This window comes from Vibrio sp. R78045 (assembly GCF_042466085.1).
GTDB classification, from domain to species: domain Bacteria; phylum Pseudomonadota; class Gammaproteobacteria; order Enterobacterales; family Vibrionaceae; genus Vibrio; species Vibrio cyclitrophicus.
The window spans coordinates 1,672,472-1,730,142 of record NZ_JAXHBS010000013.1; the positions used below are offsets into that span (position 1 = coordinate 1,672,472).

The following is a 57,671-nucleotide window of genomic DNA, read 5'->3' on the forward strand; positions in this document are numbered from 1 at the left end:
GAAGTAAAAAAAATTGCTAATGAATTGACCATCGGAGAGTCGGGTTACATTTATTTGATGTCACCACAAGGTATCCACCTATACCATCCATTCCTTGAAGGTAAAAGTCGTGCACATTTAACGCATATTCGACAGCAACTGAGCGTAGAGTCAGGAATGTCACAGTATTACCACGCCAATCCACACGAGGTAAACCCACGCGCGAAAGTGGCATACTCCGTTAGGCTACCTGGAGGTAATGTCTTAGTTGCAACGACTTATAAAGATGAGTTGATGTATTTGGTTGATCTTGAAGCGCTAAAAGACAAGCTAAGAAAATACTCTTACGGTGATAGTGGTTACGTTTATATTGTTGATTTAGAGGGTGAATTAGTTCTCCAACCTAGCTTTGAGCATGAGCAGTTAAAGGCGTTAATCAATTACTCTTCAGAGTTGCTTATTGATAAAGTAATGATTAATCCAGAGGGGCATTTCAGTTACTCAATATCTAGAGACAACGGTACAACCAGTAAGAATATTTTCTATAAGTTTTACCCGTATTTGAATTGGGTTATTTCAGCTGGTGTCCTGGAGCAAGAGCTAAACAAAAATCATAGGTTACTGCTTGTCAGCTTAATGGCACTTGTGGTCAGTTTGCTCAGTATTATCGCGGTTTTAGTGCTTTATTTACGCCATCGCCATTTACAGATCTTAAATGTCGCGAGCCTTGACTACCTGACAGGAATTCACAGCCGGGGCAGCTTTATTGAACAGGTAAAGCTAAAAATAACAGATTGTTCGCCTTACCCTTTGCAAGGTGTCGGGGTTATCCTGTTGGATATTGACTATTTTAAGTTGGTTAATGACCAATATGGGCATGCAGAAGGCGATAAAGTGATCTGCGCAGTTGCCCAAACCTTAAAGTATTTTGTAAATAATGAACGCCTGATTGCTCGATATGGCGGCGAAGAGTTTATTTTGGTGACCTTTGACTGCGATGAGCGTCAGTTATATGAACTGTCTGAAGCAATTAGACATAGCGTAGAGCAAACCCAAGGCTTGGTGTCGCCAGTGACGATCAGTGCCGGGTGTTGTTATGCTCAAGTGCTATTTCATATCGAAGGTACGATAGATAAAGCCGACCAAGCACTTTATCAAGCGAAGGAGAGCGGTCGTAATAATTGTCAGGTATATCGAGAAAACGAATACCGCATCGCTTATTCATGAAGCTTTAGAGAACGAAAGACATAAAAAAGCCCAAACTGTGCTTCTGCCTTTTTTAGTACGAGAAGAACGGTTTGGGCTTTTTCAGAATTACTTGAAAGTGTTAGTCGCTAATCTAAGCTTTCGCTGCTTTCATCGCTTCCGTTTTTTTTTCCTTTTGCATTTTTGCAAGGAAGTAGATGTTTACACAAGCGATGAAGCCATTGGTTGCAACAACCGGCCATGCATCAATCATAACGCCGTATGCTGTAAAGAGAGTACAGCCAATAAAGTTAAGGACACGCAGACGAACGATGTCTTTCATTGTTAATGAAATTGCGACCATAATAGACGCAGCGTAACCTAAAATTTCAACCATATTGAATTCCATTGTTTGACCCTCTTAAATTTGCCGATACTTTGTCGGTACCAATTCTTCTCTTCATGAGATGATTGAGGAAGCTCCGTGCCTCGAATGGTCTGGTTATGTTTAACGGGGTAGACTATACCAAGTCCTTTTTTGTGATTAAACCCCCAAAACTGGCAGAAGTGAAGGTTAGCGATTACGCAAACGTTTAATGCACTATCTCTTAATATAATTACTGTTTATGTTGGAGCTTGAATTGATATTTACTCTTATATAGGTAAGGAAGCCACGAATGATAAAACGATCTATTTGTGCAACAAGGGGCATAAAGAAAGCAGCATTGTTGGCTTTGATTACAATTGGGCTTGTAGCTTGTACAACGCAAGAAATACCACCCACTCATAGCTATGGTGTGGTCACGAGTGGAGACTTCGATTTCATGAAACATGGTGTCGTAACGTACTCATGGCATCCTGAATCAGAGAAAGTCTACCTGTCTAAGAAATACGACAAGACGATGGTTACCGACCTAGTACGTGATGTAATTCGAGATCAATTAGCAGCGAAAGGCTATCAGTTGAGGCAAGATGGCGGTGTTGGCGACGTTGTTGTCGGTTTTGGTTTAGCTGAGGAGTCAGTACTTAATGACGACTCTATTTTCAATGCTATTAAGCTCTCAACGGGGGTACCATTTTATGACGGCGATGGAAAACTAGCAGAGAAAGGATCTCTCTATGTTGTCTTTTTCGTCCCTAACTCTGAAGTTGTACAATGGCAGGCGTTGGCTCAATCTGGAATTCAATCTGACTTAGAGCCAAATGAAAGTAAACAGCGTATAACAGGCTTTATTGAGATGCTATTTAGACACATGCCACAACGTTCAAACTAAACATTAAATACATTCACTGAGTCAATATTACTTGTTTAAAAAATGGACAGATCGCAGATTATACTTTTTTATTTGTAACTAAAGGTACATTTGCGTAAAGCAACGTAAAGTTCGCGCTTCTTTTGCTAGCATTTGTCTATACTGGTCAAAACGTTAACTTAGGTTTGATTCAATGAAACTGTTTTCCAAATACTCTCTTCCTCTATTAAGTATATTCATTGTAAGTAACGCAGCGATGGTTAGTAATGCAGCTGTCGCAGCACCTTCTATAGTACCAAGCCCACCTAGTTTAGGTGCAAAAGGGTATGTGTTAATTGATTTTAATTCTGGTGATGTGCTGGTAGAAAAAAATGCGCACACTAAGTTAAATCCAGCGAGCTTGACCAAACTGATGACCAGTTATGTGGCTGGGCAAGAGATGAAACGAGGTAACATCTCTGCTGACGATCAAGTACGAATCAGCGAAAACGCGTGGGCGAAGAACTTCCCGGACTCTTCAAAAATGTTCATTGAAGTGAACACCGATGTCGCAATGATGGACTTATACCGTGGTTTGATTATTCAATCGGGCAACGATGCTAGTGTTGCAATCGCAGAACATGTAGCAGGTTCACAAGACGCTTTTGTTGATCTAATGAACTCTTGGGCTACGTCTTTAAAGCTAGAAAATACCCACTTTGCTAATGCACATGGTTTAGACGCAGACGATCTTTACTCAACGCCTTACGATATCGCGCTTTTAGGCCGCGCTATTATACGGGATCTGCCAGATGTGTATGGCTTATATAGCGAGCGCTCGTTCAGTTATAACGGCATTACACAGCATAACCGGAATGGTTTGCTTCGTGATAGAAGCTTAACTGTTGATGGCATGAAAACGGGCTATACGTCTGGTGCTGGCTATAGTTTAGCAAGTTCTGCTACGCAAGGTGAGATGAGACTGATCGCTGTCGTGATGGGCGCATCAAGTGTTAAGAGTCGTGAGTCAGACAGCAAACAGTTATTGAGCTATGGCTTTCGTTTCTTCGACACGCTAAATCCGCATAAAGGTGGCGATCAAGTTGCTGAAGAGAAAGTGTGGTTTGGTGAGCAAGACACATTGAAGCTAGGTGTTGCAGAAGATACATTTATTACTTTGCCTAAGTCAGACAGTAAAAAACTGACTGCATCTATCGAGCTCAACTCTGAACTGAAAGCTCCAATTACAGAAGGCCAAACCTTGGGTGTAGTTCATTACACCGTTGATGGTGAAGATGTGCAAACTCAACCGTTGATCGCACTTGAAGCGGTTGAACAAGGCGGTATCTTCAAGCGAATTATGGATTACATTAAGCTGTTTTTTGCGGGTTTGTTCTAGGTAGAACAAATGGCAATCCGTTCGTGATGAAAGCTGAAATGTTTTGGGCGTTGTGAGTGAATCACAGGGCCCATTGTTGTTTATACACCGATGAAAGCACCGTCTTCGCTATCTTTATTAGCCGTGGCGGTCGGTTTCGATTACTATACGCAAAATTTAGCAATGTAGTCACTTATGACCATAGAGATAAAGAACGTAACTGAACCCGAAGTCACATGTGCCAATTGTCAGGCATGCTGTTGTCGCTTAGAGGTTATGATTATCACAGATACGGGCGTTCCTGAAGAGCATATTGCTTATGACGAATGGGGCGGTGAAACCATGCTGAGATTAGACGATGGCTGGTGTTCTGCAGTAGATAGAGAAACTCTGATGTGCACTATTTACGAAAATAGGCCTTGGATCTGTCGCGAATTCGAAATGGGCTCATACGAATGTGTGGAGCAACGCACAGATGTGATGGGCTAGACGCCTACAGTGTTAAAGTTAGCCGTGCAAGTACGTTACTAAGCTGCGATAAGCACATTAAAAAATCAAATTTCAGGGTTTTATATCTTAAGCAGATGTAGAACCCTGAATTGTTTTAACGGCACAAAGGGTAAGAGTAACAATTGGTCATCTAGAATTCTGACGGTACTTCAAACTCCATCCATTCTCCGGTTGTTGGGTGAATCAACTTTAGGTAGCCAGCGTGTAAGTGTAAGCGCTCGCGTTTGTATCCGTATAAGTCATCACCGCGAATCGGTAAACCAAGGCCTAATGGATGAGCACAATGCACCCGAAGCTGATGGGTACGCCCTGTCTTGGGGTATAGATGAACCTTAGTTTTACCATTGTTGCTACTGACCGCTTCCCAATAGGTTTCTGCATTTCGGCCATGCTTATGGCAAACCAGCTGTCTTGGTCTGTCTGTAATGTCACCACGCAACGGCAGGCTGATATCGCCAGATTTACCGTCTATTTCACCCTCTAAAAGAGCTGTGTATCGTTTCACTACGGTTCTATCGATAAATTGCTTCTGGATGTGTTTATTGGATTCGGCTGTAAGCGCCAAAATTAATAAGCCAGAGGTCGACATGTCCAGTCTATGGATGATCAAAGGGCCTGTCGCATTTGGGTAACGCGCCTTGATGCGTGTATAAATTGAGTCTTCGATAAACTTGCCAGGAACCGAGAGAAATTCGTCAGGTTTATTTACCACCACGATCTCTTTGTCTTCATAAACAATATCGAAAGATTTGCCGATTGCAGGGTTAACGATCAAAGGGTTATCTTCCAATTCAATACCGATAAGTTGATGGTCTAGAATCTCGAAGCTTTTGCTTTGGCAAACAGGGTATAGATTACCGTGTTGGCGAATTTCAGATTTTGGTGGTTGCCCCCACCAAAACTCAGACAACGCCAAAGGTTTTAGACCGCATTCAAACGCAAAGTTGAGCAACTTAGGTAGACAGCAATCTCCCGAGCCCTCAAGAGCATCTTTACCGTCTAATAATTCTAGCAAGCTCTTGGATTGCTTGGCTTGATTGATAAAGTGATAGTGCGATAAACGTTGAGTTTCCAATTGTGCCGAGATGACTTGGTAACCTTGCTTACGATTTTTCAGTTCACTTTCTATCGCATCAACTTGCGATTGTCGTTCTGCAATCTTCTGTTTCCATTCTATACGAAGTCCTTTTAAGTCTCGCTTTTCTTGGCTACTTTGGTTACCTAATTGCTTGAGTAGGTTCGATGCTAACTCTTGATTCCCTAATGCCTTTTCGTGATTGGCTTGCTCTCTGAGTTCGTTGCGCTGAGCTTTATTTGCGGCCATGGCTAACTGAAAGGACTCGATAGCTTGTGCTGATTCGACTTTTAACTCTTCAAGCTCTACCAATAATGTGTCCAGGTTGTGCGACTGTTGTAGCTTCTTAATGTCATTCTCTAGTTGCAACTGCAGAGCGAGGTTTGCACTATTTTGAGATTGAAACTTTTCTGAATCGAAGGCTGGTGGAACAAAGTTAATGTTGTTTAACTGATAGATCAAAGCCGGATCTAACTGCAAGCCTGAAAACGCAGAAAGGTAGCCCAACTCTTGCGTGGTTGGATTCTGAACAAGCAGCACTGCGTAGAGATTACCTTGCGAGGTTTCATTGACACCACAGTCCGTAAGCGACTGTTGAAGCTGCAGCATAGCTAATTCACACGTAGGGTGCGGGGTATAGTAATACGGAAACGTAAAGCGAGTCGGTAGCGCTAAATCTACATTCGAATTTACTAGGTGCAGAGGTGTGTATTGAGTGAGGTTTGCTGACATTAAGATCAAACTCTATGGCTGTTCAGTTAGAGTTCGATATTGTGGTCGAAATGAAGACAAATGAGAAGCCAAAGCCGAAGATAAATCGGCTTTGGCTTCATTAGTTTTTGTGTTTACCCTAAGGAGGCATACAATGAGTTAAACTCGATCAGTTCGAGTGTTCTAACTCCACTTGTTCTGCTTTTTGGTAAGCTGGGTGGCTAGTTAAAAGCTCACCGTATTTAGCGATATTCGGGTAGAGCGCCGTTGCTCCAAAGTTCCCTACGATTTCAACGATGAACGACATCATGAAATCAGCACCAGTGAGTGTTTCTGCAACTAGGTAGGTTTTACCTTCCAGTGCATTATTCACATAGGTTAGGATTTTTTGGCTTTCAGCATCTGCGTAACCGCTTAGGAAGTTGGTCTCGGCGCCGTCTTTCATCACAAAGATCTTAAGTAACATTGGTAAAATGCCTGAGCTTTCAGCGAAGTGAAGCCACTGCGAGTATTCTACGTATTCTGCTGTACCGCGTATTGGTGCGAACTTACCCTGGCCGTATTTGTCGATTAGGTATTCGGTGATAGCGCCAGATTCAGTGATCACGACGCCATCGTCTTCAATGACTGGAGATTTACCCAACGGATGAACTGACTTCAATTCTGGTGGTGCTAGAAACGTGACACTGTCTCGTTGGTATGGTTTGATTTGGTAATCAACACCAAGCTCTTCCAATAACCAGATGATACGCTTCGAACGTGATTTGTTTAGGTGATGTAAAGTAATCATTATTCTGCCTATTTTGCTGCTTCAGCTGATTGAGTTATTTAGGTTCGTTCGTTTTGATAACAAGCTTGCCGAAGTTCTGACCTTCTAATAAGCCCATGAAAGCTTGTGGTGCTTCGTCTAAGCCTTCAACTAGGTGTTCACGGTACTGCATTTTTCCTTGTGACAACCATTCTGTCATTTGTACGGCGAACTCGTTGTAACGATGCGCGTAGTCATCAAAGATAATGAAGCCTTGCATCTTAATACGCTTAACCAGTAGGGTACCAACAAGACTAGACATGCGATCTGGGCCTTCAGGAAGCGAAGTCGCGTTGTATTGAGAAATAAGACCACAAACAGGAATACGAGCACCGGTGTTAAGTAATGGCATTACTGCATCGAAAACTTTGCCGCCTACGTTTTCAAAATATACATCGATCCCGTTGTCACACGCTTTAGCCAACTGATCAGCGAAGTCGTCGGCTTTGTGGTCGATACATTCATCAAAGCCAAGAACCTCTTTAGCGTACTGACACTTCTCTTGACCACCAGCAACACCGACAACACGACAGCCTTTTAGCTTACCGATTTGTCCAACGGTTGCGCCTACTGGACCCGTTGCTGCAGCTACAACCAGCGTATCGCCTTTCTTCGGTTGGCCAATATCTAATAAACCCATGTAAGCCGTAAAACCAGGCATGCCCATGATGCCAAGCGCGTAAGAAGGGTGCGTTGGCTCTTTACCTAGTTTGATTAGGCCTTCACCGTTAGAAACCCCGAGATCTTGCCAACCGGTATAAGCCAATACCCATTCGCCGATTTCAAAATCGCTGTTATTCGACTCTTCAACCTGACACACGGTTGCACCGACCATCACGTCGTCAATTGCAACTGGATCAGCGTAAGATTTAGCGTCGCTCATTCGGCCACGCATGTATGGGTCTAGAGAAAGGTACACTGAGCGAAGTAACATTTCGCCATCTTTAATTGCTGGTGCGGCTACTGTCTCTAAACGAAAGTTTTCTTGAGTAGGTGCGCCAACTGGGCGAGAAGCCAATACGATGCGGCGATTGTCTTGTTGAGTCATTGGATGTCCTTAATTTTGATTATGTTCATTTAGAATTAGACCAGTCGTCTAGTCTTGTCGTCTAAAAATCCCGCCATCACCAAATTGATAAGAGGGCGGGTAATTTTTTATCAATAGCGATTAATACTGTGTATTTTTGTGTGATAACACACCTAGTGACCTGCATTTAGGTCTCAGTATTTAGTCGTTACCTTGTAAAACTTGCTTGGTCAGTCTCAGTGCCGATTCTAAGCTATGTGAGCTTTGACTTAACTTGCTTAGCAAACTTGCACCCAACCACATCGAGTAAAGGTTTTGAGCGGCATCTTGGCTGTTATTAACTTTAATAGAGCCGTCTTCAACACCACCAACAACGCAATTCTCAATCGTATGGGTGACTTTTCCAGCTCCTTTATGTAGAGCTTGGCGCATAGGATCAGAAAGATCAGACACTTCTGCACTGAGTTTAACCACTAAGCACTTATGAGCGTTGCAGGTACCATTTTCAATTTTTGTCCACAGCGAAAAGTAACTGATGATTCGTTGAAAATGATTACCTTCGCCATGCACTAAGATCGATTCAATTTTAGTTATGTAATTTTCAAAATAGTGTTGAATCAATGCTTCGCCAAACTGCTCTTTCGATTTAAAGTAGTGGTAAAACGAACCTTTCGGAACATCCGCTTCTTTGAGCAATTGCGATAAACCAACGCCATTAAAGCCGTTGTTCACTATTAATTGATATCCCACATTCAAAATATGCAGGCGAGTATCGTTCGTTTTTTCGTTCATGGACGTTACTATAATTTAAATTAGACCAGTCGTCTAGTGGTTGGTTTTTTCTGCATTGTGAAATCTTCATAACGTCTAAGGTAGCGTGCTCTTGAAGATTTTAACTTGTCGATTCAAGCGTGCACTAAACGGTAAGCGGATAAATACAAAAAAGCCCCGACATATCTAGCATGTTGGGGCTTAAATCAATGAGATTGTTGCTTGATTACTATTCGGTTATTTAATGGCAATTAGCTCAACATCAAAAATTAAAGTCGATGAAGGTGGGATAGGACCTGAGCCGCCTTTCCCGTAAGCTAATTTACTCGGGATAAATAGACGAACTTTTTGACCTTCAACCATGTAAGTCAAACCTTCTTGCCAACCTTTGATTACTTGCTTAAGAGCAAATGAAATAGGCTCGCCACGCTCAACAGAACTGTCGAAGACAGTGCCATCTATAAGTGTTCCGTGGTAATGAACCGTTACTTTACTGTTCTTAGTTGGATGCTCAGTACCAGTGCCTTCTTCAAGTACAAGATATTGAAGACCGCTTTCAGTTGTAACCACACCGTCTTTGGCGCCGTTTTCGATGAGGAACTGTTGACCTTGCTTGATATTTTCTTCGCCAGATTTATGGTTCATCCAAGTGCGGTAGATCATGAAGCCAGCCAAAATAAAGACAATGACCGGGATGATAAATTTAGACATAGTAAAACCTATTTATAGTTAATGCTGAGTTTCGTAGTTAATGCAGAGGGTGTTAATTAATTGACTACCGCTGTGACTATGGTTGAGTCAAAAGGAAGTTAATCGTTTTTGCGATCCCAGTAACATCTTGGTGACCGGCAGTCAGTACTTGATATTTGCCGTTGATGATAAACGTTGGTACTGAGTTGATTTGACCTTTTACTGAGACTTCTTCTGCTTTCTTAACGTATTCAAAAAGCGCAACCTGTTGCTCTTTATTCAGCTGGTATGGACTAACCAAACCACGAGAAGTAAATGCTGTTTCTAAAGCTTGTTGGCGTTGTTCAGGAGTCGCATCTGCACCCATTTGAACCGCACCGAATAGCTCATCCATGAAAGCGTGGTCAGGCGTTGCGTCAAGCTGCATTACCGCTGTGTAGTAGATCATCGCGCTGATTTGAGCACTTTCGTTGAAAGTCACATGAACTTTGCCAATCTTTTGGTCTGTCAGTGATTCAATCTCTGGAATTGCACTTTCCATTTGACGGCAATGACCACAATTAAGAGAGAAGATTTCAGTGATCGGAGATAAGTTAAATTCAGTCAGAGCCGCTGGAAGTGCTTCGTATTGAACACCTTGTTGTGGCTCATCTGTTTCACTACAGCCCGCGATAACAAGCACGGCAGCGAGTGCTGTAATGAATTTAGTAAGTGGTTTAAACATAATGTTTGCTCTAGCGTTGAGAAGTCGTGAGATTCTAACTATTTAGTAAGAATTGGAAAACAATTATAAGGTAAATAAATGCAAACAGTTCGAACTAGCGGGTGATGACAGGCTAGTTGACGGTTAACTGTGATCAAAAGCACTTTTTTTGGATGTGTTTTTTTCGTCTAAAGTTTTTGTCTAAAGTTTTTTTCTTGGTGCCGATATAGACATTAGTGAATGGTTTATCTGCATGAATGGTTGGTGAAGTAATGAGATATTTAGCGATAATGTTAAGCATAGCTTTGGCAGGGTGTGAAACGACGTTACCAACGGGTATGTTAGGTGGCGATCTGCTAGAAACCGCGCCACAAACTGATTACGACTTGATGCATCCTGAATGGGGTGTGGTTCAAACGACATCTTTAGCGAGTAATCGTGGTTATGCGATCCAAAACAACGCTCGTCAACAAACCACTATCACAACCAACTATGGTCGCGGCGTATCAACCAATGATCCGCTAGAAGTTTTCCTTAGACAAAACCGTATCGATTTTGAAGTTCTGCCGGGTAACCATGTGATGGTAAAGCTTGAACAGCATGTGAACTTTAAAACAGGCTCAGCATTTCCTGAACCTGCTTACAACCAATGGTTAGACACATTAGGTAGCTACCTTTCTCAACGCCAAGATATCGATGTTGTGATTGAAGGGCACACCGATAACACGGGCACAGATCGAATCAATGATCCTCTGTCAGAGCAGCGCGCAAAAGAAGTGAAAGCTCGATTGGAAAGTCACTACGTTTCAAGCCGCTCAATCTATACCCGTGGTTTTGGCGAGTATGTACCAGCATGTACTAATGCTTCAGCACAAGGCAAAGCGTGTAACCGCCGTGTCGAGTTAATGCTGATTGTGGCAAAGTAACCTTTTGAGCTGCCGCTACTCAATTGGTTTGATTTGTCTCGACTAGGCTTAAATAACAGAAATAAAAAATCCTTCACATTCGAGGGATTTTTTTGTATCTGACTTTCGCTATGCTTGTGAGCTTATGCGAATTGTTTTTCTAAGTAAGAGACGATGTCTGAAGACTCGTACATCCACTCAGTTTTGCCGTCTTTCTCAATACGTAGGCAAGGTACTTTCACTCGACCGCCGCCAGCTTCTAGCTCTGCACGGTGTTGTTCATTGTTTTTTGCATCGCGAAGTTCAAACTGAACCGATTGACGTTTCATCGCGCGGCGCACTTTTACGCAAAATGGGCACGCTTCGAACTGGTATAACGTGTGCGTTTTTGCTTGCTCATTCACTTTGCTTTGCTCTTCTTGAGAACGTTTCACACCACGAGGGCTGAAAACAAAATTCAATAGCAAGATGACACGACCTAAAAACCAACGGATAAACTTCATAACTCTCTCTACATATTTAAAATTAGCGTTACAATTTGCAGCATTATATACACAAGTTTTGTCAGATGCTCGCAACAAACCGCTAATATCTATTTTGTCCGTTCGATCGTGTGAGACTTAGCCACATTTAGTCCTAAACGCTTAGAAAGCCGAGTTAGGTTTGCACGGTCTGTTTTTAGAACTCGTCCCGCTTGTGCCCAGTTAAAATTGGCATCTTCTAACACTTCAGTAATGATGCTGCGTTGGAAATCGTCTGTTGCACCACGTAAACCGGCTGAAAGATCGATGGTTGGTGTTGATAAAGGCGTATTCTTTACTTGTGTTGTCGCGATGGGCTGATCTTGGTCTAGAGGCCCACAGTCTTCTTTTGTAATCGTAACTAGGTTTTTATTTGTGCTGCGCGCCAATGCTTTAAGTGCTGAACGGCTGATAACGTGTTCAAGCTCACGAACGTTACCTGGCCAACCGTAACGGTTTAGGAATACCAGAACATCAGAACGGAACTTAACTTGGTTGATACCAAGCTTACGACGCGCTTGTTCTAAGAAAAAACCCGCTAGCAAGCTGATGTCGTCATCACGATCTTTTAGAGCAGGCACCGCGATAGGGTACACGCTCAAACGATGGTATAAATCGGCTCTGAATCGGCCGTCTTCAACTTCTTGCTTTAAGTCTCGGTTGGTTGCAGCCAGAACACGAACATCGATGGTTTGGATGTTGTCTTGGCCAACAGGTTGGATCTCGTTGTTTTGCAGTGCTCGCAGCAGCTTGCTTTGCGCGGCCAATGGTAATTCACCAATTTCATCAAGAAACAGGGTGCCGCCATCTGCTAAAGCAAATTTGCCCAAACGGTTTTTATCTGCGCCGGTAAAGGCGCCACGTACATGACCAAACAGTTCACTTTCTACCAAGTTTTCAGGGATCGCAGCACAGTTAACATAAACTAGTGGTTTACGTTTGCGCTGTGATTGATGGTGCAGGGTGCGAGCTACTAATTCTTTACCCACCCCCGTATCACCGTGAATCAGGATGTTGAATTCAGAAGGCGCTACAACAGCGATATCATTTTTAAGCGCGACCATAGTGTCACTGTTGCCAATCAACTCGCCGCCGTCGCGTTCCCACGCTTCAACGTTTAGTTCTTCTAATAGCTGTTTAGACTGTTTTGCTTGATGCTCAAGCTGAGAGAAGGTTAATGCCATCTGCATGCTTGAAGCCGCAATAGCAGCTAGAACTTCTAGGTTACGAGCCGGAATATTTGCGAAAACATCGGGTTTCAGGCTGTCTAGCGTCAGAATTCCCAGTAGCTTATCGCCAAATAGCAAAGGCAAGCCCATGCAAGCGTGCATTGGCAGATCGCCATCATGGTCTATCAGCAGACCATCGAAAGGATCGGGTAGGGAACTGTCGGCATCGAAACGAACAGGAGAGCGAGACGCGCAGATTTCTTCAAAACGCGGGTGTTCTGAAATGATAAAGCGACGACCGAATGTATCTCGACTAAGCCCTTGCATTGCAATAGGGACTAAAGTGTCGCCTTGAAGGCTTAAAAGCGCGACACAATCACACGTTATGGTTTTACGAATGGCATCGATAAGGCGATTAAAACGATCTTGATCGTTCACACCACTCGCGAGGCCAATGGTCATTTCCATGAGGGTAGATGCGGAGATATCTTGCATAAAAAACTCTAACTGTGTGTGTTTATCTACATAATAGAGTCTTATAGACTTAAAAAAAAGGTCTTTTTGACATTTTTATAAGATGAATTTTGAGAATGAAACCAGTAATGACGGGGATTGATAAACTTGGCACTGATTGTGCTATGACAGTCGTGGAATACGTATTATAACGCTGATTGAAAAGACTATTCTTGATCTCAATCAATCAGGCTGCATTAATCAGGTTCCTCGATTTTTTGAAACAAAAGTGAGTCAAAATAACTCGGTTTCTAAAAATAACTAACGTTTCAGAAAATCGATAAGTCATTCTTAAATTTTCAGTAGTCAAAATGACATATAGGTCATAAGGCTCAGTGTTCGGAGTAAATTCATGCTTAACAATGCACATATCGAAATCATCAAATCTACTATTCCTCTACTTGAGAGTGCAGGCCCTGCTTTAACTCAGCATTTTTATCAACGTATGTTCACGCATAACCCTGAGTTGAAAGATATCTTCAATATGACTCACCAAAGAACAGGTCGCCAAGGCGTAGCACTGTTTGAAGCTATCGCGGCTTATGCAAAGAACATTGAAAACCTAGCAGCTCTTACAACAGCGGTTGAACGCATTGCTCAGAAGCACACCAGCTTTAACATTCAACCAGAGCATTACCAAATTGTTGGTTTACACCTGATTGAAACATTACGTGAATTAGCTGCTGACGCATTTACTCCAGAAGTGGAAGAAGCATGGACAGCCGCTTACCTATTCTTAGCGCAAGTATTCATCGATCGTGAAGCTGAACTTTACTTGCAGCGTAAGCAAGCTGTAGGTGGCTGGGAAGCAGCACGTGCGTTTGTGATTGCAGATAAGATTGAAGAATCAGCACTTGTAACAAGCTTTATCCTTCAGCCAAAAGATGGCGGTGAAGTTTTAGACTACACACCAGGTCAATACATCGGTATCGAAGTGAAACCTGAAGGTTCTCAATACAGCGAGATTCGTCAATACTCACTGTCTGATAAGCCAAACGGAAAATACTACCGTATCTCTGTGAAGCGTGAAGGCCAAGGTCAAGAAACGCAAGGTGTGGTGTCCAACCACCTACACGACACGGTTGCTGTTGGTGATGAAGTTAGCCTTTACGCGCCAGCTGGTGACTTCATTTATCAAGAACGCAGCAAACCGGTAACGCTTATCTCTGCAGGTGTTGGTGTTACGCCAATGCAGTCCATGCTTGAGTTCCTAAACACTAAAGAGAAAAACGAGCCAGTACTCTACCTTCACGCTTGTGAGAATGTAGATCAGCACTCGTTCACTACTCGCGTAAAAGACATTGTTGCCGACAAAGGTTGGGAAGCGAAAACGTGGTACATGAACAAAGACGAGTCTGCATGTGAAAACACACATCAAGGTCAAATGGATCTAGCATCTATCTCTGACACTAAAGGCTTTGAAGAGAGCGATTTCTACATCTGTGGCCCTGTTGGCTTCATGAAGAATATCGTAGAACAGTTAGATGCACTTAAAGTAGACCGCTCTCGCGTCCACTACGAAGTTTTTGGCCCTCACGCTAACTTCTAATCGTTCTCGCCTGATCTACTAACACTCGCCTGAACTATTAACACCTTGCCTATTCAAAGGCCTCACATTGTGAGGCCTTTTTTACATGTATGTACTTTTCTTATTTTACATTTTCTGTATCGCTAAATTACGCCGTCCACTTAGCTTAAATCCCCCCGTTAAAAAAGCGGTCGTTAATCGAACGCCTATTTCCGACCCTGTTATAACCTCTCACATAAATATTTTTCTCTCTCAGGGATAACTAGAAAACTTGCATTATCGTATGAAACGAATTTATTTCATTTGATAACGTGGTTCTATATGTTCTGAACGTGTAATTAACGTTTGCTAAAAGTGTTAATTTTGCTGATTTCATTAATAAAACTGTCATACCCTTCATCTAGTCTTTCGTTCATCAACTTACGGCACAGGTTAAGGAAAGAGATTGAACATCAAGGATGTGGCAGATCTTGCGGGAGTTTCTCCAGCAACGGTATCTCGATTTGTTAATCGACCACAATCAGTGGCTTTGACGACAGCTAACAAGATTAAGCGAGTGATTGAGACGACAGGATATCGAATTGAGAGAAAGTCACAGGCTCTTGAGCTCAACAAAAATCCGACGATTGGTGTACTGATTCCGAGTCTCCTTAACCCTGTCTTTTCAGAAGTTGTTGCGGGTATTCAGGAACGGGCGAGACATTTTGGTTACTCAACTTTAGTTTTAGACACCCAGTATGACAATGAACAAGAGCAACAAGCTGCGGTTGATTTTATTCGTCAAAGGGTTGAAGGAGTGATCTTGACGATAGCTAACGCTTCGGATAATGCGGCTCTCGAATTACTGCGGAGCTTTAAGTTTCCTTACTGTTTGTTGCACAACCAATCTACTGAAAATGAGCCTTGCGTTTACGTTGATAACTATCAAGCAGGTAAGGACGTCGCAAAGAAAGTTTTTGAATATGGGCATACAGAGATAGGGATGATTACTGGTCACTTTGCTTCATCCGACCGTGCGAAAAAACGATATGAGGGGTTTAAGCAAGGCCTACGTGAGAGCGGTGTCGAATTGAGCCAGCTTCTTGAAGTAGACCAAAACAAGCTTATCCCATTCACTGATTCTGAGATGACGCTATTCAATGGGGATTTTGCCCCTACAGCGTGGTTCTGCAGCAATGATTTACTGGCGCTTAAAACAATGAACGCACTTAGGAGTATAGGTAGACGAATCCCGCAAGATGTTTCGGTCGTGGGCTTCGATGGTATGGGGCTTGGGCAGTTGGTTTGTCCTAGCTTGGCGACGGTTGCTATCCCACATTTCGATATGGGGAAAATGGCTGTCGATATTTTGTTTAATGCGAAAGTAGGCTCAATCGCCCAGCGTGAATTTTCGCTGAAATATGAACTACAAATGAAGGGATCGCTTGGTGCGGTTCCGGTAACCACCCAATTTAGTTAACGGACGATTTGTTGGAGAACGCAATGGCACAACATCATTTATTACAAGCTGGAAAGTTATCAAAAATGAGAAAACTAACTAGCTTACTCATTGGCTTTGCTGGCGTCGCTTTTCAGGCTCAGGCATCCAATGCTATTTGTTACAACTGTCCACCAGAATGGGCGAACTGGGGTGGGCAACTTCAGTTGATCAATAAAGAGCTAGGAATACGAGTTCCTATGGACAACAAGAACTCAGGTCAGTCCTTATCCCAACTGGTTGCGGAAAAGAATAGCCCAGTTGCTGACGTGGTTTATTACGGTGTTTCTTTCGGTATTAATGCGACAGAGCAAGGTGTTGTAAGCGCTTATAAACCAAAGAATTGGGACCAGATACCCGAAGGCATGAAAGACCCACAAGGACATTGGTTTGCCATTCATTCCGGTACTATTGGATTTTTTGTAAACGTAGACGCACTTGATGGTGCTGACGTACCGACAAGTTGGGAAGACCTTTTAAAACCTGAATATCGTGGGATGGTGGGATACTTAGACCCAACGAGTGCCTTTGTTGGCTACGCGAGTGCGGTCGCAGTGAATGAAGCCATGGGAGGGAGTATTGATAATTTTGCCCCTGCAATCGAGTATTTCAAGAAGTTGGCGAATAACCGCCCAATAGTTCCTAGACAAACCTCTTACGCTCGTGTGATTTCTGGAGAGATTCCAATCTTAATCGATTATGACTTCAATGCGTATCGTGCCAAATACAATGACTTTACTAATGCTGCCTTTGTTATTCCTAAGGAAGGCTCAATTGCTGTTCCTTATGTAATGAGTAAAGTGAAGAATGCTCCGAATTCAGAGAATGCTCAGAAGATTTTAGACTTTGTCTTGTCAGATAAAGGTCAACGATTATGGGCAGAAGCCTACTTACGCCCAGTAATTGATGGTGTGATGAGCGAAGAGGCGCAAAGTAAGTTCCTCCCAGCTTCTGAGTACGAACGAGTAGGCTCTGTTGATTTCGCAAAAATGTCTGAAAATCAATCTACATTTGCGGATATGTATATTCGAGAAGTGAACTAATAGCCTATTAAAATGTTGGATGGCGGGGTTACACCCGCCAATATCTCTATGAAAAATGATCATATTTCCTTATTTCTGATTTTGCCAGCCATCACCGTTAGCTGTGCATTTTTTCTATTGCCAGTCGTGCAGTTAATCAAGGTTTCGCTAATAGATGGCGGTGCTATAAGTTACTGGCATATTTTAACTAGACCTATCTATTTAAAAAGTTTGATTTCGACAGTTGGACTGTCTGTTTTAGTAACTCTGGTTAGTTTAGCGATAGCGACCATCTCAGGATTGTTTTTAACTCGCTATGACTTTAAAGGTAAGCAGGTCTTGGTTGCAATGCTGAGCTTCCCATTGGCTTTCCCTGGTGTTGTTATTGGTTTTTTTGTCATCATGCTTTCAGGGCGGCAGGGGCTTTTCGCTCAGCTTGGCTTGATGCTGACGGGTGAACGTTGGATGTTTGCTTATACGATGGCAGGGCTGTTTTTGGGTTATTTATATTTTTCTATTCCACGGGTTGTATTGACCGTAATGGGAACGGCGGAAAAGCTCGATCACAATCTACTTGAAGCCGGTCGATCCCTAGGTGCAAATCGTTGGCAGATCTTTAAAGACGTGACGCTTCCGGCGCTAACCCCTGGCCTAATCTCTTCGGGTTCGATTTGTTTTGCTACATCTATGGGTGCATTTGGTACCGCGTTTACGTTGGCGACTAATATCAACGTTCTTCCTATGACGATATATACCGAATTTACGCTCAATGCCAATTTCGCAATGGCAGCTGCACTGAGTTTGATTCTCGGCCTAGTGACTTGGTTTTGTTTGGCGTTTGCTAAGCGTCATGGCAACGCATCTGCAGCGATGGGGGGATAATAATGAAAAAAGATAAATACTTTTACATGCAGCTGTTTTTCACATTGACGGTATGTGCATTCTTAATTGTGCCAGTGTTTATGTCGGTAGTTGCTGGTCTCACAAATAACTATTTTGTTGGTGTTAAAAGTGGGTTTACCTTTCGTTGGGTTGAACAAGTATGGGCACTGTATTCAGATACGATTTGGTTAACCCTACAAATAGCCATTGCAACCACGTTAATCAATGTTGTCATAGGTGTACCGTGTGCTTACGTATTGGCGAAAAGTAAAAGTCGATGGGCTTCTATTTTTGACGAGCTACTTACACTCCCCATTGCAATTCCGGGAATGGCTATTTCGTTAGGTTTGATTCTAGCGTATGGAGGGTTTACTGACTTCCGATCAAGTTGGATGTTTATTCTCGTTGGTCATGTGATTTTCACACTGCCTTTCATGGTTAAGTCTGTTCTATCAATTTTGCAGAGTATTAACTTCCGTGTTCTTGAGGAAGGAGCGGCAAGTCTTGGAGCGACTTTTTGGCAGCGATTTTTTGATGTGATTGTACCCAACTGCAAGGCTGGTATTGTCGCTGGTATGTTGATGACACTCACTTTGTCTATTGGCGAGTTTAACCTGACGTGGATGCTACACACACCATTGACGAAAACGCTGCCTGTTGGACTTGCTGATTCATATGCTTCTATGCGACTTGAGATAAGTTCAGCGTACACACTTATTTTCCTTTGTTTAATTCTCCCTCTATTGGTCTTGGCTCAAGCATTGAACAAGAAACCAGTGGTAAATAATTAAGATAAAAATCAATATGTTAGAGCAACAAAATGGCGTGGAAATTTCGCTAAATAATATTACGAAGACATTCCCAGATGGAACCTTGGCGTTAAAGCCGACAAATCTCAAAATTGAGGCGGGCGAAATCTTAGTTTTGCTTGGCCCATCAGGATGCGGAAAGACAACTACGTTGCGTATGATTGCAGGCCTAGAGTTTGCGGATGAAAATGGCGGCACGATTGAGTTTGGTGATCATGATGTTACGTGTTTGCCAATCGAACAGCGTAAAGTTGGGGTGGTGTTTCAGTCTTATGCTCTATTCCCGAATATGAATGTTAGCGAAAACATTGCGTATGGGCTTAAGGTTCGTGGAGTCGCTCCGTCTGAGATAACCAGAAAGCTAAAAGAGATGCTTAGCATGTTCGACTTAGAAAAATATGCGAGTCGAAATGTCCATCAGCTTTCAGGAGGCCAGCGTCAGCGCGTCGCTTTAGCAAGAGCAATTATCACAGAACCTGATGTTCTTTTACTTGATGAACCGTTATCTGCATTAGATGCTCTGCTGAAACAAAGGTTACGTGGTGATATCCGAAATCTCTTAAAAAAACTCGGTATTACAGCGGTATATGTCACTCATGATCAAGAAGAGGCAATGGCTATGGGGGATCGCATTGCGGTTTTAGACCATGGGGAAATTGCGCAAATTGGTTCAGCAAAAGATATCTATTTGAAGCCAGTTAACAACTTTGTTGCCGATTTTATTGGTCAAATGAACCGACTCGAAGGGAGTGTGGGTGATGGACAACTGATGTTGGATACAGGTAAACAGATTACTTTGTCTGATCAAGTGCTCTCACAGGTCTCTACTAATAAAGAAATCAGTGTAATGTTAAGGCCTGAAGATATTTTACTAACGCAAGTAACTGATGAAAACAGTGCACTAACTGCAACGGTTATTAGTACGGTATTTCTTGGCGACCGCACGCGCGTAACGTTGTCGGGCTTACAGAAAAACAGAACTCTGATGGTTGATTGTTTTGCTCGAGTTGATTATCAACTTGGTCAAGTTGTCGCTATCTCGTTCGCCCCCGAGCGGCTAATTCCTTTAAAGAAGTAATACTATGTTAATTGCACAACTGACAGACCTGCATATCAAGCAGGGTGGCAAGAGCGCCTATAAGAAAGTCGATACGTTGAAATGTTTGTATGATGCCGTCAATCATATCAATGCTTTACATCCAAAACCTGATTGTGTCGTGGTGACGGGAGACTTGGGTGATTTCGGAGTGCTTGAAGAGTATCAATTGATCAATAAGGCTCTCGCAGAGTTTGAAATGCCATTGCATGTTATTCCTGGAAATCATGATGATAGGCATAATTTACGTGATGGGTTATCGAATCTTGTATCCTTTGATCATCCGCAATATTGCAATTTTGTGGCCGAGAAAGATGAATTGATATTAGTAGGACTGGACTCATCTGTAATTGGCAAGCCATATGGTTATTTAACAACAGAAACACTGGAGTGGCTTGATTCTGTTTTGACTAAAAATTCAACTAAGCCAGCGATGTTATTTATCCATCATCCCCCTATGGAAGTTGGCCTTAATCACATGGATGTCCAGAATTTGCAAAACAGTGATGAATTATATGATGTCCTTAAAAGATATGGCAATGTGACTGGTATCTGCGCAGGTCATCTACATCGACCGATTACTGCCGTTTGGAATTCAATTCCAGTTTGGGTTGGGCCATCTCACAGTCATTCAGTCACACTCGATTTAGATCCGAACGCATGTTCGTCATTTTCGCTGGAACCAAAAGCGATTCAATTGCTAACGGTAAAAGGTCGGACAGTCGTTTCTCATATCAGTTACATTGATGATAGCGATGGACCTTACCCATTCTTTGACGAAGAGGGTGCATTGATCGATTAATAAGGTAAACAGGTTATTGACGTTATTGGTTGGAGCATAACATCTAACACCAACTAGCCAATAGCCAGCATATAAGTTTCTCATGTGCTTACGGTGCGAGTATCCGTGGTGATACGCGCTCCGTATTTTACTTGGTTTAGCTTTAAAGGCGCTTGATCTTCTTAGACATATATTCAGCATCAAAAAACTCTGGCCAGTACATTTTCACGTAACCGCCTGCAACCCAAATCACTAAGATGGTTGCGATGGTCAGTTCAAAGAAACCGAATTTATGCAGCCAATACCATTGTGGATATTCAGCGCCGAAAAACGTAGTTAGGCGGTGCATAGCTATCGCGCTGATAACGGAAGGGAAGGTGACGGCAGCAATCGAAGGCTGGAACTTTAGGCGCATTAATCGGATGTAGCATAAGTAAATGAGTAAAGTCATCGTGATAGCAATGCCTGCCAACGCGCCAGTAAGAATCGGGTCTGGATTGTCGAAATTTACCAAGTAAGCGGCTAAAGACAGGTTCACCGGAGCCGCCATAATGGCCAGTGTTGGCCTTGCTCGCCGGGGTAGATTTCCTTCGAATACTAAGCGGTACAATACCACTGGCAGCATAAGAAAATAGATGCCAATACAAGTGGCTGCAAGTGTTTCTGAAAAGACGGTGTGTCCAAATTGTGTGCCCGCTAACGAACTGCTTATCAAGCCCACCGGATACAGAAACCAACTTGGTACAATGTTCGACATTTTGAAATTGATGATCTGGAAACTAAAGAACAATACCATCATTGTAAAGTGCAACAACAACGCGCAGAACCAGACGGGGTAAGCAATGACTGCAGAGATCTCGGCTAAATAATCACACAGGATAAGAAGCGCCATGCTCATTGGTGCCATCAAACTACCACTTAAGGGATGGCGTATATCATTTAAGAAAGTGTTTAAACTCGTTAGGTAACGAAATAAAACGGGCAGCAATAATAGTGCGCCAAATGAAGCTAGGTAAGGGCGAATGATTTCACCAATGCCTGGGACATATAAAGCCCATGCTTGTCCTAGTCCAATTACTCCAAGTGCTAAAGACGCCTGAGATGGCGGCACATTTTTTACCTGGGTTAATCTTCTCCAGTTCAACGACTTGCTCCAACTTAATAATTTATAGAATGTGAGGTATTTATAGTATTTGAGTGAATTATCGAATGTCTGTTCTAGCTAGAACGTTCAGTTATGCCATCAATAGATGTTAAGAGCACTCAAATAATTTTGAGTGGATGATAGCAAGTTTAACGTTTGCTTTTTTGATTTTGATGCGGAATCGGGACATTAAGCACGGGGAAAGTGTGCTTTATTTCTTGAGTTATTTGTAATTAGCTAACTTTTTGTACTGACCTATCACAGAGATGTAATGCATACAATGTCGCTAACGTGCTTCATCTTGCTGTGGGAGATCTTGCTGTCTGAGCTTCTCGTTTTTCAGCGTACGGTTAAGTAATTGACTGTAAATTGGCTGCCCACCTAGCATTTGAGCAATGATAACTGCCCCTAAGCAAGTGATGATCAACGGTAGAATAAGATAGTAGTTATTGGTCATTTCAATAACCAATAGTATACCTGTAATGGGTGCTCGTACCGTAGCAGCAAACAAAGCTCCCATACCTGCAATCGCAAACATACCCGGTTCAATATTCAGTTCTGGGAAGAATGCTGCTGTAGTAAGCCCAAAGGCGTAACCAAAGAGTGTACCTAGTGCGAGCATCGGTGCAAAGATGCCGCCCGGAGCACCTGAACCGAAGCAAAGTAGGGTGGTGATAACACGTCCTAAAAAGATCAGCAGCAGTACGTTTGCACTGTAACCACCATTAGTGATATTCGGGATGATACCAATACCACCGCCTGTTAATTCAGGTATGTAAAGCAGTAACAAGCCAAAGCAGCCACCAAGCAGGGTGCCGGTTATTAAATAGCGTTTGCGGTCATTTTTGTGTATCGCAACAAATAAGTCTTGCGACAGCGTGATCAGTTTATTGAAAATTACGCCAAACAAACCGAACAATACGCCTAATAACAAGAACAACCAAAGCGCATTTAATTCCGGTGGTTGATATTGAGGCATCGTGATAACGGCCGATTGTCCATTGATGGAACGAAAAACAATATTGGCTGAAATAGCAGAGATGATCACTGCTTTGATCGAAATGAGCGAGTAGCGGAATTGGGGTCTCATCTCTTCGACGACGAACATGATTCCCGCTAGTGGCGCATTGAATGCTGCAGCTAAACCACCAGCCGCTCCTGAAGCAAGCAGCGAGTGTCGAGTATCATCATCTTTGACGCGAAAAATATCAGTTACCATACGACCAATACTGCCGCCCATTTGAACAGTCGGCCCTTCACGGCCTAAAACCATACCTGAACCTAGTGCTCCCATACCTCCAAAGAATTTGACTGGCAATACTCGCCACCATCGAACAGGACGCATTCCGTCCATAGCACCTTCAATTTCAGGTATACCTGAACCTGCGGCTTCTGGAGCAAAGCGATGTACAAGGAAATATCCAATAAAAGCGAATGCTGCACTGATAATAAAAGCGGCTAACCAAAGAGGAACAAAATTGGTAATTTCATCTTTTAGCCAATCGGTACGAGTTTCTGAAATGAAATGAACGGCTACTTCGAAATAGGTGCCAACAACCCCAGCAAGCACGCCAACGATACAAGAAAGAAAGAGGACAGAAGCGGGTGTTTTGTCTCTAGAGAGAAATTGGTTGATAGCATCCCTTGGCATTTTTGCGAGTAAGGACTGCTTAATTTTCTCTCTTCTGGTCATTGAGGTTAGGTTCCTGTGTCGATAAGGCGGGGGTGTTATGAATTATACGCTTCCTATTCATATCCTATAGTAATAAAGATGAAAAGTTGAATTTCATTTATGGAGTGCGTTCATTCCATTTATGGAATCTATGGGTAATAGTGGTATCACCGTCACAATTTTGATCGATTATCTGGCGGTGGCTTGAATATCCCCAAAAATGAACCATAGTTAAATCGTAAAGCAACATAACAAACCGCAAGGAGAAGTGAGGTTTTACACACAATTTGGATGGATTCAGAAATAAAGTTTTAGTTCCTCGTTAATTGTTCAGGTCGATATTTAAGGCTTCCTGATTCGCGAACTCACGATTGAGTAACGAGGGTGAGGCGTACTGATGAAGTACGCCTTTAGTTCGTCTGGATCATCCATTCCCGCTTTTAATCTCTCCTGCTTATCCCTTGCCATTCTATTAATTATCATTCCTCTATAAATCATTCTCAGTATAAACAAGCGATTGGGGTCAACTTTTCGTGAATTGAGTATATACTCCCTAAAAAAGGAGGACTGATATGACCAAAAAAGTTCCTACAAACATAATCACGGGTTTTCTGGGTGTTGGTAAGACAACCGCTATTTTGAACCTGCTAAAAAATAAACCTGAAAATGAAAGCTGGGCTGTTCTGGTTAATGAGTTCGGGGAAATCGGTATTGATGGCGCATTGATGACAGATCAAGGCGCTTTGATTAAAGAAGTGCCGGGTGGCTGCATGTGTTGTACTGCGGGCGTGCCTATGTCGGTGGGCATTAATGCTTTATTGCGCCAAAAGCCAGATCGTTTATTGATTGAGCCTACAGGGCTTGGTCACCCTAAACAGGTTATTGCGACGCTAACTTCAGAGCAATACACACCTTATGTTGATTTAAAAGCGACGCTTGGCTTGGTTGACCCACGAAACCTATCCAATGAAAAATACACCTCGAATCAGAATTTCAATGATCAACTGGGCAGTGCAGATGTGATTCTTGGTACTAAAGTTGACCTTGTTCATTCTGAAGACATCGATGTGTTCAATGATTGGGTGACGGATCAAACGCCAGCGAAAGTCTTCCATAAGCTAATTCACGATGGTGAAGTGCCATTGGAAGTGTTGGATATTGAAAGAGTATACGGCAGTGCTTCATCTCATATTGAAGCTCACCATCACGATCACGCTGAACAAGAGCCACAATTCCAACTTCCTCCCGGTGAAGCTTTCATCCGCAAAGAGAATAAAGGGCAGGGTTACTTTAGCTGTGGCTGGCTGTTTGGTGCAGAGCATAAATTTGATTTCGATGCGCTGTTCTCAATGCTGTCGGATCTGACGGCTGAGCGTGTAAAAGCTGTCGTGAATACTAATCAAGGCTGCTATGCGTTTAACGTCGCGAATCAAGTAGTATCAGTGAATGAAATTTCCCTTGATGGCTTTGAATCCCGACTGGAAGTGATCGATTCGCAGTTAATGCCTTGGGGTGATCTCGAGCAGATTCTACTCAAGTTGTGTGGTATCAAATAGCCCAATTATCCTGTTTGGAATGATGATTCTGGTGTTTGCTTCGCGGATGGTGAGGTAAACACCCGATTAAATGAGAAAGTTTGCGTTATATCACGATAAATGTGAGATAAATCACTCTAATTACTTTATAGTGCTCGGCTGAAATAAGAATGTAGGCTGTCTGCTTAAGGAACCCGTAACAATGTCATTTTCTTCTCAAGGTTTTGCTCCTGAATTAGTCAAAGCGTTGACTGAGTGTGGTTATGAAAAACTCACTCCAATTCAACAAAAAGCGATTCCAATGGCTCGTAAAGGCCATGATATTTTTGCTACTGCTCAAACCGGTACGGGTAAAACAGCGGCATTCTCATTGCCTGTTATTCAGCATCTATTGAACAGTGATAAAAAAGCCTCTCGTGGCACGGCTCGTGGACTTATTCTAGCGCCAACTCGTGAGCTTGCTGCACAGATCGCTCAAAACATTAAAGACTACGTGAAATACACTGAACTAAGCGTTGCTGCGGTTTATGGTGGTAACAAAATGTCTTCACAGGTTCGTCAATTAGAACTGGGTGTTGATATTCTGGTTGCAACACCAGGCCGTTTAGAAGAGCACTTAGAAGCGGGTAACGTGTCGATTGCTAATCTAGAGTTCCTAGTGTTTGATGAAGCTGACCGAATCCTCGATATGGGCTTCATCAATGCCGTTCGTAAGATCATGTTGGATGTAGAAACGTCTCCACAAATCATGATGTTCTCGGCAACAACATCAACTCAGTTAAACCAACTTTCAGTTGATATTCTACGTAAACCAAAGCGCATCAGTGTTGAACGTGAAAACTCAACGGCCGCCACGGTGGGCCACGTGGTTTATCCAGTGGATCAAGAACGTAAAACAGAACTGCTTTCTGAACTGATTGGTCGTAAAAACTGGCGCCAAGTACTTGTGTTTGTGAACTACAAAGAAACAGCGAATGACGTAGTTAAAGAACTTAAGTTAGATGGTATCAAAGCGGTTCTTTGCCACGGTGATAAAGCGCAAAGTGCTCGTCGTCGTGCATTAGATGACTTTAAAGAAGGCAGAGCTCGTGTAATGGTAGCAACCGATGTTGCAGCCCGCGGCCTTGATATTGAAGACTTGCCACACGTAATTAATTACGACATGCCTTTCCTAGCGGAAGATTACGTTCACCGTATTGGTCGTACAGGCCGCGCTGGTAAACAAGGTCATGCAATCTCTTTCGTTAACCGCGAAGAAGAGTTGACTGTTGTTCAAGTTGAAACACTTATTCAACAACGTATTCGCCGTGTCGAACAACCAGGTTATGAACCGAAGAAACGTGATGCTTACATTGAGAAGTTGAACACAAAATCGGCTTACAAAAACCGTCAGGGTCGCAAGAACAACGCGAGCGAAGAGCCTCAAGATCAAGCAAGTGCTGAGCGTCGTTTGACTATGATGAAGCGAATTAAAAACCGTCGTAAGTAATTACGGTTGGTGTTGAATAGAGCCACTGTTATGTGGCTCTTTTCGTTTGTATTTTTAGTAAGATTGTTTATTGTCATTACTACTTCGTTTCAACCTCGCTTCATTTCAAGCCCGATCAAGAAACAAGAACCATTAAATAAAAATAAGTCGATAGGTAATAATATGGATAGCGCACTACTTTGGGCTTTTATTCCCACGTTTTTCTTCGTATCAATTACGCCTGGGATGTGTATGACCTTAGCTTTGACATTGGGTATGAGCATTGGTTACAAACGTACATTATGGATGATGATCGGTGAACTGGCCGGTGTCGCTGTGGTTTCTGTCGCAGCGGTACTGGGTATTGCTTCTATTATGCTTAATTATCCATGGTTATTTACGGCCTTCAAATTTGTGGGTGCAAGCTACTTGTTCTATTTGGGTGTTCAGATGTGGCGTTCAAGAGGCAAGTTGGCGATCAGTACTGATAATCAAACAACTGAAGTGAACAATGATTGGGACCTTGTGGTACAAGGTTTCGTGACAGCAATTGCCAACCCGAAAGGTTGGGCGTTCATGATTTCATTACTGCCTCCTTTCATTAATAGTAATGTCGATTTGGCGCCTCAGTTGTTTATTCTTGTTTCTATTATTCTCGTTTCTGAATTTGTCTGCATGACCTTGTATGCGACAGGTGGTAAGAGCCTAAAACATATGCTGGGTAAAGCCGATAACGTTAAGTTGATGAACCGTATTGCTGGTACGTTAATGATGGGCGTTGGCGTGTGGTTGTTTGTGAGCTAATTCTGGTTAGCTAACGATGCTCAACGGGTTAGCTAGCTCATAGAATATAAAAAGAGCGATAGGGTATTTAGCCTTATCGCTCTTTTTGATTTGATTTAGCTAGCGAATAGAAGCTAGATAACAGTAAGGTTACTGATCTTAGCTAGATTTGCTTATTAAACCGCGATTTCACCGCCGTCTTCACGACGAATCACAACGGTAGATGCTCTTGGGCGAACTGAAACTCCTGATGGAGTTTCTTCTGCTGCATCGGTGCTGTATGGCCAGTTGCCAGGGTGCTGAATGTTTACAAATAATGACTTATAATCTGGGCTGATGGTAAAGCCTGTTACTTCACAACCGTTAGGGCCAACAAAGAAGCGCTTGAGCTCTGCTTGATTATCGGCACCAACCACTTCTTGAGTGCCATTTTCATCTGTCAGCTTTGATGGTACGACTGCGAGCATTTGATCATTAGTATAAGACGTAACTTCGTCTGCACCGTTATCGGTTTGAATCCACAAAATACCGCGGGGATCAAACGCTAAGCCGTCCGGACTCGCAAATTGGTTCATGTCAGTCAAACTTGAACGGTTAGTGTCGGCATCACCATTGGCTGGTGAACCGAACACAAAAATATCCCATGTAAAGTCTGATGCAGCTTCACTCTCATCCCAACGAATCACATGACCAAATTTGTTGTTCAAACGTGGGTTTGCTGCGTTTGTTTCATCGGTACGAGAAGTGTTGTTGGTTAACGTTAGATATACAGAACCAGTGTATGGGTCTACTGTACACCACTCCGGACGATCCATTGGAGTGGCTCCAACAAGGTCGGCGGCACCTGCCGTGTTTAGGATTATTTCTGCTAACGAGTTAAAGTTGTCCGCCAGTGTACCTCCAGAAACAGTGGTACTTTCTAGTGTTAGCGGCAGCCAAGTACCGGTGCTGTCTTCGTTGAAGCGCGCCACGTACAACGTACCTTCATCCATGTATTTATCACCAGCTGTCAAGCGATTTGAAGGGTTTGCATCTGCTGGGTCCCAGTTGGCTGTTGATTCAAACTTATATAGGTACTCAAAGCGAGAGTCGTGACCAGAGTAGAACACCACTGGTTGACCTTCTTCAAGCTTACCAAAAGTACAACCTTCATGACGGAAACGACCTAGGGCAGTACGCTTTTTGGCACGAGAGTTTTGCGTATATGGGTCAATTTCAACAATATAACCGTGACCATTTGCTTCATTACGGTAATCGTCAATTGAACTTGTGCCGGTCGGTTCTACGTCAAATCGAGTAAATTCATCCAAACGTTCTTCTGCATTACCTGCCAAAGTTTCCCATAAGTAACGTGTGTTTTGATCATCGATACCAATACGGTTTTGTTCTTCAGTTCGAATGCCAGTATTCACAAAGTACCCTGGCCAGTTTTCTTCACACGTTAGATAAGTGCCCCAAGGAGTAAAACCATTTCCACAGTTGTTTAGTGTACCGCGAGCTTGGCTGCCATCTTGTGAGAAGCGGGTTACGGTCAACTCTGTGTTCGCAACAGGTCCCGATAGGTCCATGACCGTTGCACCAGTATAACGACGGTTGAGTGGATCATTATCGACCAGTGTCCACATATTGTCTTCAAGTTGAATTCGTACGACAGATACACCATGAGCGTTAATTTCTTTACGAACTTCATCGACGATAGTGCGAACACCCCCCACAATCGTCGGGCCGCTGGGGTGCAGTGCGGAAGTATCTATGTACTCGTGGTTAATACATAGCAAGCCATCAGTATCACTGTCGTCTAGCGGGAAAAAGTGCATACCATCGTGATGCATGCCTAGCGCATTGAGCTGATCGGTGCTCGTATTACTGCCGTCATCTTTCCATGAGCTGCCCTGTGCGTTTAGAGGTGTTCCCCATGGAACTAAAACTTGTGCAACATACCCTTGTGGAACGGAAACCGCATCGGTAAGTGAACCCGGAATCGAATCAAAGTTCAGTACAGCACTTGAGGCGCCTGAACCATTACCGACAGAAGCATTTGGACTAGAAGAGTTACACCCGGAAAGTCCAAATGCACCAAAGGCTGTCATTGCGCTGATACCCAAACCGCCTTTCAATACGTTTCTTCTTGATAGGTTGGCGTCTAATACTTCTTCGAAAGGTTTGTTTTTGCTCTTGTTGAAACGAGTGCTATTAAATGTTTCCTTGCTCATCGCTACTGCTTCCTGTTGGCTGACTTTATTGTTTGTTATTCATGAGTAACCCAGCTATCAACGAATGAGTTAATAACTTGGGTCAATGTGTGACCAATCGTGAAGCAGTTAAGTGACAAGTTTTTATAGTTTTGATTAAGGTTTTGTTTCTGTAGCACGATTTTTGCCGTTAAGGCTATTGTGTAATACAAAACTCTTGGGGATTAGCTAGGAACTGTGTATAAATGCTCTATTAAACGAAAAGAGAGACAGTTATGAAATTAGATAAAATCGAAAACAAAAATCGTCGCCTACGCAAGAAGTTATACCTAGGTGAGTTCGCTATTTTAGGTTTTGAAGTAAGCTGCACGACTTCGATTGCTGATTTTGACCAATACGATGTGTTCATCGATGAATTTATCGATTTCATTGATAGCATTGGCCTGTGCTTTGGTGGCGGTGGTTTAGAGCTGTTCGAAGGTTTCTTATGTTCTATTGAGCGCTACCATTCAGTGACAGAAGCAGAGCAACTGCAAGTAGCGCAGTGGCTTGAAGCTCGCGCAGAAGTAAGCAAAGTTGAAGTAAGCGAACTTGTTGACGCAAACTACGCATTCTAAAGTGGTGTTGTTCGGCGAGCTCAGTTGGAAGCGAATAGAGCTTTCCTGAGAGAAGCTTTGTACATCACAGAAAGGCCCAGTCGGTATATCGACTGGGCCTTTTTGCGTTTGGTCTGCGCTATTCTTGAAGCATGACTCCTTATGTAATTCTCATTTTTATAACGAGATTTTCTATATACATATCAGTCTCTTATGCCTGACTTTCTGCATAGTAAGAAGTTTGAAGAAACTTGTGATAGTTTTATGAGAATTCAATGAAGTTGCTGATAGATTTGAACGTCATTCTTAGAGTCAACAACACAACAGTTCGTTCTGGCAAAGGTAACGGTGTACCGCTGTTATTCGTTTTGTTGGCAACGATAGGACTCGATAAAGGATGGAATCAAAATGAATAAACGTACTCAAATCAGCTTAGTGATCAGCTCGGCTATGTTGGCGCTTGGAACAAGTCAAGTTCAGGCGGCACAGCTTGAGGTGACCGTTACCAATGCCACGAAAGGGATCTACTTTACGCCTATCTTGGCAGCAGCTCATGACTCTAGCTTGTTCATGTTTAGAACGGGTGAAACGGCTTCTTCGGAATTAGAAGCTATGGCAGAAGGCGGCGCTATTTCAGGCCTATCTAGCTTAATTGCTAATGCGGGTGGTGTAGTGGTTGAGGACCCTGCAACAGGTATTCTTGATCCAGGTGTTGCAACGACATTTGATATTGATACTGGCAACTTAGCTTACCTGTCGCTAGGCGCAATGCTATTACCGACTAATGATGGTTTTGTGGGTTTAGATAGCTGGAAGATCCCAACTCAAGCTGGCACTTACAAAGCAACGCTCAACGGTTATGATGCGGGTACTGAAGCGAACGATGAATTGGCAGGCAGTATGCCAAACCCTCCATTTATTACCTTTGGTGCTGGTGGTACTGGTGTAGAAACTGCGGTGTCAAACGCTAAGGTTCATATTCATCCGGGTAACATTGGTGATAGTGATGCGGCGGGTGGTATCAGTGACCTCGATAGCAGTAGTCATCGTTGGTTAAACCCTGTCGCAACCATCACTATTGTTGTGAAGTAAGGGGGATCTATGAAAGCTAGAATTTTGTTTATCGCTGCATCTGTCGCCGTCTTAGCTGGCTGTCCGGACGATGACGACGATTACTACCGATATGATGTAAGTGTCACTAACCTCACGCCAAATCAACCTATGTCTCCACTTGCGGTGCTGACTCACAATAATAGCTTCGAGTTATTTGAAGTAGGGCAAAGTACCTCGGTCGAACTTGAATACTTAGCCGAAGGGGGTAGCAATGCACAGTTGATTGCGCTCAGTGACAGTGACGCCAACGTTTATCAAGGCATCTCTGGTAATGGTTTGATTCTTTCTGGTGAAAGCGACACTGTTTCAATCCGTGTTGAACCTAACCAAGAAGACTACCTCTCTGTGGCTTCAATGTTGGTTAACACCAATGATGCGTTTGTTGGTGAATCCGGTTTGTCGCTTAAGTCATTAGCCGTGGGTGACACCTTCGTTATGAACATGAATGTTTGGGATTCGGGGACTGAATTGAACGACGAGCTTGCTGCAACCATTCCGGGACCTGCCGGCGGTGGTGAAGGCTTTAACACCACAAGAAATGACACGGATGTAGTGAGCTTCCACGCAGGCATTATAAGCCAAGATGATGGCCTGACGACGTCGGCACTAAGTGGCAACCATCGTTTCCTTAACCCAGGCGCAAGAATCACAATTACTCGAACTGAGTAATTGACTTGAAGGTGCAATGAAAGAATTCCTGCTCTGTTCCGGTCAGTTTTATGTGGGCAAAATCCAAATAGAGCAGGGATCATGAATAGTGCTGCGGTAAATTTGATGGCAAACATATTGTTGGTTGAAGACGATGATGACTTGGCAGAACTGGTGCAGATGCATCTTAAATTTCAAGGTCATGATGTGGTCAGAGCTAATTTGATCGCAAAGGCTCAAGCGTTGTATAAAGGAGGTCAGTTTGATTTGATTGTGCTTGACCGAGGCTTACCTGACGGTGATGGCCTCGATTTTTGTCGCCTGCTGCGCCAACAAGAGGACTGGACACCTGTATTGATGCTAACGGCAAGAGACTCGGAACTAGACAAGGTGTCGGGTTTAGAAGCTGGTGTTGATGATTACATCACTAAACCATTTAGTGTGCTGGAGTTTCAAGCTCGAGTTAGGAATGTACTGCGTCGCTTAAGCCATGCTGAATCAACGGTTCAAGATACTTCAACCATAGAATTGGTTATGAGCTTTGGTGGCCTCACTATTCAACCAGAGCGCCATCAGGTTTCACTTAATAATCAAGATGTCCCATTGACTGCAACAGAATTTACCTTACTTCATTTTTTAGCCACACGACCGGGACGCGTATACAGTAAAGATGAGCTACTTGACTATGTTTGGAATACTCATCATTCCGGTTATCACCACACAGTGTGTAGTACGGTTAATCGCCTAAGAACCAAACTTGCCACGCCTAATAGCGATGATGATTTTATCAAAACCGTTTGGGGCGTTGGGTATAAGTTTGAGTCAAAATCATAGCATTCAATAAGCTTGTTTAGGTTAACGAACAAGAAAGAATATCCAGAGTTTACAAGGAGGAATCATGAGTTTTAAATCGCGCTTAGTACTGTTTACAAGTCTATGGTTTCTTCTGGTGAGTGTGGTCATTGCGTACACTTATCATTGGCAAAAAGAGACTATTGAACAAAGAACCAAGCAGAGCCTACATAAAGATCTGGCGGTGCATATGCGTGACGATAATCCACTGATGATTGGCACTGATTATAATCCTCAAGCGCTCAAATCAATCTTTCACACCTTAATGTTGATAGGTCCGGATTTCGACATCTATTTTCTTGATAGTCAGGGCAATATCACCACACATGCTGCGCCTGAAGGTACCCAATTATCGAGCCAAATCGATTTAGCGCCTATCCAACAGTTTTTAAATGAAGGGGCTTATCCTATCTTGGGAGAGGACCCGATTAACCCCGAGTCACCTAAAGTCTTTTCTGTTGCGGCGATTGAAGAGCTTGGTTCTACTGTCGGCTATTTGTATGTGGTTATTGGAAGTAATCGCCATACTGTAATTACTAATTCCCAGGTTGATACGCCATATATCGCGCTAGCAGGGCTTGTGCTGGTTTCTATCTTGGGCTTTGCAATTGGTGCGTATCTGTTAGTGAAACGCAGCTTGTTGAACCCAATAGAGGTGGTAACCAATAAATTGCAGCAACAAGCTGAACAAGACTTTAGGTTAGAACCTAATTTCACACACCAAGTACCAGAATTAGTGCCCATAGCACGCTCTTATCAATTGATGGCGAAACACATTCAACAACAATTCTTGCAGCTTGAATACCAATCCTCGCATCGTAGACAAAGCTTATTACAGCTCAGTCACGATTTGAAAACACCACTTTCGAGTGTGCTTGGTTATTTAGAGACGTGGAAGATTCAAAATCCGCAATCGGACCGACTGATCGATGTTGCTTACCGTAACGGCAACAAGTTATCGCAACAGCTGCATTCTCTGTTAGATAGTGCCAAGCTTGATAATCCCGTGCCTACTTATCATTATGCTTCAATTGACATCAATGAGTTGGTGGGAGAGTGCTTAGAGACAATACAAAGCCAATACTTGCAGAAAAATGTGCAGCTCAATATTGAGATACCAGATGGGACTAAGGCTGTAGGTGACAGTGAACTACTTGAGAGGTTGATCTTGAATTTGTTAGATAATGCATTAAGGCATAGCCCAAGTGGGACGCCGGTATCGATGAATGTTGGTCTCGAAGCTGATTCAAAACGGGTGAAAGTGGTTATACACAATGAGATTGAGTTGGAAGCACCTAATGGATCGTTGGGTATTGGGACTAAAATCGCTCAGTCGATATTGATGCTACACCACAGTGTGTTAGAAACAACAAAGGCAGAGAACTCATTTCAGCAAAGTTTTTACTTGCCTTCGGTATAGTTCTGTCTGCCTTCGGTTGAGATATATTCGAGTCTATGCGTTTTCTTTGTCGTCATTAACTTTGGCGTAGAAGTGAAGTAGCTCTGTTAGTTCTTTTACCCAACCAAACGCTTCTGTCGGTGCTTTCAATAAAATCTTCTCGACTTTTTCACAGTGAGTTTCAAGGCTGATGGCTTGCTCAAGATTAAACGACATCGCATAAAAGTGCCAAAGTAGTAGACGGGTCATTCGCTCGATGTTCTGTTGTGAGTTATCTGACTCGCTAAATGCAAGGTTGACCTCACTCAGCGCGATTGCGGTCATTCGAAGCATCGCATCAAATTTTGCTGATTGCATACGCTCTTCACTGGTCACTTCTTCCTGCTCAAACGTAAATAATTCCGTCATTGCATCTTCAGGGACAAGGCGATGAATCATTCTTAAACTAAATTCTTCTAGTTCTTCACGAGGCATGTTGTTTAAGCAAGTTAAAGTGTAATCGCGTTGCATGGTGTTCTCTTGGATCTGCAAAAAGGTCGGACAGTTTAATGGAGAAGCGAGCTCAGAAAAAGGAGATTTTAGATAAGCCTACGTTTGTAGGCTTATCTGTGTACTACAAGCCCTAAAATTGATGTTTAGGGTAACTGTATTTAGGTTGGAACGCAGCATCAGGCTTTGCTATGGCTTGGCGGTTGATACTGCATAGACTGGTCGTTTCTCATGAAAATGTTGCTCGCGACCAAGCTACCGATACAAATTGAACCAAGTGCTAACCAAGTCATGATATCCGGAATCTCGTTGAACAGTGGGATCGCCAACAAAGTTGCTATGGCCGGAGTTGCACTGCCAAATGCTGCTGAACGTTCTGCCCCTAACGTGTTTACAGCATACAAATAAGTGAAAGCAGCGATTAAACCTGCACCAACGCCTTGTACCGCTGAATGCACGGCAAGCTCTGTGACTGGCCATTGAGCAATTGGTGTACTCATTAAATGGCTAGGGAGGGTTCCTGTAAGGATAAGGACCAGCAACAGCAAGATGGAACAGAATGAAATGAAACCCGCACTCACAAGCGCATTAAGATTGGCAACACGTGCTGAGATGGTAAAAGTCGCCCACATTAAGCTGCCACACAAAAACAACAAGTGACCTTTGGTGTATTCAAAGTTAAAGCTGCTTAAGCTATTTCCTAGAAACAACAATATCCCGAGTAAAACAAGACCCAAACCAACGACACGGTGTCGGCTAAGCGGTTGCTTAAAAAAGAGCACCGCAATCCCTGTTACGAACAAAGGGAGCGTACCTGGAACCAAAGCACTACCATGTGAGACAGGTACAAATTGCATGGCTGTGCCCGCAACGAGTAAGTAGGGCAAACCACTACCCACAAACATGCCTACTAAATAATGATTGGGCACCGCTGCCACTGCATAACGCGCTTTCCACACTAAGGGTAATAATACCAATGCCGGAATGAGGAATCGGGTCAGTGCAATATCTGCTGGTGTTAGCTCTGAATTTGCGCCGCCTTTAAGTGAAAGGAAAAAGCTCGCCCAGATGAGCAAAGTGACAGTAATAGATAGATAACCAAGCTTCATAGTAAACACAGAAAGTGGATGATGGTTCATTATGGAGGAGAGTTCGTGCCTCTAGTTGGCAAATTACGTTCGAATTTAAGTTGGGTTTGATGATTTCTGCTAAGATGTAGGTAAATATTGATGAATTTGGCTAATTATCGGCATTTACAATGGATAGAATTGATAGACACCTTCTTGAGTTGCTGCAAAAAGATGGCAGGTTAACGACGGCTGAACTGGCGGATGAGGTTGGTTTATCGGCTTCGCCGTGCGCGAGGCGTATCAAAAGACTAGAAGAAAAAGGAATAATCGATGGTTATCGTGTGAGCTTGTCGCGAGAGCACGTTGGTATTGCAATGAGTGTGTTCGTTGAAGTAAGTTTAAACAACCATCAAGAAGTCTCGATTGATAAATTTGAGGGTGCAATTGTAGACATGGAAGAAGTGATAAGTTGTCACGTAGTGTCTGGTGCTTATGACTATCTATTAGAAGTTGTCAGCCCAAACCTCATGGCTTACGAGGCATTTACCAGAAAACTTCAACGACTCTCCAACGTAAAAGACATACATACCCATCTTGCAATAAGGCAAGTGAAGGGCAACGCGCCGCTTCCCATTTACGCCGATTAAGCTTGCATAGACCTGAGAGGTTAGATTTACATAGCGGTGGAAGTGAGCTGAAAACGAAATGGCTTGTTATTGAAACTTTAACGTTGCTGACCATTTACGAACTGAAATCACGTGGGCAATAAAAAACGGAGCACCTCGTTAAAGGTACTCCGTATATAATAGGTGCAAAACTAGTGATATTTAAAGTTAGAGATTGAACAATCCCCAGTTTGTATATTTATTCTGAATGAAAAAGCATGTGAATGATAATCTACACCATCATTCCAAATTGTCTCTCCAAATATCTTACATAGCTCTAGCTCACTTACTGAACCGAACTCTTCCATGTGTTTAGCGACAGATAAAAGTTTACCTCTTATCTCTGCAGTTCCTTCCGTGTTACTCAAGCAGTTGAAAGCCATAGTTTTTTGCATATTACCTAGCCAAAATGTTTCTTGTTATTAAGTTATATGAAGTTTCATGATAACAATTTTCTGGCGTTTGTAAATGTATTTTGTGATGAATATCTCACATAAGCGCTTGTATTGGTCGTAAATTGAACTTTATTGTTGATAGTTAAAACAATATGTTTACAACTTATTGATAAGGCGTTGATTTACTATTTATCTGAATGCTTAAAGCGCTAACTTAGAACTGCAGACGTTGATATATAAACAGTGTTTCACTACAACCCATCTCCACTTGAAACTTTGTCATGGCGTGCGGCATCGATCATAGTCGCTTCGTTATGGTATCGGGAAGATAGCTGACGAAACTTACCACTTAGCGTGTTTATATCTCTTGCAAGGGATTGTGAACCTACCACATGTAACGATGCACTCTCAGTTTGTCGGGGTAACTTTGAGCGTTCGCAATGCTTGGCCATAGACTGCCACGAACTTACCAAAGATTGAGTTTCATCCAATTCAGTAGAGACGACGTATGCCTGTTTTAGTAATGCTTCAGATACTTGATAAGCGGTATTCATATGATTTTTGAGCTGCACATTAAATCTATCTTCGTACTTTACCCAAAGCTCAATGACCTGCTTTTCCGTGAAATGTTTTGAGAGTAAGGTTTGTGATTCATAACTAGAGAGGGCTTGATTAAATTCTTTAGTGTATTGATTGTAACGATCTTCAGTTGAGATTTGACGATTCAAAAGGGTTCGCCAAGTTTCTTGGTCACAATGGTGTGCTGAAACTACATTTGTGCTTAAAGATATACTGACCATTAGAAGCTTAATCCGAAAACTCATGACTTTCCTCTACTTACTATGTTCACTATAGAGAGTATAGATGAGTGGTGACTGGAGTTGATGTACACTGAGGTATACCTAAAACGGAAGAGCTGGTGGATTTGATGAAAAAAGCGCTGATCGCTTCACTTATATTACTAATGTTGGGCGGAGGAGGTGCAGCTTACTATTTCCTCGTTATGAAAAAAGACTCAACACCACCAGAAAAAACCGAAGAGCCAATTGAAGATGTGGCTCAACAATCTGAATCTGATCTAGTACCTATAGTGGACCTTAAACCTGAGCCAGATCAGACAGAGTTTTACGTTCTAGACAGAAAACTTGAAGTACTAGAACAACCGGAAATTGATGGTTTGATAACGGATTACCTCTATAAAGGTGAAAAAGTTGAGGTACTTGAGAAACAAGGTGAATGGGCCAGAATTTCAGATTACATTGTTCTAAAAGAGGGCGGGCCTCAGATTGCAGAATGGATTTTAATGTCTGGGCTGTCTAATGACGAAGTGATTATTTCTGATCAAGAAAGGAAAGAGATTTTGGATTCTTACTTGATTAAATCTGATGATCTGAAGCTACATCGCGAGAAATTTCGAAGCACGGTAGCTAAGTTGATCTTTGAAGGAGAATGCGATCCAAGTGACTTTGAAGAGCTAGGTGGTTGGGTTAAGTCTGTAAGGTACATTGACCGAGACGTCTATTTTATTTATTGCGGTGGTCTCTCTCTTGAAAATAAAATTTATCTTGATGTAAATACAGATGAAATATTTACCAAGTAAAACCCGATTTGTCATTATTGTTTGATGTATTAATAATTCATATATTTTTATTTTATAATCTTTGGTTATGAAAATATAAAATACAAGCCCACTCTCTATCAGAGTGGGCTTTTTATTACCTATTTATAATATTTATAGTTAAGACTCTAGTTATATATGAAATTTTATTTGATGTATGGTAAATAAATTATAATGATTAGGTGGTAATTATTTCCCATGATTATCACTCAAATACTGCTTGGTTTTCTCGTTCTTCCTTTTTTCTTGAATTGTTTGATAATTGTTTTTTTAATAAACAATAAGTTACTGCTTTTTTATATTTCTTATTATGAAAAATCTCTTTTAAATTAATGGGTTGGATAATTTCATGTAAGCGAGTTGTTTCATAATACTTGTGAGGCAGGTCATATTTTTAGCGATAAGATTAAAATAATTAAATTTTGTAATAATACGTTTTGACTTTGACCTGTAGTGTTTAATTAAAGAGAAAGAAATTTTAATTATCGAATAGAAAATTATCTTATTAACTTCATTGTTATTTAATTGCTTTTAAGGGATGGAACTATTAATGAAAAAGCTTGCTTTAATTACAGGGTCAAAGGGCGGCATCGGCTCAGAAATTTCCTCTAAATTAGTTGTAGACGGATATCGTGTGATCGCGACATATTTTACAGGAAATCATCAATGTGCATTGGATTGGTTTAATGAAAAGCAATTTACTGAAGAACAAGTGAGATTGTTTGAATTAGATGTGACCAACACTGCTGAATGTGCGTTGAGCTTAAGCAAGTTGTTAGAAGAAGAAGGCACAGTCGATGTATTGGTCAACAATGCGGGTATTACACGTGACAGTGTCTTTAATAAGATGGATGCCGATGCTTGGAAAGACGTGATTGAGACTAATCTCAACAGCCTTTTTAATGTGACTCAACCTCTGTTTGCACCTATGTGCGAAAAGGGCAATTGTCGAGTGATTAATATTTCATCAGTGAATGGCCTGAAAGGGCAATTTGGACAAACCAATTACTCTGCAGCGAAAGCTGGAATGATTGGTTTCTCTAAAGCTTTGGCTGCGGAAGGTGCTCGTAGTGGAGTAACAGTAAACGTGATTGCCCCAGGTTATACAGCAACCCCGATGGTTGAACAAATGAAGCCAGAAGTGCTTGATTCAATTAAAAACCAAATCCCAATGAGACGCCTAGCGATGCCTACTGAAATCGCAGATGCAGTCGGTTTTTTAGCCAGTGAATCTGGTGCGTACATTACAGGTGAAACACTGTCTGTCAACGGCGGCTTGTACATGCACTAATGGATGAACTGAGGAGATGAAATGATGGAAAAAGTATTCATTGTTGCAGCAAAGCGTACACCCATAGGCTCGTTCACAGGGGCGCTAAAAAACGTATCTGCGGGTGAGTTGGCCGGGGTGGTGATTAAAGGTGCACTTGAGGCGACGGACCTTCCGTTAAATGCGATTGATGAAGTGATAGTTGGTAACGTGATTTCGGCAGGTCAAGGTATGGGGGTTGCGCGCCAGGCTTCCATCTATGCAGGGCTTCCCGAAGAAACACCAGCATATGGCGTCAACATGATCTGCGGCAGTGGTATGAAATCTGTAATGGATGCGGCGGCGCACATTAGGGCGCAAGACGCAGAGATTGTTGTTGCTGCAGGTGTTGAAGTGATGTCTCAAATTCCTTTTGTTGTGCCAGCTAGCATTCGTAACGGGCATAAAATGGGTGATATCTCGGTGAAAGATCTGTTGGTTGGCGATGGCCTAACCGACGCGTTTAATCACTACCATATGGGCATGACGGCTGAAAACATCGCCAATACTTTGAACATTTCACGCCTTGCTCAAGATAACTACGCATTAGAAAGCCAACAGAAAGCAGTATCAGCAATAGAAGCGGGAAAATTTGATCAGCAAATCGTGCCTGTAGGAGTCAAACAACGCAGACAAACCGTCACCTTTGATACTGACGAGTACCCCAAGTCAGATGCAACATTTGAAGGTTTGCAAAAGCTGCGCCCAGCTTTTGACCGTGAAGGAACGGTAACCGCAGGTAATGCATCAGGCATTAATGATGGTGCGAGTGCGATTATCTTAGCGTCTGAATCTGCAGTCGCGAAATATGGCCTGACACCACTAGTAGAACTAGGCAGCTACGCACAATCTGGATTAGACCCAAAAATCATGGGATTAGGTCCGGTTGAAGCTGTTTCAAAAGCGCTAGACAAAGCGGATTTGACGCTCGAAGAAGTCGACCTTTTTGAATTAAATGAAGCTTTTGCTGCACAAGCTCTTGGTGTGATGTATCAGCTTTCAGAGCAACACGATTTACCGCTAGAAGCCTTCAAATCTAAGGTGAATGTCAATGGTGGCGCAATCGCGCTTGGTCACCCTCTAGGGGCATCTGGGAATCGAATTATTGTTTCACTTATCCATGAGATGCTTGCTCGAAAGACAACTTATGGCATTGCTTCACTCTGTGTAGGTGGAGGAATGGGAACCGCTGTTTTGCTTAAAGGTATTGAAGGTTAGAACCTGATATATCAATGGCAAGCTTAGCAATTTAACGAGGTTATTTTTCAAACATCGTTAGCATAGCCAACGATGAGCCTTTATTGAAATGAGATACGCAAAAATTCATTAAACTATGTATTCATCAGGAGTTACTTATGTACACGGATATTTTTAAAACAATTACAGACCAAACTGAAAAGCAGTTCGAACCGTACTTGAAATTCAATAAGTTGGTGGCAAAGAACGTTCAAACAATGACTGAACTTCAAATGAATGCGTTGCAGACTTATACCGATATGGGTCTTGCACAAATGAAAGCAGTTAGTGAAATCAAAGATGTAAATAGCCTCACCGCTTTTAACGGCCAGCAACTAACGGCACTTACTCAATTGTCTCAACAAATGATGAGCGATAGCTCAAAACTGCAAGCTGCAGCAAAAGAGTTCAAAGAAGATGTTGAAACACTAACAACAGATAACTTGAAAACAGTTACGCCAGCATAAAACCAGTCGCCATCGAGCTACTACAGATTGGTCTGTACAGCACGGTGGCGATTTTCCGATTATTGGAGTCATGTTATGTTTCAACACTTCTTTTCGGACTACCTTGTTAAGCTTCAACAAACGAACCAGCAATGGTGGGAAAATTTTGAACAAAACAAGGAAGCCGCGCAATCTCCTCTGAATAAAGCGATGCAAGAACTGAATTTTGAAGATGCATCGAAAATTTTTGAGCAAGCCGCTAACCAACCCGCCGCTCTACTTCAGCTTCAAGCTCAATGGTGGGAGCAGCAGTTAAAAATATGGCAAAATACTGCGTTGATGGGCAACACCGAAAGTGTCATCACCGAAGACCGTGGTGACAAACGTTTTATCGATGAGGCATGGAAAAACGATCCGTTTTACAGCTTTATCAAACAGTCGTATTTACTATTCAGCAAGAGCTATATTGACACCATCAATTCTATTGAAGGCATTGATGAGAAAACCAAAGAGCGTGTGGCTTTCTTTTCGCGTCAGGCAATCAATGCATTGTCGCCAAGCAACTTTATCGCGCCTAACCCAGAGTTAATGAAACTGACGCTTGAGCGAAATGGTCAGAATCTTCTCGATGGATTAGAACAGTTGCAAGCCGATGTCGAAGCGAGTGCTGATATACTTAAGATTCGTATGACCAACAATAATGCCTTCCGAGTGGGGGGTGATGTTGCGAATACAGAGGGCGATGTCGTCTTCCAAAACGAACTTTTTGAGCTAATTCAGTATTATCCGAAGACACCACAGGTGAATGCGACACCTTTATTGATCGTTCCTCCTTTTATTAATAAGTACTATATTCTCGACCTTCGTGAAAAGAATTCGATGGTACGTTGGTTGCTTGAGCAAGGGCATAGCGTATTCATGATGTCTTGGCGCAACCCGGGTGAAGCACAAAAAGACCAGAAATTTGGCGATTATGTAACAGAAGGTGTTGTTAAAGCCGTTACTGCGATTGAAGACATCACGGGCAAAGAGCATATTAACGCAGCTGGCTACTGCATTGGTGGTACGGTGCTGGCTTCGACTGTTGCTTACTACGCTGCCAACCGAATGAAGAAGCGCATCAAAACGGCAACTTTCTTTACGACTTTATTAGATTTCTCTCAACCGGGTGAGGTTGGGGCGTACATCAATGAAACGATAATCAACGCGGTTGAGAAGCAGAATGATGCAAAAGGGTACATGGATGGCCGCTCGTTGAGCGTGACATTCAGTCTGCTTCGAGAAAACAGCTTGTACTGGAATTACTACATCGATAATTACCTCAAAGGTAGCAGCCCGATGGAATTTGACTTGTTGTATTGGAACAGTGATAGCACTAACGTGGCTGCGAAATGTCATAACTTCTTGCTGCGAGATCTCTACCTTGAAAACAAACTGGTTCAGGATAAAGGCGTCAAAGTGGGTGGAGTTTGGATTGATCTGAATAAGATCAAAATACCAAGCTACTTCATCTCGGCCAAAGAAGACCATATTGCTTTGTGGCAGGGCACTTATCGCGGAGCATTGAACACTGGTGGCAACAAAACCTTTGTTCTGGGTGAGTCTGGTCATATCGCTGGCATTGTTAACCATCCAGACAAAAAGAAATACGGCTACTGGCTGAACGACAATCTTGATGATTCTGCGGATGAATGGCTGAACAATGCAAATCACAACGAAGGTTCGTGGTGGACACACTGGGATCTGTGGCTACAGGGCTTTGAAACTGACGAAAAAATCGAACCTTTCAAGCAAGGCTCAGAACTTCACCCGGTGATAGGCAAAGCACCAGGCAACTATGTAAAACAGGTTCTGCCGATTGTCGATAAAGAGAAGGTTGATAAAGAGACCGCAGAGAAAGAAGCGCCAGAAAAAGAAGCTTAGGGTGTTAAGTCACATTCAATAATAAAGACATTCAACGTCAGATAATAAAAAAGCCACTGAAATAATCAGTGGCTTTTCGTATCAACTCATATCAGAAATAACTGGAAGAAGTTGGTGTAATCTCGATTTCTAATCGATTTCTTTGTCTTTACCCATAGATAAAATCCAAAGAGATACGGCTGCAACACCTGCAAAGCCACCAAGAATGATAACTGGCATAGCACTGTAACCTAGGATATGCCAAATTACGCTCTCTAAAGTACTCATTCAATCGCTCCTTATTGCCAGCCTTCAACGCCGTGCATGTCTGGTAGTTTATGTGCGATACCTTTGTGACAGTCTACACATGTTTTTTCGCCAGAAGCTAGCGCAGTCGAGTGTTGTTTGGCACTACGAGGGCTCTGTTCTGAGAAATCCATGTAATCAAACTGGTGACAATTACGACACTCAAGTGAATCGTTCTTTTTCAATCGAGCCCACTCGCGTTCAGCTAGATGAGCACGACGCTCTTTGAACTTCTCTTCAGTGTTGATGGTTTTCGCAATAAAGTGTGCATACAATTCTTTAGATGCTTGAACCTTACGAACAATTTTATCTGTCCACTCGTGAGGTACGTGACAATCTGAACAGATAGCACGAACACCCGAGCGGTTGGAGTAGTGGATCGTTTCTTGGATCTCAGCAACAATTGGTGCGTGACAACCAGAACAGAACTCTTCCGTGTTCGTTGCCTCCATACCGGTGTTGAATGCACCCCAGAATAAAAGACCACCCGAGAAACCCAAGAATAAAACAACGCCTACCGCTGCTTTACTTGGCGTCGCCAGTCTTTTCCAAAACGCTTTAAGTAATTTTATCATGTATAGCCTCTCTTACCGTCCGGCTACGATTAACGCAGTGAATCTACAGGTTTGAACTCGTTCTCTACCAATGGTTTAGCATTAGCTTGAGGTACGTGACACTGTAGACAGAAGTAACGACGAGGTGATACGTCTGCAAGTACCGCATCTTCACGGTTCATGTAGTGAGTTACACTTACTTTAGTCGCACCCATTTCTTTTGCGTTTTTCCAACTGTGGCAAGAAAGACACTTGTTCGCGTTCAGAGAAACTTCATAGCTACGAATAGTATGAGGTACTAGAGGTGGTTGGTATACGTAGTCGCTCTCTAACACTTGGTCACGAGGGAACTTTTTGAAGTCATCCGCTGCGCGAGTTGCTTCAAGTTCACTTGCGCCACGTAGAGACTCTACGCCACCAATGCCGCCTGGATTATCAAGCTCAGCTTGAGCTGCACCAGCTAGCAAAAGACCAGCTGATAGTAGGGCAGTAATCAGTTTTTTCATGGTTAATTTCTCCGCCTAAAGGCTAATTCTTTGAGTGGACTACTTCCTACAAAAAGTGATGAAAAAAGTAGTCGCAATATTAAATACGTTAGATCTTGTATCTAGGTTCCGAAAGCAATTGGCGCTTAAGAAACCTTAGTGATCTTAACTGGACACTTCTTGTAATCCGTCTGTTTAGACAGAGGATCCGTTGCATCCAAGATCAACTTGTTGATCAGAATTCTTGCATCAAAGAATGGTACGAAAACCAAGCCTTGTGGTGGACGGTTACGACCACGAGTTTCAACACGAACGCGTACTTCGCCACGTTTGTTTTCGATAAGAACTTCATCACCACGGCGCAGGCCACGAGCTTTTGCATCAGCAGGGTGGATGTAACAAAGCGCATCCGGTACTGCTTTGTAAAGTTCTGGTACACGACGAGTCATAGTACCTGTATGCCAGTGCTCTAGAACACGACCTGTACATAGCCACATGTCGTATTCATCGTTTGGTACTTCAGGTGGTGCTTCGTATGGTGCGTTGATGATCAGTGCTTTACCATCTGGCTTACCGTAGAAGTCCCAATCAGAACCTTTCTTCGCGTATGGATCTGAACCTTCTTTAAAGCGCCATAGTGTTTCTTTACCGTCAACAACAGGCCAACGTAGACCTCGAACTTGATGGTAGCGATCGTATGGTGCTAAATCGTGACCGTGACCTCGACCAAAGGCAGCATATTCTTCGAATAGACCTTTTTGAACATAGAAACCTTGAGCTTGTGCGTCGTCGTTAAGCTCTTGAGCTTCAGACAATGGGAACGCATCAACGTTGCCGTTTTTGTAAAGCACGTCATACATCGTTTTACCACGGTGCTCAGGTGCTTTAGCTAGAAGCTCTTCGCCCCAAACTTCTTCGACAGTGAAGCGTTTTGAGAATTCCATGATTTGCCATAGATCAGATTTAGCTTCACCTACGGTTTTAACTTGTTGGTACCATGCTTGTGTACGACGCTCTGCGTTACCGTAAGCACCTTCTTTCTCGATCCACATCGCTGTAGGAAGAATAAGGTCAGCCGCTTGAGCTGTTGCTGTCGGGTATGGGTCAGAACATACAATGAAGTTGTCTGGGTTGCGGTAACCTGGCAGACGCTCAGTGTTGATGTTTGGACCCGCTTGCATGTTGTTGTTACACATTACCCAGTACGCGTTGATCTTACCGTCTTTAAGCATACGGTCTTGAACAACAGCGTGAGCCCCTGGTTTCGGTGGGATAGTACCTTCTGGAAGTTTCCAGATGTCTTCTGCAATCTTACGGTGTTTAGGGTTAGCAACCACCATATCTGCGGGCAGACGGTGAGAGAACGTACCAACTTCACGAGCTGTACCACACGCAGATGGTTGGCCAGTAAGTGAGAATGGGCTGTTACCTGGAGTAGAAATCTTACCTGTAAGAAGGTGGATGTTGTACACAAGGCTGTTCATCCAAACGCCGCGAGTATGTTGGTTCATACCCATAGTCCAAAGTGACATTACTTTGATGTTTGGATCGGCATATTGCTTAGCCAGCTTGATCAGATCTTCTTGAGAGACGCCTGACATTTCAGAGGCTTTTTCAACTGTGTATTCAGCAACAGAAGCTTTGTACTCTTCGAAAGTGATTGCAGTCATGGCACCTGAGTTAGGGTTTGCTGCTGCTTTCTGTAGAGGATCGTCATCACGAAGGCCGTAACCGATGTCTGTTGTTGCTTGCTTGAAGTTCGTGTGCTTATTTACGAAATCCCAATTTACTGCATCGTTTTGAATGATGTAGTTTGCGATAAAGTTAGCAATCGCAAGATCTGATTGAGGTTCGAAGATGTAACCTGTGTCTGCAAGCTCGAAAGAACGGTGGTAGTAAGTAGACAGTACGTTTACTTTAACGTGTGGGTGGCTTAGACGGCGGTCTGTAATACGAGTCCATAGTACTGGGTGCATTTCTGCCATGTTTGAACCCCACAGTACAAATGCGTCTGCGTGCTCAAAGTCATCATAACAACCCATTGGCTCATCAATACCGAAAGTACGCATGAATGCACCAACCGCTGAAGCCATACAGTGACGAGCGTTTGGATCGATGTTGTTTGAACGGAAACCCGCTTTCATCATCTTAACGGCTGCGTAGCCTTCCATTACTGTCCATTGACCTGAACCGAACATACCAACACCCGTAGGGCCGTTCTTTTTCAGAGAAGCTTTCCATTTCTCAGCCATTACGTCGAACGCTTTGTCCCAAGATACTGGTGTGAAATCACCATCCTTATGGAATTCACCGTCTTTCATACGTAGAAGAGGAGTTTCAAGACGATCTTTACCGTACATGATTTTTGAAAGGAAGTAGCCTTTAATACAGTTAAGGCCTTTGTTTACAGGTGCTTCTGGGTCGCCTTGAGTTGCGACTACTTTGCCGTTTTGAGTACCTACTAGTACTGAACAGCCTGTACCACAAAAACGACAAGGCGCTTTATCCCACGTGATTTTTGTTTGATCAGAGCTAGCAATCAGATTGGTTGCTGTTGCTGGTAGTGTTACACCTGCAACGGCTGCCGCTGATGCAGCTGCGTTTGCTTTCACAAACGCGCGTCTTGTCATTTTCATACTTCACCCTCAAGTTGAGAATTATTGCTTCCAGTTTCTAAATCCGTTTCGTCGAGTTCAGTTTCGATTTGGTGGTAAACCAAAGCTGTCCCTAAAACGTTCTTAATGTTATTTATTGCTTCGATGGTATCCGTTACAAAACCTTGGTTTTCGGTTTCTAGGACCACGATGATCTTGCCTTCAGGGCTGTCTCCGAAAATCTCGGCGTTGTCGAATTGTTCGATTTCAGCTTTGATCTCGTTTAGGTGCTCCGGGCTCACATGCACGACTAAACTTGATATATGCACTTCATTTAGTGCCATAAATTGCTCTCGTTATTTTTGTTTTATGCATTACTCACAAGGATAGCTGAAGTAGGGCAAACTGCTACGCAAGCTCCACAACCGTTACACTCATTTAACTCGATTTTTGGTAGAGCAACACTGCCTGCTCTAAGTTGAAATTGAATGGCCATAGGTTCACACATGTCACCACAGCTTCGGCATTCAACATTTTGTTGGGCTAAGCATTTATCAGAGATATTTGCTTTAGCCAGCCAAGGCGTCTCTTCCTTGGGCTTGAAAATGGGTTCAGGACAAACGTCAGCACACTGATAACAAAACGTGCATTCGTCTTTAGAAAAGTCGACAGTAGGAAAACCACCGTCGCCAACAATGATGATGTGACTCTCGCAACTTTCGATGCATTTACCACAACGTGTACAATCATCTGCGAAGCTTTCTAGGCTTTTTATCCAAGGCAAACGAATCTGGCTTGAATCTACTTTTCGCCTAGAAAATAGGCGGCGTTTCGATAGGTCTACCACTGATTGCCTGCTAATGTTGCTAAGATGTTGTAATTGTAGATCATTGTTTTGTTAATATCTTGTCATTTATCCTCACAAGTAGTGTAGTTTTAGAAATATTTGTATAAATACCCCTTAAGGGCTAAATGGGATCCTATATTGTCTTAGATCAATAAATTACGAAGCGTTTGGTCACATATTGAATGGAGCTCTGTTTTTTGATGTGTGACAATAGGTTTCCGCTAGCCACTAATCTTTACCTAGGACATTGCTTTTGCTTATTAAACCGGTTTCATCTGTAACAAGTACAATAGCGAAATCTCTGCTATTTATATTGCTTCTTTCGGTTGCTACTACAGGTTTTGCAATCTTCACATTGGCGTCTAGTCTCAACGATGCAGAAGCAGTCAACGTGGCAGGCTCTATGCGTATGCAGAGCTACCGTTTAGCGCATGATATTCAAATAGAATCAGTTGATTACGATTCTCACATTCATGAATTTGAAAAATCTTTGTATTCGCCTTCAATGGCTGAATTGGTTAGCTGGGATGTACCAACAGACATAACGGAAGACTATTATTTAATTATTGGTCGTTGGCATGAGCTTAAGCGGGTATTGAATAGTGAAGACAGAAAACATTATTTAGTTTTAGTTGAAAATTTTGTTGCCGAAATTGATGGCTTTGTTTACAAGTTACAAGAGTACTCAGAATACAAATTGATAAAATTGGCGTGGGCTGGGGGAATCGGTCTAGGTGGCATTCTGGTCATATCTCTTTTTGTTGTTCATTTTGTTCGTAAACAAGTTGTTAAACCTTTACACGCGTTGGTTCGAGCAAGTCAGAGAATCAAAAACCGAGACTTTGAGGTTCAGTTAAACATTACGAGTAACAACGAACTGGGTATTTTGACCAAAACCTTTAACTCTATGGCCAAGGATTTAGGTGCTCTTTATCGAAATCTTGAGGATGTTGTTGACGCGAAAACAATAGAACTGCAAAACGCTAACCAATCGTTGCAGGCGCTTTATAATTCTTCACAAGAGTTGACCGTTACGCGTATCGCCCCAGAAAATTTTAGAGCGATTTTGCAGCACCTAGTTAGCCTTGAGGGCATTGAATCATTGAGGCTAGAGATTGTTGATAATTCAGGTCGCTCATTGGTCATGGACGAGGGATATGACTCGACTCAAGACCATGAAAAGTTCGAAATGAAGCTTGATGATAACGAACTTATTCTCGGTTATCTCTATTGCTCGTATCATCATGGGCATTCTACTAAGGCATTGATTGAGAGCTTTATTCAACTGTTATCGAGAGCTATCTATTATAATCGAGCTCAAAAGAAAGCTGAGCAACTGATTATTATGGAAGAACGGGCGACGATCGCTCGTGAGCTACACGATTCCTTGGCTCAATCATTATCGTATTTAAAGATCCAAGTGACGCTATTGAAGCGTGTTATTGGTAAACTACCCGAACAAAAGCACCGCGAGCAGTCTGAACAAATAGCGTCAGAGATCGGTAATGGTATTGCAGGTGCTTATACTCAATTAAGAGAGTTGCTCACTACGTTCAGGTTAACGATAAAAGAGGGTAACTTTGGAGATGCTTTGAGTACCATGCTTGAACAACTCAGTGAAAGAACGGATGCGAAGATTAACCTAAACAATAATCTTTCATCCATTGAACTTGATGCTCATAGTCAGGTTCATTTGCTTCAGTTGATTCGTGAAGCAACAATAAACGCCATAAAACACGCCAATGCTGACTTGATAGATGTATGCTGTATCGATGAGGGCGGTGAAGTGTTAGTCGTGATTAAAGATAATGGAGACGGCTTTGACTCAAGTAGTTCCAAAATGAACCACTATGGGATGAGCATTATGCAGGAGCGTGCGGCAAGACTGAATGGCGACTTATCGATTGAAGCAGCTCAAGGTGAAGGCTGTACAGTCATATTGAAATATAAAAGTTTGAAGGAAGTTAAAGTTGACGATTTGTAAAGTAATGCTGGTTGATGATCATCCATTGATGCGCAGAGGTATAAGCCAATTACTGAGCTTTGAAGACGAATTCGAAGTGATTGCAGAAGCGAGCAACGGCACTGAAGCAGTTGCTCTAGCTCATGAAGAAGAACCTGATTTGATCCTTCTTGATCTTAATATGAAGGGCATGTCAGGGTTAGATACCTTGAAAGCACTTCGTACTGATGGCTCTAGCGCTAACATTGTCATTCTAACAGTATCAGATAGCCCCGCAGACATCGAAGCTATCGTAAAAGCGGGCGCTGATGGTTACTTATTGAAAGACACTGAACCAGATGAGCTCATTGAATTGCTTAAGCAAGCGCATAGTGGTGATAAAGCCTACAGCAGTGTTGTATCTCGCTACTTAAATGATGCTGAGAGCCGTAACGACATCTTCGACCAACTAACTGAGCGTGAAATGCAGATCCTTCAAGAAGTTGCGAAAGGTTATCGTAACAAGCAGATCGCAGACCATCTGTTTATTTCTGAATCGACAGTTAAGGTACATATGAAGAGCCTTCTTAAAAAGCTGCAAGTGCCTTCTCGTACTGCCGCGACGGTTCTGTATCTAGAACGTTATGGTGAAATGAAGTAGGGCTTATTCTTTTGAAGTAAAACTATTTCAAGCCGTATTGTTTATTTCAAATGTAGGATCAAATAACATGAGCTTATTACGATAATCTCTCACGATACTTCGAATGATATTGAACTGTGACATTAAAAAAGGCGCTGAACTTACTAAGTTCAGCGCCTTTTTATTAGGGCATTTTATATCCAAATAATCATGTCTGTTTTACTGACAATTAAGCTGCCATTGGTACTAGAACAAGCGTACCGAAGATCACCGTGATAAGACCACAGATTACTGGTACTGAAGTACGTTTAACGACTTCAAACGGGCTGATTTTACCCATGCCAGAAGTCGCTACAATTACACCCGAAACAGGAGAAATTGTACGGCCTAAGTTAGACGCTTGAAGCATTGGGATGATTAGGAACGCAGGGTTCAAGCCCATTTTCGCAGCAAGTGACGGAGCCAGTTCTACGAATGCATAGAATGGCGCGTTACCAGAACCTGTCGCGATAGCAGCAGCAACTGTTAGACCAGTCAGGATAAGCATTAATGCGATACCGCCAGCGCCAGCTGATTCAGCAAGGCCGATTAGGTTATCAATTGCACCGATAGACATTAGGCCCTGAGCAAATACACCCGCCGCAACCAACAGCATTACTACGCCTTTAAATGCTTCGGCCATACCTTGGTAGCAAGAATCTAGGTCTTCTAGTGTTTTTTCGCCGTCAAACTTCTTCACAACGTAATCGATAACAGCGCCCACGAAAATTGAACCTACTACGATGGTGTAGATATCAAGTGAAAGGCCCGGAATGGTACGACCGTTGAATAGAAATACTCCAAAAATAGGTAAGAATGGAAGAGCAGCATAAAAAGCCGGCGCATTCGTTTCAATTTCTGAAACGTCTACTTTTTCCATTGGCGTGTTTTCTTTCTTATCTAGGTACTTGTTCCAGAAGAAAGCGGCACCCGCCATCACAATGATTGCACATATTGAAACAGGCAGTACCGTTTGAACAGCAAACACATCAAGAGACATACCTGATTTTTCTGCTGCGATAACCACATCACCCGACGTTGGTGAAAGAATGATTGCTGCAGGTGATGCACAAACCGCCACCGCTGCTGGACGAGAAATACCCATTGCCGTCATCATTGGGAATAGGGTCGCCATCAATAGCACGCCAAGGCCTGTTGCAGAACTTACTGCTAGAGACATTAGACACGCTACGATGTAAGCCGCAACAAGAAGTACGTATGGAGATTTGATAGCAGCAAGCGGTTTAGAGAATTGTTTTACTACCACATTGTTTGCGCCGATATGCGTCATGTAAGAAGCAAAGCCACAAAGAAGCATGATTTGCATGCCTAGGCCGCCTCCACGGTACTGAAGCATGTACTTAACGAATTCTAGTGAGTCGGTAACCATGTTACCTGTTGAAGCGACCTTAGCGGGTAAGACTGTGTGACCTATAAGGCCAGTAATAAGAAGTAGGGCAAGGCCAGCTGTCAGTAATACACCTGCCGCTTTATAGCCTTTCACAATAAAGTAACCAACAGCGATAGTAATCACTAATCCGATCAAGAGCTCTAACATAGAAATCTCCACAAAGTTTAAAAAAATATAAGAAAGTGTTTCAGAATATGACAATGAATGTACAGAAAACTGCACTGTGGCACGAGGCATAGTTGAGGTTGATATGATCTAAGACAAACATTTTCTTTGATGTTAATTGTGGTTGTAAATCATGAACAACTACTGTTGTTTAGATGTTAATAAACAAATTATCTATCTCAATAGAATATAACTTGGATCACCTTTATAGTGAGGAGTTGTATACAAAGGTGTGGATTTATAAATCTATGACTTTTGGAGCCTAACGTGCAGAACTAAAAAGAAGTGTGTATTTTTACATGATATCGGATTAATTTATGAACTGATGCCTACTGGGAATGGAAAGTTAAGTAGGCTTCAGCGAGAGTTGAATTGATGTGGAAATGCATAGCTCCTAACGTATTGGCTTAAGTACAGCTACTGACCGAAATAGTTGATAGTTAAACGATTAGTTAATGTTCAATTCAGGATCTGCATTCGAGTAAGTGGGCAGGTCGGCGCATATCACTTTTTTACAGAAGTGAATCATTCCGCGCTGAGTGACCAATAATAATTCATCATTATTTAGTGGGATATAAGCCATGGCATCTGAAGAAAGCACTGCACCTTCACTGATCATCACCTTTTCGTAAAATGTGAGCTCTCTATTTGGTATGATTTGTTCATGTTGAGTCTCGTCTAAAGAAATGTCGTGTTGAGTGACAGAGTAAGATCCTGATGACGTAAAGCCGACTTGCTTAGTTGATACGTACAATAAGTCATAACTGTCATTCTTCTTAAACTCGATATTAATAGCAGACTGGTTATGAATCATATTATTGGATGGGTTAATAATCGATGCTGTATTTGCTAAATAATGCCCTTCAAGGTGTGACTTGGGAATAAAGGTAGAAACCCAGCCGACTAATACGCCAAGCAGTACCACAAAAATTGCTGTATTCGTTTTATTATTCACAAGTCACTCCTTTAAATCCGGCAGGGAAGCTCAGAGATTTTCCTGAATTATCGATGATGATGTTTCGTCCCTTATATTCATAAAGCGTCACGTTGAATAACTCATTAAAAGTGAATTCGTCGGATTCGATTTTACAAGAGATAAAATGCTGACCAACGAGATCTTCGCCTAGGCTATTTCTATCTAAATAAGAAAACAGATAATGGGATAAACCTGCAGTCACTACAAATAATACAATCAGTGCTAGTACACTAATTGTTTTTTTCTTAGCCGCGGTTGGTGATCTTTCTGGCGCTGTGTTGTCTTCAGGTTGTTTCGTTTCTTGTATTGGTTGCGATTGAATTATACGCAGCGCGCGTTCTTTGTCTTGTGTCACTTGTCCTGCAAATCGGTAGCCTTTACCGCGCTCAGTGACGATGATTATCCCCCTTTTATCTTCTAACGCTTTTCGGCAAATCGAGATGGTTTGCATTAGGCTGCCATCTTCAACGTAGATACCTTTAGACACCCACACTTGTTCAATAAGAACTTGGCGCGTGATCACCTCATTGGGTCTCGAGATAAAAAACTTAAGTAGCTCTGATTCGTTAGAACCTATTGGGTACGTACGACCTGTCTTAAAGTGATGGATTTCACTCTCTTCTAAATTGACCTGTATATCATCATTGATAATAAATTCAGCAGACATCTGGGTTCTCATTGTTATAAGCGTTCTCACTTAAATATAACAAATACCACTATAAATATAAACTCACTCACTTTGTCTTATTTTATGTTTAAATAATTGAATTTGTTTGATTATCCCTCTTTTTATATTCCCTTATAAACCTTTTTGAGGTTGTTTAATGTGGTTTCAGGTGCTTGCCGCCAGTCGCTATTAGATCATTAACGGGTGACGCTGATTTAGTGGGTGTGGGTTAACTGCTCAAATTTCTTACGTAGTTTTATCAACGTGTCATTCCAACTCTGTGTTGCCTTGCTCTCTACGAATAAAAGTCGAGCTTACCTCCGACTCAATCGGCAATTCAAATAACGATAAATCGCATGACCACACCAGTTAAATGCGAAAGCTACGAAGGAGCTGTTTTGAAAGATTTCAATAAGCCGTATATATGTGGACTAATTACGCTTGCCTTACTCGGCTGTCAGTCTGAAGACTCGGCTCAAGATGCCGTATTGATATTGGTTCCCTACAACATTAATGAATTACCAAAACCGAACGATGGTTATGGGTATGACGAGGATGGAACAATATCCGGTGTCGGTGAAGACGTTGTCGTAATGTCATCGACTAACGACGCGTATTATCAGGACTACAACAACTCATACGCAGCCCTAGACGGTTGGGGACTTTGTGCAGAACCGATTTTGATTCCTCTAAAAAGTGTTAATTCTGATAAACGTTATCCACTCAATAACGAAACCTTAGCCGGGAATGTTGTATTAATTGATGAAATAACAGGTGATGAAGTTGACACTCAAATATCGGCCGATGGTTCCAATATAATTATTCAGTGCGAATCAGGATTAAAAGAGGGGACGACTTATTCGATCGTTGTTACTGACGGGGTAAAAACTGAATTTAATGAGCCTTTAAAAGCAGATGCCAGTTTTGATGAGTTGATTTATTCAGACGTCCCATTAAATAACGAAAAAGAAGAAGTCCTTCAAGATCAAGTATTGAGTGCTATTGAATCATATTATGCGTTATATCCAGAGAAAGGTATTCCCGTTTATGCTGCGCAGTTTAAAACACAGAGTTCGTATTCGTCGCTAGATGCAATGAAAAGAAACCATCTGCAATATGGTAGTTCATTCACCCAAGAAGAGCCTGTAATTGTAGAGGAAAAGCGGGGATATAACCTGTATACAAAAGTGCTAAAAATTCCGTCGTACTTACCTTTTACAAAAGAGAGGGAGGCGGAATGTATCGTCGATGAATTTGACCCGAAAGAAAATTGCCCACCACTGTATGAATGGATTACCAACACTTCCGGTAGTTTTCCAACTGCGGAGAATCCAATGCCTCAAAAAACAGAAGACCTTGAGATGACGGCAGATATATACGTACCAAAAGAGTTTAACTGGAATAGTTTTATAGAGTTACCTGTCGCTATTTTTATTCATGGTGTTACAGCAGAGCGCGGCACTGCTTCTTTAATGGCTGCGGAATATACTGATAAAGGTTATGCCGTGGTTGCGATCGATATGCCATATCACGGTGAGCGGATACGTTATGACTCAAGCCCTGAGCACGTGGAAATTAGTGCCCGAGCAAACAAAGCCTTCTTCATCAATATTGATTCCCCTTTAGCGCTTCGTTCTAACCTCCAGCAGTCTGTTTCTGATTTTCTGGGTCTACGCTATGCGTTGAGCCAAGAAGGTTGGGTTGATAACAATAACGTTCATCTAATTGGGCAATCGTTGGGAGGAATCATGTCGGTGATGGTAAGTGAATTCAGTCAAGCGTCTCGAGCACTTACGGCTAACTCAGACTTTACTTTCAACACTGTAAACTTTGTTGTTCCGGGACAGGGGCTAACTAACTTGGTTCTGTCCTCTCAAACCTTAGGCCCTGAAATGTCAGAAGGGGTTAAGAAATCCCCAGATGTTCAGCGCGGCATTGCTGAAACGGTGATACCAGATACATGTACAACAGAAGCAACGAATCAGCAGTGCATTGAAGCGCTTCGTGATTTTGTCGCACTTTCAACAGATAACGCGCTGCTTGTTAGTCAGCTAGAGGATGACATCTTCGATTTGGTTGTGACAGACCTTAAACAAGGGGTCCAAGCAACAATTGATAGTGCTGACCCTGCGAGCTTTATCTCTCGCCAAGTCGCTGCTGAGCAGCCAACTCTTTTGTTAGCTGCCGTTGGAGATTGCGGGGAGACTTGTGACGTTGGTGTTGACTATGTCCCAGATAGCGTAATTCCCAATACCGCGCCAGGTAACATTCGTACTGGTACTGAACCACTGATTACTGCGCTTGGCTTAGACCCAATAACAGGCACATCAGAAAATATTAATGAAAAGCGTGGAGCAGTACGAACCACAACCGGCGGGCATGGTACGTATCTGTTCCCCTATGAAGGTCCCGTTGATGAAAATGGCTTACCGGGCACACCAGGTGAAAACATGTCAGACGTTCGTGAAGCGGTGGACACTCAACAAATTGCCGTTGCTTCTATGGTAATGAGTGACGGTGCAGTAGTCGTCATTAATAACGAAGATCATATCGAAACCGAGGTGCCTCAAGATGAAGAATAAATTCTTACTGAGCACTGCCGCTGCTCTTGTCCCTTGCCTGACTAATGCGGCTGGCTTTCAACTTAACGCGCAGTCTGCAACCGGGTTAGGTCGTGCATTCGCCGGTGATGCAGTGATGGCAGATAGCGCGGCAATTGTTGCTAAAAACAGCGCTGCGATGGCTTACATCGAGCAACCAACACTCTCTGTCGGCGCTATCTATATCGATAGTGGTATTGATGTGTCTAGCGTTAGCTACACACCAATGATTGGTGATACTGAAATGTTAGATGACCAATCATTAGACGCAGGGACATTAGTTCCAAACATTCATTATGTACATCCAATCGAAGATTCTAAGTTCACTCTGGGGGCGACGGTGCACTCTAATTTTGGTACCGACGTAGAATTTGATAACTCGTTCGAAGCGGATGAGTTTGGAGGAAAAACGGCGCTTTCCAGTATCAATGTGGGTTTCGCTGTGGCTTACGAGTTGTCTAAAAAAATCAATTTGGGCATAGGGCTAGATGTTATTTACGGTGAGGGCGAAATATACCGCCAAAACTTGTTAAACGTAGATGCCGATGGTTTCGGTTTGGGGGCTAACGTTGGTGCGACCTATCAAGTCAATGAACATAACAAGTTTGGTATTACTTACCGTTACAGCCCAGATATCGAAGTGGAAGGTGACATTACTAAAGGTGGTGTCCCTGCCGACAAGATGAATGTTCCGTTACCTGACACTCTAGAGTTTTCCGGTTGGCACCAGCTCAACGAACAGTGGGCTTTTCACTACAGCCTGCAGTGGGTGAACTGGTCTGAATTTGACTCGCTAACATCTGACTCTTATGACGACTCAATTAAAGAGTATCAATGGAAAGATGCAGGGCATATTTCTGTCGGTGGTACGTACACCATGTCGAAAGACATCGTTCTACGAGCGGGTTATATGTACGACATTTCCCCAACTGATGAACTTACATCGTTATCAATTCCTGATGTTAACCGTCATTGGCTCACGGTTGGAGGGACATATAACTTCACGGCTGCCAGTTCTGTGGATATTGGTGTCGGATTTATCATCGGAGAATCACAAGATATTGACGAAAGCCTGACGACGATCCCAGGAACGAGTTCCAATATAACTGCTGATGTGACTGCCGATGCTCTCTTGATCGGT

At 42.7% G+C, this 57,671-nt stretch carries 56 protein-coding genes (2 of these 56 running past the window's edge); 31 read left to right on the top strand and 25 right to left on the bottom strand.

Features of this window, described 5'->3' with window-relative positions:
- A protein-coding gene (locus tag SJY39_RS17875; RefSeq protein ID WP_010430229.1) for a sensor domain-containing diguanylate cyclase crosses the window boundary here: on the top strand, positions 1-1,206 show its 3' portion. The gene continues 258 nt to the left of window position 1, outside the view; the window shows 1,206 of its 1,464 coding nt (coding positions 259-1,464); its start codon lies beyond the left edge, outside the window; the stop codon is at positions 1,204-1,206.
- 112 nt (positions 1,207-1,318) lie between these two features.
- Here the strand turns inward: SJY39_RS17875 and SJY39_RS17880 are convergent, their stop codons facing one another.
- Positions 1,319-1,573 carry a YgjV family protein gene (locus tag SJY39_RS17880; protein WP_010430226.1) on the bottom strand — a complete coding sequence of 85 codons (255 nt, stop codon included), beginning with the start codon at positions 1,571-1,573 and terminating at the stop codon, positions 1,319-1,321.
- Between the two features lie 268 nt (positions 1,574-1,841).
- Here SJY39_RS17880 and SJY39_RS17885 point away from each other — a divergent pair, with 268 nt between their 5' ends.
- The 3 genes from SJY39_RS17885 to SJY39_RS17895 all read left to right on the top strand — a co-directional run bounded on the left by SJY39_RS17885 (position 1,842) and on the right by SJY39_RS17895 (position 4,263).
- Entirely contained in the window at positions 1,842-2,438 is a 597-nt protein-coding gene (locus SJY39_RS17885) for a DUF4136 domain-containing protein (protein WP_016799581.1), read from the top strand.
- 172 nt (positions 2,439-2,610) lie between these two features.
- Entirely contained in the window at positions 2,611-3,795 is a 1,185-nt protein-coding gene (locus SJY39_RS17890) for a D-alanyl-D-alanine carboxypeptidase family protein (RefSeq protein WP_010430221.1), read from the top strand.
- A gap of 174 nt (positions 3,796-3,969) precedes the next feature.
- A complete protein-coding gene (locus SJY39_RS17895) occupies positions 3,970-4,263 on the top strand; it encodes a YkgJ family cysteine cluster protein (RefSeq protein WP_017076090.1) in 294 nt (97 codons plus the stop codon).
- A 151-nt stretch (positions 4,264-4,414) separates the two neighbouring features.
- Here SJY39_RS17895 and SJY39_RS17900 read toward each other — a convergent pair whose 3' ends face one another.
- The 6 genes from SJY39_RS17900 to SJY39_RS17925 all read right to left on the bottom strand — a co-directional run bounded on the left by SJY39_RS17900 (position 4,415) and on the right by SJY39_RS17925 (position 10,090).
- Complete coding sequence (locus tag SJY39_RS17900; RefSeq protein WP_016799580.1) at positions 4,415-6,091, bottom strand: RluA family pseudouridine synthase; 1,677 nt, start codon at positions 6,089-6,091, stop codon at positions 4,415-4,417.
- A 148-nt stretch (positions 6,092-6,239) separates the two neighbouring features.
- Complete coding sequence (locus tag SJY39_RS17905) at positions 6,240-6,860, bottom strand: glutathione S-transferase family protein (RefSeq protein ID WP_010430209.1); 621 nt, start codon at positions 6,858-6,860, stop codon at positions 6,240-6,242.
- A 34-nt stretch (positions 6,861-6,894) separates the two neighbouring features.
- Complete coding sequence (locus SJY39_RS17910; protein WP_016785323.1) at positions 6,895-7,926, bottom strand: NADP-dependent oxidoreductase; 1,032 nt, start codon at positions 7,924-7,926, stop codon at positions 6,895-6,897.
- A gap of 180 nt (positions 7,927-8,106) precedes the next feature.
- Positions 8,107-8,697 carry a TetR/AcrR family transcriptional regulator gene (locus SJY39_RS17915; RefSeq protein WP_010430206.1) on the bottom strand — a complete coding sequence of 197 codons (591 nt, stop codon included), beginning with the start codon at positions 8,695-8,697 and terminating at the stop codon, positions 8,107-8,109.
- A 216-nt stretch (positions 8,698-8,913) separates the two neighbouring features.
- Positions 8,914-9,387, bottom strand: a complete 474-nt coding sequence (locus tag SJY39_RS17920) for an FKBP-type peptidyl-prolyl cis-trans isomerase (RefSeq protein ID WP_016768133.1) — start codon at positions 9,385-9,387, stop codon at positions 8,914-8,916.
- 76 nt (positions 9,388-9,463) lie between these two features.
- Entirely contained in the window at positions 9,464-10,090 is a 627-nt protein-coding gene (locus tag SJY39_RS17925; protein ID WP_010430200.1) for a thioredoxin domain-containing protein, read from the bottom strand.
- Positions 10,091-10,359: 269 nt separating this feature from the next.
- Between SJY39_RS17925 and SJY39_RS17930 the strand changes: the two genes are divergently transcribed.
- Positions 10,360-10,995: an OmpA family protein gene (locus SJY39_RS17930; RefSeq protein WP_016768131.1), complete on the top strand. Its 636-nt coding sequence runs from the start codon at positions 10,360-10,362 to the stop codon at positions 10,993-10,995.
- A 122-nt stretch (positions 10,996-11,117) separates the two neighbouring features.
- Here the strand turns inward: SJY39_RS17930 and SJY39_RS17935 are convergent, their stop codons facing one another.
- Complete coding sequence (locus SJY39_RS17935) at positions 11,118-11,477, bottom strand: glutaredoxin (RefSeq protein ID WP_010430193.1); 360 nt, start codon at positions 11,475-11,477, stop codon at positions 11,118-11,120.
- 89 nt (positions 11,478-11,566) lie between these two features.
- On the bottom strand, positions 11,567-13,159 hold the full coding sequence (gene norR / locus SJY39_RS17940; protein WP_016768129.1) for a nitric oxide reductase transcriptional regulator NorR: 1,593 nt from the start codon (positions 13,157-13,159) through the stop codon (positions 11,567-11,569).
- A gap of 370 nt (positions 13,160-13,529) precedes the next feature.
- On the opposite strand from norR, the gene hmpA reads away from it, so the two are divergent.
- From hmpA to SJY39_RS17975, 7 genes are all read left to right on the top strand, one after another.
- Positions 13,530-14,726 (top strand): NO-inducible flavohemoprotein, encoded by a 1,197-nt coding sequence (hmpA, locus tag SJY39_RS17945; RefSeq protein ID WP_010430187.1) that lies wholly within the window; start codon positions 13,530-13,532, stop codon positions 14,724-14,726.
- Between the two features lie 424 nt (positions 14,727-15,150).
- Positions 15,151-16,164, top strand: coding sequence for a LacI family DNA-binding transcriptional regulator (locus SJY39_RS17950; protein WP_010430185.1), 1,014 nt, complete (start codon positions 15,151-15,153; stop codon positions 16,162-16,164).
- Between the two features lie 23 nt (positions 16,165-16,187).
- A complete protein-coding gene (locus tag SJY39_RS17955; RefSeq protein WP_016799579.1) occupies positions 16,188-17,225 on the top strand; it encodes an ABC transporter substrate-binding protein in 1,038 nt (345 codons plus the stop codon).
- A 48-nt stretch (positions 17,226-17,273) separates the two neighbouring features.
- Positions 17,274-18,086 (top strand): ABC transporter permease, encoded by an 813-nt coding sequence (locus SJY39_RS17960; RefSeq protein ID WP_016789081.1) that lies wholly within the window; start codon positions 17,274-17,276, stop codon positions 18,084-18,086.
- A 2-nt stretch (positions 18,087-18,088) separates the two neighbouring features.
- Positions 18,089-18,877, top strand: a complete 789-nt coding sequence (locus tag SJY39_RS17965) for an ABC transporter permease (protein ID WP_010430179.1) — start codon at positions 18,089-18,091, stop codon at positions 18,875-18,877.
- 13 nt (positions 18,878-18,890) lie between these two features.
- On the top strand, positions 18,891-19,973 hold the full coding sequence (locus SJY39_RS17970; RefSeq protein ID WP_372275179.1) for an ABC transporter ATP-binding protein: 1,083 nt from the start codon (positions 18,891-18,893) through the stop codon (positions 19,971-19,973).
- Positions 19,974-19,977: 4 nt separating this feature from the next.
- Entirely contained in the window at positions 19,978-20,793 is an 816-nt protein-coding gene (locus SJY39_RS17975) for a phosphodiesterase (RefSeq protein ID WP_016788604.1), read from the top strand.
- 142 nt (positions 20,794-20,935) lie between these two features.
- Here SJY39_RS17975 and SJY39_RS17980 read toward each other — a convergent pair whose 3' ends face one another.
- Both SJY39_RS17980 and clcA read right to left on the bottom strand, forming a co-directional pair.
- Positions 20,936-21,883: a TDT family transporter gene (locus tag SJY39_RS17980; RefSeq protein WP_010430163.1), complete on the bottom strand. Its 948-nt coding sequence runs from the start codon at positions 21,881-21,883 to the stop codon at positions 20,936-20,938.
- A 319-nt stretch (positions 21,884-22,202) separates the two neighbouring features.
- Positions 22,203-23,609 (bottom strand): H(+)/Cl(-) exchange transporter ClcA, encoded by a 1,407-nt coding sequence (gene clcA / locus SJY39_RS17985; RefSeq protein ID WP_010430161.1) that lies wholly within the window; start codon positions 23,607-23,609, stop codon positions 22,203-22,205.
- A 551-nt stretch (positions 23,610-24,160) separates the two neighbouring features.
- Here clcA and SJY39_RS17990 point away from each other — a divergent pair.
- The 3 genes from SJY39_RS17990 (at position 24,161) to SJY39_RS18000 (ending at position 27,395) form a co-directional block, all read left to right on the top strand.
- Positions 24,161-25,144 carry a GTP-binding protein gene (locus SJY39_RS17990; protein ID WP_016799577.1) on the top strand — a complete coding sequence of 328 codons (984 nt, stop codon included), beginning with the start codon at positions 24,161-24,163 and terminating at the stop codon, positions 25,142-25,144.
- A gap of 181 nt (positions 25,145-25,325) precedes the next feature.
- Entirely contained in the window at positions 25,326-26,612 is a 1,287-nt protein-coding gene (locus tag SJY39_RS17995) for a DEAD/DEAH box helicase (protein WP_010430156.1), read from the top strand.
- Positions 26,613-26,774: 162 nt separating this feature from the next.
- Positions 26,775-27,395, top strand: coding sequence for a LysE family translocator (locus SJY39_RS18000; RefSeq protein ID WP_010430153.1), 621 nt, complete (start codon positions 26,775-26,777; stop codon positions 27,393-27,395).
- 155 nt (positions 27,396-27,550) lie between these two features.
- Here SJY39_RS18000 and SJY39_RS18005 read toward each other — a convergent pair whose 3' ends face one another.
- On the bottom strand, positions 27,551-29,587 hold the full coding sequence (locus SJY39_RS18005; RefSeq protein ID WP_010430150.1) for a PhoX family phosphatase: 2,037 nt from the start codon (positions 29,585-29,587) through the stop codon (positions 27,551-27,553).
- 254 nt (positions 29,588-29,841) lie between these two features.
- Here SJY39_RS18005 and SJY39_RS18010 point away from each other — a divergent pair, with 254 nt between their 5' ends.
- The 6 genes from SJY39_RS18010 (at position 29,842) to SJY39_RS18035 (ending at position 34,195) form a co-directional block, all read left to right on the top strand.
- On the top strand, positions 29,842-30,183 hold the full coding sequence (locus SJY39_RS18010; RefSeq protein WP_010430148.1) for a YggL family protein: 342 nt from the start codon (positions 29,842-29,844) through the stop codon (positions 30,181-30,183).
- Between the two features lie 254 nt (positions 30,184-30,437).
- Positions 30,438-30,578, top strand: coding sequence for a hypothetical protein (locus tag SJY39_RS18015; RefSeq protein ID WP_010430145.1), 141 nt, complete (start codon positions 30,438-30,440; stop codon positions 30,576-30,578).
- On the top strand, positions 30,571-31,254 hold the full coding sequence (locus SJY39_RS18020) for a spondin domain-containing protein (RefSeq protein WP_010430143.1): 684 nt from the start codon (positions 30,571-30,573) through the stop codon (positions 31,252-31,254). Before SJY39_RS18015 ends, SJY39_RS18020 begins: the two co-directional genes overlap by 8 nt.
- Positions 31,255-31,263: 9 nt before the next feature.
- Complete coding sequence (locus SJY39_RS18025; RefSeq protein WP_010430141.1) at positions 31,264-31,944, top strand: spondin domain-containing protein; 681 nt, start codon at positions 31,264-31,266, stop codon at positions 31,942-31,944.
- 81 nt (positions 31,945-32,025) lie between these two features.
- Positions 32,026-32,757: a response regulator transcription factor gene (locus SJY39_RS18030; protein WP_010430139.1), complete on the top strand. Its 732-nt coding sequence runs from the start codon at positions 32,026-32,028 to the stop codon at positions 32,755-32,757.
- 64 nt (positions 32,758-32,821) lie between these two features.
- On the top strand, positions 32,822-34,195 hold the full coding sequence (locus SJY39_RS18035; protein WP_010430137.1) for a HAMP domain-containing sensor histidine kinase: 1,374 nt from the start codon (positions 32,822-32,824) through the stop codon (positions 34,193-34,195).
- A 33-nt stretch (positions 34,196-34,228) separates the two neighbouring features.
- Here SJY39_RS18035 and SJY39_RS18040 read toward each other — a convergent pair whose 3' ends face one another.
- Positions 34,229-34,684, bottom strand: a complete 456-nt coding sequence (locus SJY39_RS18040; RefSeq protein WP_010430132.1) for a hypothetical protein — start codon at positions 34,682-34,684, stop codon at positions 34,229-34,231.
- A gap of 158 nt (positions 34,685-34,842) precedes the next feature.
- Complete coding sequence (locus SJY39_RS18045) at positions 34,843-35,772, bottom strand: DMT family transporter (protein ID WP_016790307.1); 930 nt, start codon at positions 35,770-35,772, stop codon at positions 34,843-34,845.
- Between the two features lie 149 nt (positions 35,773-35,921).
- On the opposite strand from SJY39_RS18045, the gene SJY39_RS18050 reads away from it, so the two are divergent.
- Positions 35,922-36,380, top strand: a complete 459-nt coding sequence (locus SJY39_RS18050; protein ID WP_010430125.1) for an Lrp/AsnC family transcriptional regulator — start codon at positions 35,922-35,924, stop codon at positions 36,378-36,380.
- Positions 36,381-36,550: 170 nt separating this feature from the next.
- Here the strand turns inward: SJY39_RS18050 and SJY39_RS18055 are convergent, their stop codons facing one another.
- Both SJY39_RS18055 and SJY39_RS18060 read right to left on the bottom strand, forming a co-directional pair.
- On the bottom strand, positions 36,551-36,793 hold the full coding sequence (locus SJY39_RS18055) for a hypothetical protein (protein WP_010430121.1): 243 nt from the start codon (positions 36,791-36,793) through the stop codon (positions 36,551-36,553).
- A 251-nt stretch (positions 36,794-37,044) separates the two neighbouring features.
- Complete coding sequence (locus SJY39_RS18060) at positions 37,045-37,593, bottom strand: hypothetical protein (protein ID WP_016768115.1); 549 nt, start codon at positions 37,591-37,593, stop codon at positions 37,045-37,047.
- Between the two features lie 119 nt (positions 37,594-37,712).
- Here SJY39_RS18060 and SJY39_RS18065 point away from each other — a divergent pair, with 119 nt between their 5' ends.
- From SJY39_RS18065 to phaC, 5 genes are all read left to right on the top strand, one after another.
- Positions 37,713-38,393: an SH3 domain-containing protein gene (locus SJY39_RS18065; RefSeq protein ID WP_010430114.1), complete on the top strand. Its 681-nt coding sequence runs from the start codon at positions 37,713-37,715 to the stop codon at positions 38,391-38,393.
- A gap of 568 nt (positions 38,394-38,961) precedes the next feature.
- Positions 38,962-39,702 (top strand): SDR family oxidoreductase, encoded by a 741-nt coding sequence (locus SJY39_RS18070; RefSeq protein WP_016768114.1) that lies wholly within the window; start codon positions 38,962-38,964, stop codon positions 39,700-39,702.
- A gap of 24 nt (positions 39,703-39,726) precedes the next feature.
- On the top strand, positions 39,727-40,938 hold the full coding sequence (locus tag SJY39_RS18075; protein WP_016785680.1) for an acetyl-CoA C-acetyltransferase: 1,212 nt from the start codon (positions 39,727-39,729) through the stop codon (positions 40,936-40,938).
- Positions 40,939-41,075: 137 nt separating this feature from the next.
- Entirely contained in the window at positions 41,076-41,423 is a 348-nt protein-coding gene (locus tag SJY39_RS18080; RefSeq protein WP_010430107.1) for a phasin family protein, read from the top strand.
- Positions 41,424-41,498: 75 nt separating this feature from the next.
- Positions 41,499-43,325, top strand: coding sequence for a class I poly(R)-hydroxyalkanoic acid synthase (gene phaC, locus SJY39_RS18085; protein WP_372275177.1), 1,827 nt, complete (start codon positions 41,499-41,501; stop codon positions 43,323-43,325).
- 129 nt (positions 43,326-43,454) lie between these two features.
- Here the strand turns inward: phaC and SJY39_RS18090 are convergent, their stop codons facing one another.
- The 6 genes from SJY39_RS18090 to napF form a co-directional block, all read right to left on the bottom strand.
- Complete coding sequence (locus SJY39_RS18090; RefSeq protein ID WP_010430103.1) at positions 43,455-43,592, bottom strand: TIGR02808 family protein; 138 nt, start codon at positions 43,590-43,592, stop codon at positions 43,455-43,457.
- 11 nt (positions 43,593-43,603) lie between these two features.
- Entirely contained in the window at positions 43,604-44,185 is a 582-nt protein-coding gene (locus SJY39_RS18095) for a NapC/NirT family cytochrome c (protein ID WP_010430100.1), read from the bottom strand.
- Between the two features lie 29 nt (positions 44,186-44,214).
- On the bottom strand, positions 44,215-44,670 hold the full coding sequence (locus SJY39_RS18100; RefSeq protein WP_010430099.1) for a nitrate reductase cytochrome c-type subunit: 456 nt from the start codon (positions 44,668-44,670) through the stop codon (positions 44,215-44,217).
- A 125-nt stretch (positions 44,671-44,795) separates the two neighbouring features.
- Positions 44,796-47,285 carry a periplasmic nitrate reductase subunit alpha gene (gene napA / locus SJY39_RS18105; RefSeq protein ID WP_016785308.1) on the bottom strand — a complete coding sequence of 830 codons (2,490 nt, stop codon included), beginning with the start codon at positions 47,283-47,285 and terminating at the stop codon, positions 44,796-44,798.
- Positions 47,282-47,587, bottom strand: a complete 306-nt coding sequence (locus SJY39_RS18110; protein ID WP_010430075.1) for a chaperone NapD — start codon at positions 47,585-47,587, stop codon at positions 47,282-47,284. The genes napA and SJY39_RS18110 overlap by 4 nt, the downstream gene beginning before the upstream one ends.
- Before the next feature lie 23 nt (positions 47,588-47,610).
- On the bottom strand, positions 47,611-48,090 hold the full coding sequence (napF, locus tag SJY39_RS18115) for a ferredoxin-type protein NapF (RefSeq protein WP_010430072.1): 480 nt from the start codon (positions 48,088-48,090) through the stop codon (positions 47,611-47,613).
- A gap of 253 nt (positions 48,091-48,343) precedes the next feature.
- On the opposite strand from napF, the gene narQ reads away from it, so the two are divergent.
- Positions 48,344-50,074, top strand: coding sequence for a nitrate/nitrite two-component system sensor histidine kinase NarQ (narQ, locus tag SJY39_RS18120; RefSeq protein WP_016785307.1), 1,731 nt, complete (start codon positions 48,344-48,346; stop codon positions 50,072-50,074).
- Positions 50,061-50,693 carry a response regulator gene (locus tag SJY39_RS18125; RefSeq protein WP_010430067.1) on the top strand — a complete coding sequence of 211 codons (633 nt, stop codon included), beginning with the start codon at positions 50,061-50,063 and terminating at the stop codon, positions 50,691-50,693. Before narQ ends, SJY39_RS18125 begins: the two co-directional genes overlap by 14 nt.
- 208 nt (positions 50,694-50,901) lie before the next feature.
- On the opposite strand, the gene dcuC is transcribed toward SJY39_RS18125, so the two are convergent.
- The 3 genes from dcuC to SJY39_RS18140 all read right to left on the bottom strand — a co-directional run bounded on the left by dcuC (position 50,902) and on the right by SJY39_RS18140 (position 53,930).
- Positions 50,902-52,269 (bottom strand): anaerobic C4-dicarboxylate transporter DcuC, encoded by a 1,368-nt coding sequence (gene dcuC / locus SJY39_RS18130; RefSeq protein WP_016788598.1) that lies wholly within the window; start codon positions 52,267-52,269, stop codon positions 50,902-50,904.
- A gap of 466 nt (positions 52,270-52,735) precedes the next feature.
- Complete coding sequence (locus SJY39_RS18135) at positions 52,736-53,242, bottom strand: hypothetical protein (protein WP_016768108.1); 507 nt, start codon at positions 53,240-53,242, stop codon at positions 52,736-52,738.
- Positions 53,235-53,930 carry a winged helix-turn-helix domain-containing protein gene (locus SJY39_RS18140; RefSeq protein WP_016793396.1) on the bottom strand — a complete coding sequence of 232 codons (696 nt, stop codon included), beginning with the start codon at positions 53,928-53,930 and terminating at the stop codon, positions 53,235-53,237. The genes SJY39_RS18135 and SJY39_RS18140 overlap by 8 nt, the downstream gene beginning before the upstream one ends.
- Positions 53,931-54,286: 356 nt before the next feature.
- Here SJY39_RS18140 and SJY39_RS18145 point away from each other — a divergent pair, with 356 nt between their 5' ends.
- The gene (locus SJY39_RS18145) at positions 54,287-56,512 is read left to right on the top strand and encodes a lipase (protein WP_016793394.1); all 2,226 of its coding nucleotides are present in this window, start codon (positions 54,287-54,289) and stop codon (positions 56,510-56,512) included.
- Positions 56,502-57,671: the 5' portion of an outer membrane protein transport protein gene (locus SJY39_RS18150; RefSeq protein WP_016793392.1), read on the top strand. 24 nt of this gene lie beyond the right edge of the window; only the first 1,170 of its 1,194 coding nucleotides appear in the window; its start codon is at positions 56,502-56,504; its stop codon lies off the right edge, out of view. Before SJY39_RS18145 ends, SJY39_RS18150 begins: the two co-directional genes overlap by 11 nt.

Excerpts from the sequence above, each read along its gene's own strand:
- SJY39_RS17880 (WP_010430226.1), bottom strand. The coding sequence starts at position 1,573 with ATGGAATTCAATATGGTTGAAATTTTAGGTTACGCTGCGTCTATTATG.
- SJY39_RS17885 (WP_016799581.1), top strand. The coding sequence starts at position 1,842 with ATGATAAAACGATCTATTTGTGCAACAAGGGGCATAAAGAAAGCAGCA.
- SJY39_RS17890 (WP_010430221.1), top strand. The coding sequence starts at position 2,611 with ATGAAACTGTTTTCCAAATACTCTCTTCCTCTATTAAGTATATTCATT.
- SJY39_RS17895 (WP_017076090.1), top strand. The coding sequence starts at position 3,970 with ATGACCATAGAGATAAAGAACGTAACTGAACCCGAAGTCACATGTGCC.
- SJY39_RS17900 (WP_016799580.1), bottom strand. The coding sequence starts at position 6,091 with ATGTCAGCAAACCTCACTCAATACACACCTCTGCACCTAGTAAATTCG.
- SJY39_RS17905 (WP_010430209.1), bottom strand. The coding sequence starts at position 6,860 with ATGATTACTTTACATCACCTAAACAAATCACGTTCGAAGCGTATCATC.
- SJY39_RS17910 (WP_016785323.1), bottom strand. The coding sequence starts at position 7,926 with ATGACTCAACAAGACAATCGCCGCATCGTATTGGCTTCTCGCCCAGTT.
- SJY39_RS17915 (WP_010430206.1), bottom strand. The coding sequence starts at position 8,697 with ATGAACGAAAAAACGAACGATACTCGCCTGCATATTTTGAATGTGGGA.
- SJY39_RS17920 (WP_016768133.1), bottom strand. The coding sequence starts at position 9,387 with ATGTCTAAATTTATCATCCCGGTCATTGTCTTTATTTTGGCTGGCTTC.
- SJY39_RS17925 (WP_010430200.1), bottom strand. The coding sequence starts at position 10,090 with ATGTTTAAACCACTTACTAAATTCATTACAGCACTCGCTGCCGTGCTT.
- SJY39_RS17930 (WP_016768131.1), top strand. The coding sequence starts at position 10,360 with ATGTTAAGCATAGCTTTGGCAGGGTGTGAAACGACGTTACCAACGGGT.
- SJY39_RS17935 (WP_010430193.1), bottom strand. The coding sequence starts at position 11,477 with ATGAAGTTTATCCGTTGGTTTTTAGGTCGTGTCATCTTGCTATTGAAT.
- norR (WP_016768129.1), bottom strand. The coding sequence starts at position 13,159 with ATGCAAGATATCTCCGCATCTACCCTCATGGAAATGACCATTGGCCTC.
- hmpA (WP_010430187.1), top strand. The coding sequence starts at position 13,530 with ATGCTTAACAATGCACATATCGAAATCATCAAATCTACTATTCCTCTA.
- SJY39_RS17955 (WP_016799579.1), top strand. The coding sequence starts at position 16,188 with ATGGCACAACATCATTTATTACAAGCTGGAAAGTTATCAAAAATGAGA.
- SJY39_RS17960 (WP_016789081.1), top strand. The coding sequence starts at position 17,274 with ATGAAAAATGATCATATTTCCTTATTTCTGATTTTGCCAGCCATCACC.
- SJY39_RS17965 (WP_010430179.1), top strand. The coding sequence starts at position 18,089 with ATGAAAAAAGATAAATACTTTTACATGCAGCTGTTTTTCACATTGACG.
- SJY39_RS17970 (WP_372275179.1), top strand. The coding sequence starts at position 18,891 with ATGTTAGAGCAACAAAATGGCGTGGAAATTTCGCTAAATAATATTACG.
- SJY39_RS17975 (WP_016788604.1), top strand. The coding sequence starts at position 19,978 with ATGTTAATTGCACAACTGACAGACCTGCATATCAAGCAGGGTGGCAAG.
- clcA (WP_010430161.1), bottom strand. The coding sequence starts at position 23,609 with ATGACCAGAAGAGAGAAAATTAAGCAGTCCTTACTCGCAAAAATGCCA.
- SJY39_RS17990 (WP_016799577.1), top strand. The coding sequence starts at position 24,161 with ATGACCAAAAAAGTTCCTACAAACATAATCACGGGTTTTCTGGGTGTT.
- SJY39_RS17995 (WP_010430156.1), top strand. The coding sequence starts at position 25,326 with ATGTCATTTTCTTCTCAAGGTTTTGCTCCTGAATTAGTCAAAGCGTTG.
- SJY39_RS18000 (WP_010430153.1), top strand. The coding sequence starts at position 26,775 with ATGGATAGCGCACTACTTTGGGCTTTTATTCCCACGTTTTTCTTCGTA.
- SJY39_RS18005 (WP_010430150.1), bottom strand. The coding sequence starts at position 29,587 with ATGAGCAAGGAAACATTTAATAGCACTCGTTTCAACAAGAGCAAAAAC.
- SJY39_RS18010 (WP_010430148.1), top strand. The coding sequence starts at position 29,842 with ATGAAATTAGATAAAATCGAAAACAAAAATCGTCGCCTACGCAAGAAG.
- SJY39_RS18015 (WP_010430145.1), top strand. The coding sequence starts at position 30,438 with ATGAAGTTGCTGATAGATTTGAACGTCATTCTTAGAGTCAACAACACA.
- SJY39_RS18020 (WP_010430143.1), top strand. The coding sequence starts at position 30,571 with ATGAATAAACGTACTCAAATCAGCTTAGTGATCAGCTCGGCTATGTTG.
- SJY39_RS18025 (WP_010430141.1), top strand. The coding sequence starts at position 31,264 with ATGAAAGCTAGAATTTTGTTTATCGCTGCATCTGTCGCCGTCTTAGCT.
- SJY39_RS18030 (WP_010430139.1), top strand. The coding sequence starts at position 32,026 with ATGAATAGTGCTGCGGTAAATTTGATGGCAAACATATTGTTGGTTGAA.
- SJY39_RS18035 (WP_010430137.1), top strand. The coding sequence starts at position 32,822 with ATGAGTTTTAAATCGCGCTTAGTACTGTTTACAAGTCTATGGTTTCTT.
- SJY39_RS18040 (WP_010430132.1), bottom strand. The coding sequence starts at position 34,684 with ATGCAACGCGATTACACTTTAACTTGCTTAAACAACATGCCTCGTGAA.
- SJY39_RS18045 (WP_016790307.1), bottom strand. The coding sequence starts at position 35,772 with ATGAAGCTTGGTTATCTATCTATTACTGTCACTTTGCTCATCTGGGCG.
- SJY39_RS18050 (WP_010430125.1), top strand. The coding sequence starts at position 35,922 with ATGGATAGAATTGATAGACACCTTCTTGAGTTGCTGCAAAAAGATGGC.
- SJY39_RS18055 (WP_010430121.1), bottom strand. The coding sequence starts at position 36,793 with ATGCAAAAAACTATGGCTTTCAACTGCTTGAGTAACACGGAAGGAACT.
- SJY39_RS18060 (WP_016768115.1), bottom strand. The coding sequence starts at position 37,593 with ATGGTCAGTATATCTTTAAGCACAAATGTAGTTTCAGCACACCATTGT.
- SJY39_RS18070 (WP_016768114.1), top strand. The coding sequence starts at position 38,962 with ATGAAAAAGCTTGCTTTAATTACAGGGTCAAAGGGCGGCATCGGCTCA.
- SJY39_RS18075 (WP_016785680.1), top strand. The coding sequence starts at position 39,727 with ATGGAAAAAGTATTCATTGTTGCAGCAAAGCGTACACCCATAGGCTCG.
- SJY39_RS18080 (WP_010430107.1), top strand. The coding sequence starts at position 41,076 with ATGTACACGGATATTTTTAAAACAATTACAGACCAAACTGAAAAGCAG.
- phaC (WP_372275177.1), top strand. The coding sequence starts at position 41,499 with ATGTTTCAACACTTCTTTTCGGACTACCTTGTTAAGCTTCAACAAACG.
- SJY39_RS18090 (WP_010430103.1), bottom strand. The coding sequence starts at position 43,592 with ATGAGTACTTTAGAGAGCGTAATTTGGCATATCCTAGGTTACAGTGCT.
- SJY39_RS18095 (WP_010430100.1), bottom strand. The coding sequence starts at position 44,185 with ATGATAAAATTACTTAAAGCGTTTTGGAAAAGACTGGCGACGCCAAGT.
- SJY39_RS18100 (WP_010430099.1), bottom strand. The coding sequence starts at position 44,670 with ATGAAAAAACTGATTACTGCCCTACTATCAGCTGGTCTTTTGCTAGCT.
- napA (WP_016785308.1), bottom strand. The coding sequence starts at position 47,285 with ATGAAAATGACAAGACGCGCGTTTGTGAAAGCAAACGCAGCTGCATCA.
- SJY39_RS18110 (WP_010430075.1), bottom strand. The coding sequence starts at position 47,587 with ATGGCACTAAATGAAGTGCATATATCAAGTTTAGTCGTGCATGTGAGC.
- dcuC (WP_016788598.1), bottom strand. The coding sequence starts at position 52,269 with ATGTTAGAGCTCTTGATCGGATTAGTGATTACTATCGCTGTTGGTTAC.
- SJY39_RS18140 (WP_016793396.1), bottom strand. The coding sequence starts at position 53,930 with ATGTCTGCTGAATTTATTATCAATGATGATATACAGGTCAATTTAGAA.
- SJY39_RS18145 (WP_016793394.1), top strand. The coding sequence starts at position 54,287 with ATGACCACACCAGTTAAATGCGAAAGCTACGAAGGAGCTGTTTTGAAA.